Annotated in this window: 51 protein-coding genes (1 of these 51 cut by a window edge); 24 read left to right on the top strand and 27 right to left on the bottom strand. The window is 70.7% G+C overall.

The window, feature by feature from the left end; translation table 11 throughout:
* On the bottom strand, positions 1-530 hold the 5' portion of the coding sequence (locus tag ACWFRJ_RS02105) for a carbohydrate ABC transporter permease (RefSeq protein WP_453525043.1). It extends 454 nt beyond the left edge of the window; 530 of the gene's 984 nt are visible here — the first part of the coding sequence; its start codon is at positions 528-530; its stop codon lies off the left edge, out of view.
* Positions 531-589: 59 nt separating this feature from the next.
* Positions 590-1,909 (bottom strand): ABC transporter substrate-binding protein, encoded by a 1,320-nt coding sequence (locus tag ACWFRJ_RS02100; RefSeq protein ID WP_453524198.1) that lies wholly within the window; start codon positions 1,907-1,909, stop codon positions 590-592.
* A 188-nt stretch (positions 1,910-2,097) separates the two neighbouring features.
* Between ACWFRJ_RS02100 and ACWFRJ_RS02095 the strand changes: the two genes are divergently transcribed.
* Complete coding sequence (locus ACWFRJ_RS02095) at positions 2,098-3,402, top strand: ROK family transcriptional regulator (RefSeq protein WP_453524195.1); 1,305 nt, start codon at positions 2,098-2,100, stop codon at positions 3,400-3,402.
* A 16-nt stretch (positions 3,403-3,418) separates the two neighbouring features.
* On the opposite strand, the gene ACWFRJ_RS02090 is transcribed toward ACWFRJ_RS02095, so the two are convergent.
* Positions 3,419-4,330 (bottom strand): helix-turn-helix domain-containing protein, encoded by a 912-nt coding sequence (locus tag ACWFRJ_RS02090; RefSeq protein ID WP_453524192.1) that lies wholly within the window; start codon positions 4,328-4,330, stop codon positions 3,419-3,421.
* A gap of 136 nt (positions 4,331-4,466) precedes the next feature.
* Here ACWFRJ_RS02090 and ACWFRJ_RS02085 point away from each other — a divergent pair, with 136 nt between their 5' ends.
* Genes ACWFRJ_RS02085 through ACWFRJ_RS02075 form a run of 3 tightly spaced genes read left to right on the top strand, consistent with a single transcriptional unit; the run spans position 4,467 to position 7,723 of the window.
* Positions 4,467-5,444 carry an MBL fold metallo-hydrolase gene (locus ACWFRJ_RS02085; RefSeq protein ID WP_453524189.1) on the top strand — a complete coding sequence of 326 codons (978 nt, stop codon included), beginning with the start codon at positions 4,467-4,469 and terminating at the stop codon, positions 5,442-5,444.
* Positions 5,441-6,997 (top strand): carboxylesterase/lipase family protein, encoded by a 1,557-nt coding sequence (locus tag ACWFRJ_RS02080; RefSeq protein WP_453524186.1) that lies wholly within the window; start codon positions 5,441-5,443, stop codon positions 6,995-6,997. The genes ACWFRJ_RS02085 and ACWFRJ_RS02080 overlap by 4 nt, the downstream gene beginning before the upstream one ends.
* Before the next feature lie 45 nt (positions 6,998-7,042).
* Positions 7,043-7,723 carry a YoaK family protein gene (locus tag ACWFRJ_RS02075; RefSeq protein WP_453524183.1) on the top strand — a complete coding sequence of 227 codons (681 nt, stop codon included), beginning with the start codon at positions 7,043-7,045 and terminating at the stop codon, positions 7,721-7,723.
* Positions 7,724-7,747: 24 nt separating this feature from the next.
* Here the strand turns inward: ACWFRJ_RS02075 and ACWFRJ_RS02070 are convergent, their stop codons facing one another.
* The 3 genes from ACWFRJ_RS02070 to ACWFRJ_RS02060 form a co-directional block, all read right to left on the bottom strand.
* Positions 7,748-8,209, bottom strand: coding sequence for an SRPBCC domain-containing protein (locus tag ACWFRJ_RS02070; protein ID WP_453524180.1), 462 nt, complete (start codon positions 8,207-8,209; stop codon positions 7,748-7,750).
* Between the two features lie 10 nt (positions 8,210-8,219).
* Positions 8,220-9,545, bottom strand: coding sequence for an MFS transporter (locus ACWFRJ_RS02065; protein WP_453524177.1), 1,326 nt, complete (start codon positions 9,543-9,545; stop codon positions 8,220-8,222).
* Between the two features lie 253 nt (positions 9,546-9,798).
* On the bottom strand, positions 9,799-10,359 hold the full coding sequence (locus ACWFRJ_RS02060; RefSeq protein WP_453524174.1) for an NAD(P)H-dependent oxidoreductase: 561 nt from the start codon (positions 10,357-10,359) through the stop codon (positions 9,799-9,801).
* A 135-nt stretch (positions 10,360-10,494) separates the two neighbouring features.
* On the opposite strand from ACWFRJ_RS02060, the gene ACWFRJ_RS02055 reads away from it, so the two are divergent.
* From ACWFRJ_RS02055 to ACWFRJ_RS02045, 3 genes are all read left to right on the top strand, one after another.
* On the top strand, positions 10,495-11,160 hold the full coding sequence (locus tag ACWFRJ_RS02055) for a TetR/AcrR family transcriptional regulator (protein WP_453524171.1): 666 nt from the start codon (positions 10,495-10,497) through the stop codon (positions 11,158-11,160).
* A gap of 308 nt (positions 11,161-11,468) precedes the next feature.
* Complete coding sequence (locus tag ACWFRJ_RS02050) at positions 11,469-12,785, top strand: hypothetical protein (protein ID WP_453524168.1); 1,317 nt, start codon at positions 11,469-11,471, stop codon at positions 12,783-12,785.
* Positions 12,786-12,787: 2 nt separating this feature from the next.
* Positions 12,788-13,234, top strand: coding sequence for a hypothetical protein (locus ACWFRJ_RS02045; RefSeq protein ID WP_453524165.1), 447 nt, complete (start codon positions 12,788-12,790; stop codon positions 13,232-13,234).
* Positions 13,235-13,313: 79 nt separating this feature from the next.
* Here the strand turns inward: ACWFRJ_RS02045 and ccrA are convergent, their stop codons facing one another.
* The gene (ccrA, locus tag ACWFRJ_RS02040) at positions 13,314-14,591 is read right to left on the bottom strand and encodes a crotonyl-CoA carboxylase/reductase (protein ID WP_453524162.1); all 1,278 of its coding nucleotides are present in this window, start codon (positions 14,589-14,591) and stop codon (positions 13,314-13,316) included.
* Positions 14,592-14,852: 261 nt separating this feature from the next.
* On the opposite strand from ccrA, the gene ACWFRJ_RS02035 reads away from it, so the two are divergent.
* Positions 14,853-15,839 carry an acyl-CoA desaturase gene (locus tag ACWFRJ_RS02035; protein WP_453524159.1) on the top strand — a complete coding sequence of 329 codons (987 nt, stop codon included), beginning with the start codon at positions 14,853-14,855 and terminating at the stop codon, positions 15,837-15,839.
* On the opposite strand, the gene ACWFRJ_RS02030 is transcribed toward ACWFRJ_RS02035, so the two are convergent.
* The 3 genes from ACWFRJ_RS02030 to ACWFRJ_RS02020 are packed head-to-tail and all read right to left on the bottom strand — an operon-like array spanning position 15,781 to position 22,744.
* A complete protein-coding gene (locus ACWFRJ_RS02030) occupies positions 15,781-16,803 on the bottom strand; it encodes an alpha/beta hydrolase (protein ID WP_453524156.1) in 1,023 nt (340 codons plus the stop codon). The genes ACWFRJ_RS02035 and ACWFRJ_RS02030 overlap by 59 nt on opposite strands.
* A 44-nt stretch (positions 16,804-16,847) precedes the next feature.
* Positions 16,848-20,954, bottom strand: coding sequence for an acyltransferase domain-containing protein (locus ACWFRJ_RS02025; RefSeq protein ID WP_453524154.1), 4,107 nt, complete (start codon positions 20,952-20,954; stop codon positions 16,848-16,850).
* Complete coding sequence (locus tag ACWFRJ_RS02020; RefSeq protein ID WP_453524151.1) at positions 20,951-22,744, bottom strand: fatty acyl-AMP ligase; 1,794 nt, start codon at positions 22,742-22,744, stop codon at positions 20,951-20,953. Before ACWFRJ_RS02020 ends, ACWFRJ_RS02025 begins: the two co-directional genes overlap by 4 nt.
* Before the next feature lie 321 nt (positions 22,745-23,065).
* Between ACWFRJ_RS02020 and ACWFRJ_RS02015 the strand changes: the two genes are divergently transcribed.
* Positions 23,066-24,544, top strand: coding sequence for an MFS transporter (locus ACWFRJ_RS02015; RefSeq protein WP_453524148.1), 1,479 nt, complete (start codon positions 23,066-23,068; stop codon positions 24,542-24,544).
* Here the strand turns inward: ACWFRJ_RS02015 and ACWFRJ_RS02010 are convergent.
* Positions 24,498-25,790 (bottom strand): AMP-binding protein, encoded by a 1,293-nt coding sequence (locus tag ACWFRJ_RS02010; protein WP_453524145.1) that lies wholly within the window; start codon positions 25,788-25,790, stop codon positions 24,498-24,500. The genes ACWFRJ_RS02015 and ACWFRJ_RS02010 overlap by 47 nt on opposite strands.
* Positions 25,791-25,946: 156 nt before the next feature.
* On the opposite strand from ACWFRJ_RS02010, the gene ACWFRJ_RS02005 reads away from it, so the two are divergent.
* From ACWFRJ_RS02005 to ACWFRJ_RS01985, 5 genes are all read left to right on the top strand, one after another.
* Positions 25,947-27,260, top strand: coding sequence for a lipase family protein (locus ACWFRJ_RS02005; protein ID WP_453524142.1), 1,314 nt, complete (start codon positions 25,947-25,949; stop codon positions 27,258-27,260).
* 138 nt (positions 27,261-27,398) lie between these two features.
* The gene (locus ACWFRJ_RS02000) at positions 27,399-28,658 is read left to right on the top strand and encodes a helix-turn-helix domain-containing protein (RefSeq protein ID WP_453524139.1); all 1,260 of its coding nucleotides are present in this window, start codon (positions 27,399-27,401) and stop codon (positions 28,656-28,658) included.
* 119 nt (positions 28,659-28,777) lie between these two features.
* A complete protein-coding gene (locus ACWFRJ_RS01995) occupies positions 28,778-29,362 on the top strand; it encodes a hypothetical protein (RefSeq protein WP_453524136.1) in 585 nt (194 codons plus the stop codon).
* A 5-nt stretch (positions 29,363-29,367) separates the two neighbouring features.
* A complete protein-coding gene (locus tag ACWFRJ_RS01990; RefSeq protein ID WP_453524133.1) occupies positions 29,368-29,838 on the top strand; it encodes a hypothetical protein in 471 nt (156 codons plus the stop codon).
* Positions 29,839-29,962: 124 nt separating this feature from the next.
* Positions 29,963-30,154 (top strand): DUF5999 family protein, encoded by a 192-nt coding sequence (locus ACWFRJ_RS01985; RefSeq protein WP_453524131.1) that lies wholly within the window; start codon positions 29,963-29,965, stop codon positions 30,152-30,154.
* Between the two features lie 16 nt (positions 30,155-30,170).
* Here the strand turns inward: ACWFRJ_RS01985 and ACWFRJ_RS01980 are convergent, their stop codons facing one another.
* The gene (locus tag ACWFRJ_RS01980) at positions 30,171-30,800 is read right to left on the bottom strand and encodes a TetR/AcrR family transcriptional regulator (RefSeq protein ID WP_453524128.1); all 630 of its coding nucleotides are present in this window, start codon (positions 30,798-30,800) and stop codon (positions 30,171-30,173) included.
* Between the two features lie 109 nt (positions 30,801-30,909).
* On the opposite strand from ACWFRJ_RS01980, the gene ACWFRJ_RS01975 reads away from it, so the two are divergent.
* Together ACWFRJ_RS01975 and ACWFRJ_RS01970 are read left to right on the top strand one after the other, a co-directional pair.
* Positions 30,910-32,373, top strand: coding sequence for a cytochrome P450 (locus tag ACWFRJ_RS01975; protein ID WP_453524125.1), 1,464 nt, complete (start codon positions 30,910-30,912; stop codon positions 32,371-32,373).
* Between the two features lie 89 nt (positions 32,374-32,462).
* The gene (locus tag ACWFRJ_RS01970; RefSeq protein ID WP_453524123.1) at positions 32,463-32,795 is read left to right on the top strand and encodes a hypothetical protein; all 333 of its coding nucleotides are present in this window, start codon (positions 32,463-32,465) and stop codon (positions 32,793-32,795) included.
* Here ACWFRJ_RS01970 and ACWFRJ_RS01965 read toward each other — a convergent pair.
* From ACWFRJ_RS01965 to ACWFRJ_RS01930, 8 genes are all read right to left on the bottom strand, one after another.
* Positions 32,725-33,012: a hypothetical protein gene (locus tag ACWFRJ_RS01965; RefSeq protein ID WP_453524120.1), complete on the bottom strand. Its 288-nt coding sequence runs from the start codon at positions 33,010-33,012 to the stop codon at positions 32,725-32,727. The two genes, ACWFRJ_RS01970 and ACWFRJ_RS01965, sit on opposite strands and share 71 nt — an antisense overlap.
* A gap of 81 nt (positions 33,013-33,093) precedes the next feature.
* Complete coding sequence (locus tag ACWFRJ_RS01960; protein ID WP_453524117.1) at positions 33,094-34,995, bottom strand: DUF2264 domain-containing protein; 1,902 nt, start codon at positions 34,993-34,995, stop codon at positions 33,094-33,096.
* Positions 34,992-35,972, bottom strand: a complete 981-nt coding sequence (locus ACWFRJ_RS01955; protein ID WP_453525042.1) for a hydroxyacid dehydrogenase — start codon at positions 35,970-35,972, stop codon at positions 34,992-34,994. Before ACWFRJ_RS01955 ends, ACWFRJ_RS01960 begins: the two co-directional genes overlap by 4 nt.
* 59 nt (positions 35,973-36,031) lie before the next feature.
* Positions 36,032-36,895: a carbohydrate ABC transporter permease gene (locus ACWFRJ_RS01950; protein WP_453524115.1), complete on the bottom strand. Its 864-nt coding sequence runs from the start codon at positions 36,893-36,895 to the stop codon at positions 36,032-36,034.
* Complete coding sequence (locus tag ACWFRJ_RS01945; RefSeq protein WP_453524112.1) at positions 36,892-37,863, bottom strand: carbohydrate ABC transporter permease; 972 nt, start codon at positions 37,861-37,863, stop codon at positions 36,892-36,894. Before ACWFRJ_RS01945 ends, ACWFRJ_RS01950 begins: the two co-directional genes overlap by 4 nt.
* Before the next feature lie 100 nt (positions 37,864-37,963).
* Positions 37,964-39,295, bottom strand: coding sequence for an ABC transporter substrate-binding protein (locus tag ACWFRJ_RS01940; protein WP_453524110.1), 1,332 nt, complete (start codon positions 39,293-39,295; stop codon positions 37,964-37,966).
* Positions 39,296-39,390: 95 nt separating this feature from the next.
* Complete coding sequence (locus tag ACWFRJ_RS01935; protein ID WP_453524108.1) at positions 39,391-40,485, bottom strand: substrate-binding domain-containing protein; 1,095 nt, start codon at positions 40,483-40,485, stop codon at positions 39,391-39,393.
* A gap of 120 nt (positions 40,486-40,605) precedes the next feature.
* Positions 40,606-42,144 (bottom strand): membrane-associated oxidoreductase, encoded by a 1,539-nt coding sequence (locus ACWFRJ_RS01930; RefSeq protein WP_453524105.1) that lies wholly within the window; start codon positions 42,142-42,144, stop codon positions 40,606-40,608.
* 155 nt (positions 42,145-42,299) lie between these two features.
* Here ACWFRJ_RS01930 and rpmF point away from each other — a divergent pair, with 155 nt between their 5' ends.
* A complete protein-coding gene (rpmF, locus tag ACWFRJ_RS01925) occupies positions 42,300-42,470 on the top strand; it encodes a 50S ribosomal protein L32 (protein WP_135332135.1) in 171 nt (56 codons plus the stop codon).
* 203 nt (positions 42,471-42,673) lie between these two features.
* Complete coding sequence (locus ACWFRJ_RS01920) at positions 42,674-44,491, top strand: choice-of-anchor A family protein (RefSeq protein WP_453524103.1); 1,818 nt, start codon at positions 42,674-42,676, stop codon at positions 44,489-44,491.
* A gap of 96 nt (positions 44,492-44,587) precedes the next feature.
* On the opposite strand, the gene ACWFRJ_RS01915 is transcribed toward ACWFRJ_RS01920, so the two are convergent.
* Positions 44,588-45,250 (bottom strand): L,D-transpeptidase, encoded by a 663-nt coding sequence (locus ACWFRJ_RS01915; protein ID WP_453524100.1) that lies wholly within the window; start codon positions 45,248-45,250, stop codon positions 44,588-44,590.
* Positions 45,251-45,383: 133 nt separating this feature from the next.
* On the bottom strand, positions 45,384-45,770 hold the full coding sequence (locus ACWFRJ_RS01910; RefSeq protein ID WP_453524097.1) for an STAS domain-containing protein: 387 nt from the start codon (positions 45,768-45,770) through the stop codon (positions 45,384-45,386).
* 460 nt (positions 45,771-46,230) lie between these two features.
* On the opposite strand from ACWFRJ_RS01910, the gene ACWFRJ_RS01905 reads away from it, so the two are divergent.
* The 3 genes from ACWFRJ_RS01905 (at position 46,231) to ACWFRJ_RS01895 (ending at position 49,030) form a co-directional block, all read left to right on the top strand.
* Positions 46,231-47,415, top strand: coding sequence for a lactonase family protein (locus ACWFRJ_RS01905; RefSeq protein ID WP_453525041.1), 1,185 nt, complete (start codon positions 46,231-46,233; stop codon positions 47,413-47,415).
* 119 nt (positions 47,416-47,534) lie between these two features.
* A complete protein-coding gene (locus tag ACWFRJ_RS01900; protein ID WP_453524094.1) occupies positions 47,535-48,236 on the top strand; it encodes a TetR/AcrR family transcriptional regulator in 702 nt (233 codons plus the stop codon).
* 8 nt (positions 48,237-48,244) lie between these two features.
* Entirely contained in the window at positions 48,245-49,030 is a 786-nt protein-coding gene (locus ACWFRJ_RS01895; RefSeq protein WP_453524091.1) for an SDR family NAD(P)-dependent oxidoreductase, read from the top strand.
* A gap of 24 nt (positions 49,031-49,054) precedes the next feature.
* Here ACWFRJ_RS01895 and ACWFRJ_RS01890 read toward each other — a convergent pair whose 3' ends face one another.
* Positions 49,055-49,648 carry an isochorismatase family protein gene (locus ACWFRJ_RS01890; protein ID WP_453524089.1) on the bottom strand — a complete coding sequence of 198 codons (594 nt, stop codon included), beginning with the start codon at positions 49,646-49,648 and terminating at the stop codon, positions 49,055-49,057.
* Positions 49,626-50,840 carry an amidohydrolase family protein gene (locus tag ACWFRJ_RS01885; RefSeq protein ID WP_453524087.1) on the bottom strand — a complete coding sequence of 405 codons (1,215 nt, stop codon included), beginning with the start codon at positions 50,838-50,840 and terminating at the stop codon, positions 49,626-49,628. The genes ACWFRJ_RS01890 and ACWFRJ_RS01885 overlap by 23 nt, the downstream gene beginning before the upstream one ends.
* A 172-nt stretch (positions 50,841-51,012) precedes the next feature.
* Here ACWFRJ_RS01885 and ACWFRJ_RS01880 point away from each other — a divergent pair, with 172 nt between their 5' ends.
* A complete protein-coding gene (locus tag ACWFRJ_RS01880; RefSeq protein WP_453524084.1) occupies positions 51,013-51,303 on the top strand; it encodes a YkvA family protein in 291 nt (96 codons plus the stop codon).
* Here ACWFRJ_RS01880 and ACWFRJ_RS01875 read toward each other — a convergent pair.
* The 3 genes from ACWFRJ_RS01875 to ACWFRJ_RS01865 form a co-directional block, all read right to left on the bottom strand.
* On the bottom strand, positions 51,274-51,993 hold the full coding sequence (locus tag ACWFRJ_RS01875; RefSeq protein ID WP_453524081.1) for a DUF2470 domain-containing protein: 720 nt from the start codon (positions 51,991-51,993) through the stop codon (positions 51,274-51,276). The two genes, ACWFRJ_RS01880 and ACWFRJ_RS01875, sit on opposite strands and share 30 nt — an antisense overlap.
* Positions 51,994-52,118: 125 nt before the next feature.
* Positions 52,119-52,748: an MBL fold metallo-hydrolase gene (locus tag ACWFRJ_RS01870; RefSeq protein WP_453524078.1), complete on the bottom strand. Its 630-nt coding sequence runs from the start codon at positions 52,746-52,748 to the stop codon at positions 52,119-52,121.
* Entirely contained in the window at positions 52,748-53,833 is a 1,086-nt protein-coding gene (locus ACWFRJ_RS01865) for an S-(hydroxymethyl)mycothiol dehydrogenase (protein ID WP_453524075.1), read from the bottom strand. The genes ACWFRJ_RS01870 and ACWFRJ_RS01865 overlap by 1 nt, the downstream gene beginning before the upstream one ends.
* A 167-nt stretch (positions 53,834-54,000) precedes the next feature.
* On the opposite strand from ACWFRJ_RS01865, the gene ACWFRJ_RS01860 reads away from it, so the two are divergent.
* Together ACWFRJ_RS01860 and ACWFRJ_RS01855 are read left to right on the top strand one after the other, a co-directional pair.
* Complete coding sequence (locus ACWFRJ_RS01860) at positions 54,001-54,783, top strand: ABC transporter permease (RefSeq protein WP_453524072.1); 783 nt, start codon at positions 54,001-54,003, stop codon at positions 54,781-54,783.
* 33 nt (positions 54,784-54,816) lie between these two features.
* Entirely contained in the window at positions 54,817-55,308 is a 492-nt protein-coding gene (locus ACWFRJ_RS01855; RefSeq protein ID WP_453524069.1) for a glutathione peroxidase, read from the top strand.
* Positions 55,309-55,393 lie beyond the last annotated feature (85 nt).

Here is a 55,393-nt window from a genome sequence, read left to right as displayed (position 1 = left end):
TCGGTGAGGCCCAACTGGTCGTGCAGGACGTGGTTGATGAGGCCGTTGTCACGCTGGAACATGAATCCCCAGGTGATCACAGCGGCATAGACGGGCAGGGCGTACGGGATGAGGAAGAGCGCCCTGAGGAAGCCCCGCCCCTTGAACGTCTCCTGCAGATAGATCGCGGCGGTCGTCCCGATCAGCCAGCAGAGGCCGACGGAGAGCAGCGTGAACGCGCAGGTGACGAAGAACGAGTGCAGCAGTGCCTCGCCCACCGGCGCGTCGAAGTCCACCGACACCTTGTAGTTGTCCAGGCCCGACCAGGGTGCGGCGCCCCAGTCGCGGATGAAGAACTGGGTGAGCTCCTTGAAGCTCATCACGGCGCCGATGACGATCGGCAGCAGATGGACGAGGAGTTCGAGCAGGAGGGCGGGGAGCAGCAGGAGGTACGGGAGGCCGATGCGGCGGAGCCGGCCGGGACGGCGGGGGCGCGGGCCCCGCCCCGTCTCCGGGGCGGTCGCGGGCGGCTCCTTCGCCCCCTGGACGATGGTCGTGGTTCCAGTGGTTCCGTTGGTTCCAGTAGTCCCAGTGTTCACGGTCGTGTCGCTCACTGCTTGGACATCTGCTGCTGAGCCTTGACCAGTTCGGCCTTCACGGACGCGGTGGTGACCTCGCGACCGGCCGCGGCGTTCGCGAAGAGGTTCTTCACTGCGGTGCCGACCGCCGTCTCGAACTGCGACTCGTTGGCCACCTGGGGCAGGGGCGCGGCGCTCTTGGCGAGGGTGTCGCGCAGGACCTTCAGTTCGGGGCGGTCGAAGGCGTCGTCCTCCTGTGCGGCCTTGACGGGCGGCACGGAGCCGTAGGACTTGCAGAGCAGCTTCTGCTCCGCGTCGCTCGTCATGAACTTCACGAACTTCAGCGAGCCGTCGATGTTCTTGGTGTTCTTGAAGACGGCCATGTTGATGCCTGCGACCATCGAGTTGGTGGCCTTGCCCTGGCCCGGCGTGCCGGACTGGACCGGCACCGGCGCCACGCCCCACTCGTCGTCGCTCATGCCCTGCGACTTGAAGGTGGTGGCAGCGGCCTGCCACAGCACCATCGCGGTCTTGCCCTTGGAGAAGTCGCTCAGGGACTGGTTCTGCGCGTACTCGGCGTTGCCAGGGGCGACGATCTTGTCCTTCCCCATCATGTCGACGTACTGCTTCACGGCCGCGACCGCGCCGGGAGACGTGAAGTTGGGCTTGCCGTCCTCGGTGAAGAAGTCGGCGCCGTGCTGCTTGCCGAGGGCGAAGACCTGGTGGATGTTGTTGGAGAGGTTCGCCCCCTCCGCGCCGAGGGCCCACTTGCCGCCCTTGGAGATCTTCTTGCCGTCCTCCACCATCTCGTCCCAGGTGGCGGGCGCCTTGTCTATGCCTGCCTCCTGGAACATCTTTTTGTTGTAGTAGAGGGCGTACGCCATGGAGTACAGCGGGACGGCGGCCGGGTCCTTGTCCGACGCCCCGGCCGAACCGAGCGCTGACTCCACGAAGCGGTCCTTGCCGCCGATCTTGGCGAAGTTCTTCTCGTCCCAGGGCAGCAGAGCTCCGCTGGCCTGCAGCGACGCGCTCCAGGTGTTGCCGATGTTCAGGACGTCGGGGCCCTGGCCCGACGTCGTCGCGGTCAGGATCCGGTTGAGCAGCTCCGACCAGGGGATGACCTCGAGCTTCACCTTGATCCCCGTCTGCTTCTCGAACTTGGCGAGTTCGGGCTTGAGGATCTTCTTGTCCGCCTCGAGGTTGGGTCCTTGGTTCGACGCCCAGTAGGTCAGCGTCTTCGGCGAGTCGTTGGACCCTTCACCGCCCGCCGACGAACCGCCGCCACAGGCGGACGCGGTGAGGGCGAGCGAGAGAGTGACGGCGCCGACGGCGGCGGCTCGGATTCTGCGCATGGCTCCAGGTGTCCCTTCCGGAGGGAGTCATGGGGCGGATGGCTCAGCGCCGGCTGGAGGCAGCGCTGCGTTCAACTCTTGAATGACCTCATGACTTAATTTAGGACGTGAGTTAAACCGGCAGGGAAGATACCGTCAAGGGGTCACACAGAACCAACTTCGAGGCAGAGCAGGCCGGAAGGAACCACATGGCTGGGCAGCGCAACGGGCGCACGGTGCACGACCTGCGGCGGGAGAACCGCGCCGCCGTACTGCAGCGGTTGTACTTCGAGGGACCGATGAGCCGCTTCACGCTCGGCCCCGCCACCGGGCTGAGTTCAGGTTCCATCAGCAATGTCGTGGCCGAGCTGGTGACGGAGGGGTGGGTGGAGGAGGCGGGCAGCGTGGAGTCCGACGGCGGGCGCCCGCGTACGCTGCTTCGGGTCGCGCCGGGGCGCGGTCAGCTGATCGGCGTTGACGTCGGCGAGACCCGCGTACGCGTGGAACTCTTCGACCTCTCGCTCTCCGAACTCGCCCGCACCGAAAGGCCGTTGACGCTGAAGGGGCATGACGTCGGCGGCATCGCGGAGCACATTCGCGACGGGATCGGCGAGGTGCTCGCCGCGGCGGGCGTCACGGACGAGGGGCTGCTCGGCGTCGGGATCGGCGTACCCGGAATCGTCGCGCGCGAGGGCGAACTCGGTGCCGTCGTGCACGGACAGACCATCGGCTGGAACGCGGTCCCGCTGGAGTCACTGCTGCGGGACTCGAGTCGCGGGGAGCGCCAACTCCCCGACTCCGTACCGTACTTCATCGACAATGGAGCCAAGACGCTCGGCCAGGCGGAGATGTGGTTCGGCGCCGGGCGCGGGACGCGCAACGCGGTGGTGGTCCTGTTCGGCTCGGGTGTCGGCGCGTGCGTCGTCACCGAGGACGTGGAGCAGGGCCGCGCCGTCGAGTGGGGGCACCTCACGGTGCGGGTGCAGGGCAGACGGTGCCGGTGCGGGTCGCTGGGGTGCCTGGAGGCGTACGCGGGTGCCGAGGCGCTGCTCGAACGGTGGCAGGAGGCAGGCGGGCGCCCGCCCGGGGGCACGGACGAGGAGCACGCACTCACCGCCATGCTCAACGCCGCCTACCCGCAGGACGACAACGCGGCCGACCCGACGGCCCTGATGGTCCTCGAGGAAACCGCCGAGTACCTCGGCGCCGGCCTCTCCGACCTCATCAACCTCTTCCAGCCCGAGCGGATCCTCGTCGGCGGCTGGGCCGGGCTCCAGCTCGGGCAGCGCTTCCTCACCGCGGTGAAGCGCTACATCCCCACGTACGCCCTCTCCTACCCGGCGGGGCGCGTCACCATCGACCTGGGCCGCCTCGGCCCGGACGCGGTGACGGTGGGCGCGGCGACGCTGCCGCTCGCTGACTTCTTCGCGCGGGGCGGGCGGCGTGCGGCGCCGGTGCGTGAGGCCGAACTGCCCGGCTGGCAGACGGCGTTGCAGGGGCGCGGGCCGTCTTAGCGATGCTCACTCCGCCTTAGGGATGCCCGCTCACGGCGGTGGCAGCACGAGTGGCGGTGGCGCTACCAGTAGCGGTGGCGGTGGCGGCTTGTCCGAGGAGGGTCACCGCTTCCCTCGACGGTGAGCCGGGCTCGGTGACGGCGAGCACCAGGTTCTGGTCCGCCGCCTGAGGGAGATGGAGGCTCTGCTGGGTCACGGTGAGGGTGCCGACGAGGGGGTGCCGCATCTCGTAGCTGGCGAAGTCACAGGGGTGCACCCCGTGGCCGGTCCACATGGTGGCGAACTCGGCGCTCTTGACGGTGAGTTCACCGATGAGTGAGGTGAGCAGCGTGTCGTCGGGGTAGCGTCCCGCGACCATCCGCAGATTCTCGACGACGGCCTTGGCCTTCGCGGTCCAGTCGGTGTACAACGCGCGGGTGTGGGGGTCGAGGAACAGCATCCTGGCGAGGTTCGGGCGCTCCGCCACCCGCTCGGGGCTCTCGGGGCTCATGTGCGCCGCGAACAGCGCGTGGCCGAGCCGGTTCCAGGCGAGCACATCGGCGCGACGGCCGCTGACCAGTGCCGGGACGCTCTCCAGCGTGCTCAGCAGGTGGAGCGTGGTGGTCCCCACGTGCTCGGGCCGTGGTCGGCGGGCCGGGGCCCGCCTTCTGCCTGCGTCGGCGAGATCGTGCAGATGCCCGCGCTCCGACTCGTTGAGACCCAGGGCCCGGGCGACGGCGTCCAGGATCTCCGGGGACGCCCCTACGGACTGGCCCTGTTCCAGCCTCGTGTAGTACGAGGCACTGACACCGGCGAGCAGCGCGAGCTCTTCCCTGCGCAGGCCTGTCACGCGCCGCCGGTCGCCGTAATCCTTCAGGCCGACGTCCGCGGGACGCAGCTGGGAGCGTCGTACGTACAGAAAGTCGCCGAGCCGGCCTCGTTCACCCATGCCCCCAGTCTGCATCGGCCGGTGCACGACAGCCTGACCCTGTGCGGGGTAGGCAGCGGCGGGTCTGGCTGACCTGCGCGGACGGGACGACGGTGGTGGTCCGAAGCCAGTCCTCCCCCAGCCATGGAGCACCCCGATGGAACGCACGGAACAGACAGAACAGACGGAACTCACGGAACAGATCGAACTCGGCGACGTCACCGTAACCCGAGTCAAGGAGTACTACGGGCCCGTCGGCATGACGCCCGGCGCCTTCATTCCCACCAGCCCGGAGGACGCCTGGCGCGACAACCCCGCCTGGCACGCGCCCGACTTCCTCGACCCTCGGACGAACATCGTCAACGCCGCCGTCCAGAGCTGGCTGCTGCGCAGCGAAGGGAAGACCATCCTCGTCGACACCGGCGCCGGAAACGGCAAGGAGCGCCCGTACTCCCCGGTGTGGAGTCACCTGCGCACCGACTTCCTGGCCACCCTGGGGCGCGCCGGTGTCGCCCCCGAGGACGTCGACATCGTGATCAACACGCATCTGCACGTGGACCACGTCGGCTGGAACACCTACCTGGACGACAGGGACTGGGTCCCCACCTTCCCGAACGCCACCTATCTACTGCCCAAGGACGACTTCGACTTCTGGAATCCCGAGAACGGCCACAAGCCCCTGCTCGGCCGCGGCAACCAGAACGTCTTCGAGGACAGCGTCGCCCCCGTGCACCGGGCGGGACAGGTGCACCTGTGGGAGACGGGCCACCGGATCGACGCCAATCTGCGCCTCGAAGCGGCCCCCGGACACACCCCCGGCTCCAGCGTTCTCACCCTCGTCAGCGGCACGGACCGCGCGGTCTTCGTCGGCGATCTGCTGCACAGCCCCGTCCAGCTCGTCGACCCGGACCACAACAGCTGCTTCTGCGAGGACCCCGTCGGCGCCCGCGCCACCCGCCGCCGGATCCTCGGCTGGGCCGCCGACCACAACGCGCTGGTCGTCCCCGCGCACCTGGGAGGCCACGGCGCCGCCGAGGTCGAGCGCTCGGGCAGCGCGTTCGCCATCAAGAGGTGGGCGCCCTTCACGCCGTACGTGCGTACGGAGGGAGACGAGGCACAGGTGATCAACGTATGACCAGCGCCAACCGCACCACGAACCGCCGCACCACGAACCCCCGCACCGCGCACCGCACCGTGTCCACAGCGCAGGGCGCAGTCGTAGGCGCCCGCCACGAGGGCGTCACGGTCTTCCGCGGCATCCCGTACGCCGCACCCCCGGCCCACACGGGTCGCTTCGCCGCCCCCGCGCCGCACGCCCCGTGGGACGGCGTCCGGGACGCGACCGCAGCGGGCCCGACCGCACCGCAGGCCGAGCGGAATCTGGGCGCCATCGACATGTCGCCCTACTTCGGACCGGGTTGGATCCCCGGCGACGACTACCTCACCCTCGACATCTGGACCCCCGACCACCCCGGCCGCCAAGGGCAGGACCAAGCCCTTCCGGTCATGGTCTTCGTCCACGGCGGAGGCTTCGTGGCGGGCTCGACCAGGGCGAGCCTGTACGACGGCACCGCCTTCGCACGCGACGGTGTCGTTCTGGTGACCGTCAACTACCGCCTCGGGATGGCCGGTTTCCTCGACCTGCCCGGAGCTCCGCGCAACCGTGGTCTGCTCGACGTCCTCGCCGCCCTGCGCTGGGTACGCGAGAACATCGCCGCGTTCGGCGGGGACCCCGACCAGGTCACGCTCTTCGGCCAGTCCGCGGGCGCCACCCTCACCGGTGCCGTCATCGCCGCGCCGGAGAGCAGGGGCCTGGTCCGGCGGGCCATCGTGCAGAGCGGCAGCGGCCTGGGTGCATTCTCGCCCGAGCAGGCCGCCCGGGTGACGGAGGCGGCAGCGTCCGCCCTGGGCATCGCGCCGCATGCCGACGACTTCGACGCGGTCCCCGACGCGCGCCTGGTCGAGGCCGCGGCCCGGATCGGCGGGACCGACCTGCGGACCACGACCGCCCACGACCCGCTGATCGGGCTCAGCCCCTTCAGCGTGGTCGCGGACCGCCAACCCACCGACGCCGTCGCCGCCGGACAGGGCAGCACCAACATAGATCTCCTCATCGGCACCAACGCCGAGGAGGGCAACCTCTACCTCGTCCCCTCCGGCGCCTACGCCACCTCGACCATGGCCGATGTCCGGGCAGCCGCCGAACGCTCCCACCCACGGCCGGACTTGCTCGTCGACACGTACCGCGCGGCACACCCCGAAGCAGGCCCGGGAGAGCTGCGATCCGCCGTCATGGGTGACGCCCTGTTCGGCGCGGGAAGCTGGGCCCTGGCCGATGCGCATGCCCGCCGGTCATCGGGCGCCACCTACAGCTACCGGTTCGACTGGCGCTCGCGTGCCTTCGACGGCCTGCTCGGCGCCACCCACACGATGGAACTCCCCTTCGTCTTCGACGTCGACTCGGAGCAACTCATCCTCCCCGGGGCCCTGTTCGGCCCCGGTGCCGCTCCTCCTCCCGACCTGGCACCCCGCATGCACGCCGCCTGGATCCGCTTCGCCCGTACCGGCGACCCCGGCTGGGCCCCGTACGACACCGTCCGCCGGACCACGAAGGTCATCGACCGGCACTGGACGGTCCATGAAGACCCCCGTGGCGATGTGCGCCGAGCCTGGGAGGTGGGGAGGTAGGCACACGCGGGTCGGGCCGCCGCGTCTCCCTGCCGAAGAGACGGTATGAACTCACTTCTCGGCCGGGCCGCCGCCCTCCTCTTCCCCGACGCCGAGGGGCACCACGGCGTGCTGCCTCCGCTCCTCGTCCTGTTGACCTTCGTCACGGGTCTTGTCGACGCCGTCAGTTATCTGGGTCTCGACCGTGTCTTCGTCGCCAACATGACCGGCAATGTGGTCTTCCTGGGCTTCGCGCTCGCGGGCGACGTGCAACTGTCCGCGACGGCGTCGCTCCTCGCGGGCGGCGCCTTCGTGGTCGGAGCGTGGGCGGGCGGGCGGATCGCGCCACGGGTCGCGGATCCGCACCGGCTGTTCGCGCTCCTCGTCGCGGCGCACGCCGTGCTGGTGGCGGCGGCCCTGGTGCTCGACCTGGCCGCCGACGTCAGTCACGTACTGATCGTGCTGCTCGCGCTCGGCATGGGGGCGCAGAACGCCGTGGTCGGCAGACTCGCCGTACCCGATCTGAACACCACCGTCCTGACCCGCACCCTGACGGGCCTCGCCGCCGACCGTTTCGGCCCGGCTTCCGTACGCAGGTTCGTGTCGGTCGCCGCGATGTTCGCCGGGGCCCTCGTGGGTGGGCTGCTGCAGCTCCGCCACGGCACGGCCGCCGCGCTGGCACCCGCGATCGCACTGCTCGCGGTCGTCGCGGTGGCGGCGGCCCTGTCCGGACGCACCCGGAGCTGAGCCACCCGATCCACTGCGCGGCTGCTACCGCGTCCCTTCGACGAGCCGGGCCAGATTCGCCAGCGCCATGCGCGTCCCCGTCTCGTTGTCGGCGGCGGGGACGCTGTCGGGGATCCCCTCGTGCACGACGAGGACATCGGTTCCGCCGTCCGCGTCGGTGAGTGTGGTCGTCATCGTCATCGTGCCGCGCAGCGCGGGATCCTCGGTCTCGAAGGCGAGCACTTCGACCACCTGCTCGTTCGGCACGAGCTTCGCGAAGTGGCCGTGGTACGTGTCGGTGTGCGAGGCCGATTTGCCGGTGCCGGACTGCTCGTCGTAGGTGAGCGAGACACGGAACCGCCCGCCCTCGCACGCGTCGAAGGCGTGCACGTGGCCGCTCATGCCGTCCGGCACCCGCCAGCGCTCCAGCGCGTCCGCGTCCAGCAGGGCCTGGTACACCGCAGCCCGCGGCGCGTTCACGTGACGGGATACCTGTGTCGAGTACATGAGCGCCAATCTAGGGCGCCCCTCGCCGGACGGCGACATCGTCCTCGGCCGGGAGCTGATTCCCCAGGCGCGCCAGCGGGGAGAGGGCCATGAACAGCGGTGACAGCGCCAGACAGAAGGCGGTAAGGAGCAGACTCGTGCGCAGCCCCCAGGCGCCTGCCAGGAAACCGCCGAGCAGCGAGCCGAGCGGTGTCAGTCCCATGCCGACGAAGTTGATGGTCGCGACGGCACGCCCCTGCATACGGACGGGCGTGATGGCCTGCCGTACGGCCATCATCGTGACGTTGACCAGCTGGCTGAAGACGCCGAAGACGAAGTTGATCGCCATGAGCGAGCCGACGGTGACGGCCGAGGGGCCGTGCAGCGCGGGAACACAGAGCATCACGGCGTCGGCAAGCACCGCCGAGCCAACAAGGACCCTGCCGTGACCGAATCTCCCCGGCAGCCTCGCCGAGAGCAAAGAGCCCACCACAGCGCCCGGCCCCATGGCGGCGAGCGCCAGGCCGACCGCCATGCCCGACAGGTTCAGCTCGCGCGGCAGGAAGAGCAGATAGACGGTCGTCACGGCGGCGAACGAGAACTGGAAGAGGGCTGTGGCGACCCCCACGGCCCGCAACGACGTATTGCCGACCACGAGGCGGAGACCTTCCAGGATCTGCCGCAGGACACGCGATGGCTGCCCGGCGGCCTCCTCGACCGGCTCCGGCACCGACTCGCCTCGCCGGATGCGCCGGATCGACAGGAAGGACAGCGCGAAGAAGAACGCGGCACCCGCGGTGGCGATCGGCGCGGAGAACAGCGACACCGCCGCGCCGCCGAGCGCGGGCCCGCCGATCTGTGCCGCGGACCTGCTGCCCTCCAACGCGCTGTTTCCCGCAAGCAGCTGATCGCGGTCCAACAGCCTTACGAGCGAGGCCTGGTAGGCCACATCGAAGAACACGCTGAGGACACCGACGAGGAAGGCGGCCACGAGCAGCGCCGGAATCCCGAGCAGTCCAAGTACGTACGCGAGAGGGATCGCAGCCAGCGCCAGAGCGCGCCCGAGATCCGCGACGATCATCACGTTGCGGGAGCGCCGACGGTCCACCCACGCGCCCGCGAAGAGCGAGAAGAGCAGGATCGGCGCCTGTTCCACCGCGCGCAGGGCGCCGAGCTGACCTGCGCCCACGTCGAGTGCCACCACGGCGATGAGCGGCAGGGCCACCTGCCCTGCCTGCGCCCCGAGTTGCGAGGCGGTCTGTCCCAGCCAGAGTCTTCGAAAGTCGGCGTCCCGCCACAGGCTCGACGGAGGTCGCGCGGAAACAGCACGAGAAACGGCACGGGAGAGGGACGGCACAGGGACCCCTTGAGGCAGCGAAAGGTTCGCCGTGCCGCAGCTCGATGGCAGCACGCGATGACAGGCCGACAGCGGCCTACGACGTCAACGCGTGCTCAGTGACCGGGCATCTCGCTCTCGACTCCTCAGGGATCACGTGGAGTTGGCAGACTAACCTTCCACCCGCGTGGCGCGGAAGCCTGCAACGGCCGGCCTGCACGGAGTGCGGCCGGCCGATGGAGCGGTATCTGCTGTGCGAAGCCTCGCCGAAGCGTCAGGCCGCGGCGGGCGTGGCCTTCTCGGTGAGACGGGTGACGACCTCGGTGAGGGCCGTGGTCACCTCGGCGTCGTCGGCCGGGTGGGTTTCGGCGAAGCGCGTCAGAGAGGCGGGGATGGACAGCTTGACGTCCTCCAGGACCGCGCCACCGGCCAGGCCCGCGGCCTTGCGGGCCTCGTCCTGCGCCCACACGCCGCCGTACTGGCCGAACGCGGTGCCGACGACGGCGACCGGCTTGCCGGAGATCGCACCGGCGCCGTACGGGCGGGACAGCCAGTCGATCGCGTTCTTGAGGACGGCGGGCATGGTGCCGTTGTACTCGGGCGAGAAGAGGAGGAAGGCGTCGACGCCGCCGGCCACCTCGCGCAGACGGGCCGCGGCGGCCGGGACGCTGCCCTCGACGTCGATGTCCTCGTTGTAGAAGGGCACGTCCGCGAGACCCTCGAACAGCTCGACGTCCACGCCCGTGGGGGCGTGCTTGGCGGCGGCCTCGGCGAGCTGGCGGTTGTGGGAGCCGGTGCGGAGGCTGCCGACGAGGGCGAGGATGCGTACAGACATGGCGGAACTCCTGAAAAAGGTGCGGACGGAACTCACCTGCGGGACATGAGAACAAGCGGACCGGGGTCCGTTTAAAGTTGTACCACCTATCCGGACCGCGGTCCACTTACCCGCTCACGGCGTTACGCTGGTCCCATGACCAGCTCCCTTCCCCCGCCCCTCCCCCCGCCCGACCCACCGGGTGGGGCGGCTGAGCTCGTCATCACCCCGGTCGGCGGACCGCCGTCGCTCAGGGCCGACGCGGCACGCAACCGCATGCGTCTGCTGGAGGCCGCCTCACAGCTGATGACCGGGTGCGGGGCCGCGCAGCTGACCATGGACGCGGTGGCCGCGGCGGCCGGAGTCGGCAAGGGAACCGTCTTCCGGCGCTTCGGTGACCGCACCGGGCTCCTCGTCGCCCTGCTCGACCACCACGAGCAGCAGCTCCAGGCCGCCTTCCTCTCGGGCCCCGCCCCGCTGGGCCCCGACGCCCCGCCCCTGGAGCGCCTGCACGCGTTCGGTCCCGCCCTCATCCGCCACGAACGCGACCACCACGAGCTGATCCTGTCCTCACGGACCGATCCACTGCGCACCTACGAGGTCCCCGCGAACCGGCTGCGCTTCACGCACGTCGCGATGCTGCTGCGCCAGGCGCGCGTCGCGGGCGACACGGAGCTCCTCGCACACACCCTGCTCGGCTCCATCGACAGCGCGCTGGTCCATCACCTGATCGTCGAGCGCCGCCTGCCGCTCGACCGGGTGGAGGCCGGGTGGCACGACCTCGTCACCCGCCTGGTGACGCGACCGCACCCAGCTGCCTGATTCCGCCGCCCGGCGAGAGAAACTCTCCGTCGTCCGGGCCGCGCGGAAGTAACGGTACGGCGCCCACCAGGTCTCGGCTGCGGGGAGCCACTCCCGCACCGGACGTGGCCGCGCGCTCCGATGATGAGCCGTCAGATCTTACGCTCCGTCATTCCCCCGGCGGGACAGCGCCTCCGCTTCCGCGTGTCACGACCCGGGCGAATACCCAGTTCGGGTCAAAATACCTAAAAACATATATTCATCTGATTCGTTCATCTTCCTGCGGTCTACACATGGTTGCGAACAGGAAGCGAACGAACGGAGTGGGTATGCGCTCAGTCGGCCGAAGGCACGCGCTGGGTCTCGGACTTGCGGTGACAGCGGGCGCGGGTCTTGCCGGGTGCGGCGCGAAGGAGTGGGGATCCGAGGATTCCGCTTCCCCGTCGCCGTCGGGACGGGGACAGGGACATGGGCACGGTCACGAGGGAGAGGACGGCCAGCACGGCGCGCAGCGGAAGCAGCATCCGGCGAGGCCGATCGGCGACGGTTCGACGACGTACACGGGGAAGCAGCCGAAGCAGCCCGACGCCCCCGTCCCCTTGGAGCCGGGCGAGAAGCCCCCGCAGTTCGTCGTCTTCTCCTGGGACGGTGCGGGCGAGGTCGGCAACGGCCTCTTCCCGCGCTTCCTGAAGCTGGCCGAGGAACACGACGCGCGCATGACGTTCTTCCTCTCGGGGCTCTATCTCCTTCCCGAATCCAAGAAACGTCTCTACAAGCCGCCGAACAACGCGGTCGGCGCCTCCGACATCGGTTATCTCACCGACGGCCACATCAAGGAGACACTGAAGTACGTCCGGCAGGCCTGGCTCGAAGGCCATGAGATCGGCACGCACTTCAACGGCCACTTCTGCACGGGAACGGGCAGCGTCGCCAACTGGACGCCCGCGCAATGGCACAGCGAAATCGACCAGGCCGCCGCCTTCGTGAAGGAATGGCGCACGAACACCGGCTGGACCGATCTGCCGTCGCTGCCTTTCGACTACGACAAGGAACTCGTCGGCGGCCGCACCCCCTGCCTCCTCGGCCAGAACAATCTGCTGCCCGTCGCCCGCGAACGCGGCTGGCGTTACGACTCCTCGTCGCCCGGCGGATCACAGCGGTGGCCGGAGAAGCGCCTCGGCGTATGGGACCTGCCGCTCCAGCAGATCCCTTTCCCCGGGCACCGTTTCGAGGTCCTGTCCATGGATTACAACGTCCTGGCCAACCAGTCGAAGAATTCGACGCGGGCACCCTCGTACAACTATCCCGGCTGGCGCACCCAGGCGACGCACTCGTATCTCGCCGGTTTCCGGCGCGCGTACGAGACGAACCGTGCCCCCTATTTCATCGGCAACCACTTCGAGGAGTGGAACGGCGGCATCTACATGGACGCCGTCGAGGAAGCCTTCAGGGGAATGGCCGGGAAGAAGGACGTACGCCTCGTCTCCTTCCGGCAGTTCGTCGACTGGCTCGACGTCCAGGACCCAGCCGTCCTCGCCAAGCTGCGCGGGCTCGAAGTGGGAGAGCGTCCCGCAGGCGGCTGGCACAGCTTTCTCGGTAAGTCGACCAAACGAGAAATCAACAGAGAGATGGGGACAAGAAGTTGACCGTGAATCGGTTGAAGCTGAAGTACGCGCCGGTGAAGTACACATCGGTGAAGTACGTGACGGTGGCGGGAATCGCGGCCTTCGCCGTTCTGGCGGGCCCCGCGGCGGCCGGTGCCGGCGCCGTGAGCCCGCATGCCTCGCACGCGCCCGGGGCCGCCGCGACCACGGCCCCGCGCCCCACGCTGACGGCGAAGTCCACCGTGGGCAGCGTGCACGCGTGGCACGACTTCCACATCTACGGCGTCAGCCACCACATGCGGGCGGGCACGCGCGTCACGCTGCAGCAGAAGCAGGGCAAGCGGTGGGTGTCGCTGCCCGCGTCGGTGTACACCGCGCGCTCCGGGGCGTACAACATGCGGGTCAAGCTCGGTTGGAAGGGACGCAACTCCCTGCGCATCGTCGGCGGCGGCGCCGTCTCGCCCGTCATCTATGTGACGGTGCTGCGCTGAGCCGACAGGCCTTCCCGGTTGCCTGAACCCAACCCGGGCATGAGCTCACGAGCCCGTGCCCGGGAGGCGGTCGGGGGTATCAGCCGACGACGTCCCGCTTGCCGAGACCGGTCCGGGGCGCGAGCCCGAGCACGCCGACCTTCCCGGTGTGGCGGTTGGTCTGGACGAGGCGGGCGGCTTCGGCCGTGTCCTGGAGGTCGTACGTCACCGAGAGCGCGGGCCGGATGTGTCCGAGGTCCAGGAGCCGGGCCACCGCGGCCTGTTCCTGGAGGTTGGCTCCGTGGCTGCCGATGACGCGCTTGAGGCGCATCCAGAGGTAGCGGTTGTCGAACTCGTGGAGATAGCCGGTGCTCGATCCGCAGGTGACGACGGTGCCGCCCCGGCGCACCACGAAGACGGACACCCCGAAGGTCGCCCGGCCCACGTGCTCGAACACGATGTGCGGGTCCTCCCCCACCGCCGCGCGGATCCGCCTGCCGAGCTTCTTGCCGACCGCCGTCGGATCGGCCGGAGCGGTGCCGGTCAGGCCGATCTCGGCCCGGTTGATCACCGCGTGACAGCCGAAGGCGCGGGCCCGCTCGGCCTTCTCCTCGCTGCCGACCACGCCCACCGCGATGCCGCCGCCGTTACGCACGAGCTGCGCGGCGTACGCGCCGAGGCCGCCCGCCGCGCCCCAGATCAGCACGATGTCGCCCTGCGTCATCCGCGCGCCGCGGTCGCTGACCAGCATGCGGTAGGCGGTGCCCGCACACAGCGGATTGCCCGCTGCTTCCTCCCAGGTCAGCTGCCCCGACTTGGGCAGGAGCTGGTTGGCGCGGGCCACGCAGTAGTGGGCGAGCCCGCCGAAGTTGGTCTCGAAGCCCCAGGCCAGCTGGGAGTCGCCGAGCATGCCGTCGGCGTGGGTCGCCGGTTCCTCGTCGTCGACGTAGGCGGGGGTGACCACGACCTCGTCGCCGACGGCCCAGCGGCGCACCCCGGCCCCCGTACGGACGATGACGCCCGCCGCGTCCGAACCAACGACGTGATACGGCTGATCGTGTCGCTCGGCCCATCCGCCCTGCGCGCCGAAGTGCCGCAGAAAGGCGAACGTGGATATCGGCTCGAACATCGCCGACCACACGGTGTTGTAATTTATCCCGCTCGCCATGACGGCCACCAGGACTTCGTCCGGGGCGAGTTCCGGCATCGGAACCGATCCGACGTGGAGTGTCTTTCGGACGTCTTTGTCCGCCACCCCCGTGAAACTCTCCACGTCCTCCCTCCGTAGATGCGCGGCGGTGAATTCGGCGGGTAAGGGAAGACGGCGCAGCTCGTCCGCGCCGGCTCCCGCTACGACTGCCTCTGCGAGCACATCCATGACGTTCCTCCTTCGGCACAGCTGTCCAACGATGTGGGTTCGTACGGTGCGGATTTGTACGGTGCGGGTTTCGTACGGTGCGGGTTTCGTACGGTGCGAGTTCGAACAGTGCGGCGCAACACCCGCCTTTCACAAGTCGATCGGCTCCAATTCACCAGGATCGCTAACCGAGCCGTCGTACTGTCATCACTTTCCGAGTAGAGACCTCCCCATTTCCGTCGCTAATGTCCGGCTCACCCGCACTGAAAGGTGAGAACTCACATGGCAGAAGAGAGCGCGAACGCCGCTTGGGGCGAACGCATGGGCACAGCTGACCGGGTCGTGGTGGGGGTGTTCGTGGGCATTCCCTTCGTCGCGGTGATCGCGTCCGTCGTCGTGCTGTGGGGCTGGGGCGTCACCTGGCACGATCTGGTGATCGGCGCGGTGATGTACGCCATCGCCGTGCACGGCATCACCATCGGCTACCACCGCCTGTTCACGCACAAGGCGTTCAAGGCGACTCGTCCCCTTAAGGTCGCCCTCGCTGTGGCAGGGACGATGGCCGTCGAGGGCGACGCGATCACCTGGTGCGCCGATCACCGCCGCCACCACCAGTTCGCGGATCAGCCCGGCGACCCGCACTCCCCCTGGCGGTTCGGCACCTCCGTGGGCGCGCTGCTCAAGGGCATGGCGTGGGCGCACGTCGGCTGGACCTTCAACAACGACAGGACCAACCAGCAGAAGTACGTCCCCGACCTCCTCGCCGACCGCGATCTGGCAACGGTGGCCCGGTGGCAGCCACTGATCGTGCTGTTCTCGTTCGGTGCGCCCGCCGTGGCGGGCGGGCTCTGGGGCGACGGCGCCTGGGACTCCGGCGCCGCCTGGTCCGCCTTCTTCTGGGCCGGGCTCGTCCGCATCGGTCTGCTCCATCACGTCACCTGGTCGATCAACTCGATCTGCCACATCAGCGGCGACCGGCCCTTCCGGGTCCGTGACCGCTCGGGCAATGTGTGGTGGCTCGCCCCGCTGTCCGGCGGCGAGTCCTGGCACAACCTCCACCACGCAGAGCCGACGTCCGCCCGGCACGGAGTGCTGCGCGGCCAGCTCGACTCCAGCGCCCGGCTCATACGTCTCTTCGAGCTGGCCTCGTGGGCGAGTGCGGTGCGCTGGCCGGACGAACGGAGGCTGGCCCGCCTCTCCGCCGCCGACGTCAGGACCCCTCAGCGGGAAGGCCAAGGCCCGCCGCGAGGGTCGGCCAGGAAGCCTTGAACTCCTGCTGCCAGGAGGACCAGGCGTGCGAGCCGCCACGGTAGAAGTGGACCGTCGCCGGGACTCCGGCGCGCTCCAGCTTCCGGGTGAATTCGTGCGCCTGGCCCCACAGCGTGCCCTCCAGGATCGCGCCTTCGAGGTTGCCGAAGTCGCTGCTGGGGATGCCGCTGCCCTGGGAGACGTAGAGCCGGGTTCCTGCCAGGTGCTCGGCCAGGGCGGCCGGGTTGTGGCGGTTCCAGTTCTCGCGGTGCAGGAAGGGGCTGCCCCAGAGCGCGGAGGGGAGCTGGAGCTCCCGGGCGACGATGGCGTTCATCACCATCGGCATGCCGAGGGCGGTCGTGTCGACGACACCGCTGTACGAGGCCGCAGCGCCGAAGGTGCCGGGGTGCCGGGCGGCGAACGCCAGGGCTCCGTAGCCGCCGGTGGAGACCCCGGCGACGGCGCGGGTGCCGTTCGCGCGGTAGGTGTCGCGCAGGAGAGCCGTCAACTCCTCGACCTGGAAGTTCTCGTAGTCGGGGGCGCTGGAGCTGCCGTAGTTCCACCAGTCGGTGGGGATGCCGGTGGGGCCCGACGCCGGAAGGACGGTGATGACGTCCTTGTCGGCCAGGAAGTCCTCGACGTCCGTCTCGCGGGTCCATGAGGTGTAGTCGTCGTGGGCGCCTTGGAGGAGGTAGAGCACGGGCCATGTGCGGTCCGGCTGTTCCTTGAAGCGGGTCGGCAGGATGACGCGTACGGGGAGCTGTTTGCCCACGGCGGGTGAGTCGATGGTGAGGTCGACGGTGCGGGCGTCGAGCCACTTCTCACTGACGACGCGCGCGCCTTCGGCTGCTCGGGCTGCCACGGGCGACACGGTGGGCGCTCCCAGGGCGGTGGAGGTGCCCAGGGCCCCGCCGGTGGCGAGGAGGGCGGTGACCGCGGCGAGGGCGGCGAGCTTCTTGCGGGGTCTGCGGTGCTTCTGCGGCATGGGGGTGGGCCTCTTCTCGGCAGGGGTGCGGGCGTGAGTGCAGGTCAGGGCTGAGGCAGGTCGCGGGTCAGGAGTTCCGCGAGCGTGTCCACGACCGGGGGGTCGAGCAGGGAGAGGTGGTGGCCCGGCAGCGGGGTGACCGTGAGGTCGGTGCAGTGGGCGTCCCAGCCGAGGCTTTCGTCGTCCCGTTCGTAGCGGATGTCGCGCACGGTGTGCGGGGCCGGTTCGGTCGCCCGGTAGAGGAGGGTCCGGCCCGCGTAAGGGCCTGGCGTGTGGCGTTCGCCGCTGCGGAGGTCGAGAGCGGAGGTGCGCTGGTGGTCGAGGACGGCCTGGGGCAGGTCGACGGCCTGCTCGAGGAGTTTCATGACGAGGGCGATCTGCTCGGCGTCGTCAAGGCGTGCCAGTTCCTCGAAGGGCAGGGGGAGATGGGTGCGGTAGGTGCGGGCTATGTACGTGGCGAAATCGGCGTAGCGGCGGTGGGCTTCCTCCACGGGGGTCAGGCCCGGGGGCGCGGGCAGGGGCAGTACGGAGTCGAGGAGGACCAGGGCCCTGACGGTGCCGTGCGGCGCGAGGAGCCTCGCGGCCTCCTGGGCGAGAAGGCCTCCGTAGGACCAACCGCCCACGATCCACGGCCCGTTGGGAGAAACGTCACGGATGCGTTCCGCGAAGTGCTCTGCTCGGGTCTTGAGGTCCTCGGGAGTGGTCAGTCTGTCGAAGCCGTGGACGGGACGGGTCCCGGACAGACGCTCGGCGAGGCGTGCGTACACCTCGGATGTGCCGCCTGCGGCGTGGGCCAGGAAGAGGGGGGTGCCGTCGGCCCTGTCCGCGAGGACGCGCAGGGGGCCCTCCCTATGCGTCTCCCCTGCCGCCTCCCCTGCCGCCTCGCTTCCCGACCGTGGCAAGGCGGGCTCCACCTCGTGGCGCCGGGCGGGACGTGCGCCCGGCAGCAGCTCCGCGACCCCTCTCAACGTCGCCTGCCGCAGCAAGACCCCCGGCTCCACCTCCACCCCGAACTCCCGTTCCACCGCGGCCCGGACGCGTGCCGCCGTGAGCGAGTCGAGGCCCAGGTCGGTGAGGGGGGTGTCGGCGTCGATGCGGTCGGGGGTGTAGCCCATGACGTCGGCGACGCAGACGCGGAGGCGGTCGAGCGGACCTGTGACGCGGGCGGGAGCCGGCACGTGACGTGGCGGCTCCTGCGGGCCGGGCTCCTGCCCCGCCCAGAAGCGGCGATGACGCCAGCGCGGTGGGGGTACGTCGGCGATGCGCGCGCCCGGATGCAGGCTCCGGCGGGGTGCGGGAACGTCCACGCCCCTCACGAGCAGCGAAGCAAGGGACGTACGGAAGGTGAGCGCGTCGTCGGTGTCGCGGTGCAGGGTAGGAAGAATCAGCGAGCCGTCGGCGCCCGCGTCCCGCAGCGTCTCGGTCAGCGGGTGCAACTGCGTCGGGTGCGGGGCCACTTCGACGAACACCCGGTGACCGTCGTCGGCGGCGGCGCGCACCGCCTGGCTGAAGCGGACGGGGCGCCGCAGGTTGGCCACCCAGTAGTCGGCGTCGCAGGGCGCGGGGTCGCGCGGGTCTGCCAGGACGGTGGAGTAGCGGCGGAAGGCGGGTCGCGCGTGCCGCACGGTGCCGAGTTCTTGGGTGAACTCGTCGAGCAGCGGGTCGACGTGGGACGAGTGTCCGGCGCCTGTGACGCGCAGGGAGCGGGCGAAGCCGCCCTCCCTGGTGACGTGGTCGATGAGGCCGCGCACGTCGTCGGCCGATCCGGTGACCACACTCTGCGCCGGGGACGCGTGCACGGCGACCTGGAGCGTGCGGAAGTCGGCGGTCAGGGCCTCGATGTGCTCGCCGGGGCGGTCCACCACGGCCATGGCGCCGCCCGTGAGCCCGGCGAGGAGCCGCGACCGGATCGCGATGACGCGCGCGCCTGTCGCCACGTCGAGGGCGCCGCAGACGACTGCCGCGGCGATCTCCCCCATGGAGTGGCCGATCACGGCGGCGGGCTCAAAGCCGTACGACTTCCACAGTTCGGCGAGGGCGACCTGCATCCCGTAGAGGGCGGGCATGACGACGGCGGGCGAGGTCAGCTCGGCGGCGGGATCCATGCAGCCCCGCAGGGAAATGCCGGCCTGGTCGCGCAGGAGCGGCTCAAGGCGGTCGACGGCTGCGGCGAACTCCGTCTCGGCGGCGAGGAGTTCACTTCCCATCCCGGCCCATTGCGACCCGTACCCGGAGAACACCCACACCGCACCGGGACCGGCCCCGGACGACGACGCGGACGTCCCGACCACCACCCGCCCATCGGGCTCCCGCCCGGACAGGCGAGTCAGCGCCGTGGTCAGTTCCTCCCTGCCGCGCGCGACGACCGCCGCCCTGTGGCGGCCACGCCCGACGCGGCCCACCAGAGTGCGGGCGAGGTCCTCGGGGCGGACGGAGCGGCTTTCGGGCCCTTGCAGCCATGCGGCCAACTCGCCCGCGTACGTGCGTACGCGGTCCTCGGTGACGCCGTCGAGCAGGGCGACGGCGGGGCCGATGGCCCGCGGGCGTGCGCCGCGCGGCACGCCGTGTTCGGCGAGGACCACGTGAGCGTTCGTGCCGCCGAAGCCGAACGCCGAGACGCCCGCCCGTGCGGTGCCCGAGTAGCGGGGCCACGGCTCGGGGCCCGTGACGACGCGCAGGCCCAGGGTGTCGAGGTCGGCGTGCGCGCCGGGGGCGGTGAAGTGCAGATGGGGCGGGATCTCGTCGTGGTGCAGGGCGAGGACCGTCTTGATGAGCCCCGCGATGCCCGCCGCGGCCTCCAGATGGCCGATGTTCGTCTTCACCGAGCCGATGAGCAGCGGCTGGTCGGCGGCCCGTCCACGCCCCGCTCCGAGCGCGGCCGAGAGCGCGGACGCCTCGATGGGGTCGCCCAGAGCCGTGCCCGTGCCGTGTGCCTCGACGTAGTCCACGACCGTGGGCCCGGCGCCGTGGCTCTGCTCCAGGAGTGTGCGCTGGGCCTGTGCGCTGGGGGCCGTGAGTCCGTTGGAGCGGCCGTCGGAGTTGACGGCGGTGGACTCGATGACGGCGAGGACGCGGTCGCCGTCGCGCTCGGCGTCCGCGAGGCGCTTGAGGACGACGACTCCGCAGCCCTCGCCGCGCACCATGCCGTCGGCCGACGCGTCGAACGCCTTGCACCGGCCGTCGGCGGCCAGCGCCCCCGCACGCTGGAAGCCGAGTGTCACGGCGGGGGAAAGGAGCAGGTTGACCCCGGCGGCGAGCGCCAGGTCGCTCTCCCCCGCGCCGAGGCTGCGTACCGCGTGGTGCACGGCGACGAGCGAGGAGGAGCACGCCGTGTCGACGGCCATGCTCGGGCCGCGCAGGTCAAGGAGGTAGGAGAGACGGTTCGCGGCGATGCTCAGGGCCGCGCCGGGCGGGGTCCAGGCGCCGATCGACTCCGGGTCCGCGGTGGTGAGATGGGCGTATTCGTTGCCGCTGATGCCGACGAAGACGCCGGTGCGGGTGCCCGCGAGGGACGGCGCGGGCAGCGCCGCGTGGTCGACGGCCTCGCGGGCGACCTCCAGGAGCATGCGCTGCTGCGGGTCCATGGCGGTGGCCTCGTCCGCCCCGATGCCGAAGAACTCGGCGTCGAAGCCCGCCACGTCGTCGATGCCCCCGTCGCCGAGGAAGCCGCCGTGTCTGCTGATGTCGTCCGGCAGACTCGTCCCCTCCCGCACGAAAGGCACCCAGCGGTCGTCGCCGACGCTGCCCACGGCGTCACGTCCCTCGCTCAGGAGCCGCCAGAAGGCGGCGGGCGAGGTGACGTCGCCGGGCAGCCGGCAGCCGATGCCGATGACCGCGACGGGTGAATCGCCCGCCGTGACCGGCGCATCCGGCCGTGCGGGTGCACCACCGTGCTCCGGTTCGCCGCGCGCCACCCGCTCCGCGAGCGCGCCGATCGTCGACGCCTCCCAGAGCAGCGTCGCGGGCAGTCGCGTACCCGCGAGATCGCTGAGGCGCGCCGTCAGGACGACCGCGTCACGGGAGGTGAGGCCGAGCTCCGCGAGCGGGCGGTCGTCGGCGATCTCCTCCGCGGCCAGGCCGTACCAGGCACTCAAGCTCTCGATGACGACGGCCCGGATCGCCCGGATCTCCGTGTGGCCAGCCCCGCTCATCGCGCGCTCTCCACGCCGCTCCGGTCTCCCTCACCGAGGGAACCGAAGGCGCCGCGCAGGTAGTGCGCCCGGCCCGCCGCTCTGGCGACCTTGCCGCTGCTCGTCCTCGGCAGCGAGCCCGGCGGGATGAGGAGGAGTTCGGCGATACGCAGTCCGTGCCGGGCCGATACGGCGGCCGTGGCAGTGCGCAGCGCGGCGATTCGGTCCTGTTCCGTGGGCTCGGCGCCGCGCCGGTGCTCGGCGGCGACGACCAGGACGTCGGTCTCGGTACCCGTCCAGGGCACGCAGAACGCGGCGAGCCGGTCGCGGCGTACGAGGTCGACGGCCGACTGCACGGTCTCCTCGATGTCCTGGGGATAGTGGTTCCGGCCGTCCACGATGATCAGGTCCTTGAGCCGCCCGGTGACGTACAGCAGTCCGTCGTGGAGCGCGCCGAGATCCCCGGTGCGCAGCCAGCCCGCCTTGCCCTCGTCCTGCGCGCCACCGGCCGTGCGGACGCCGAACACCTCGTCGGAGAGCACGCCGCGCTTCCAGTAGGAGAGGCCGATGTTGGGTCCGCGCAGCAGGATCTCGCCGACCTCACCAGGCCCCACCGGGGCGCCGGTCGCCGGGTCGGCGATGCGCAGCTCCTGCCCCGCCGGGGTGCCGCAGGCGACCAGGTGCGTCGCTTCCGGAGCCGTCGGCTCCCTCGCTTCGAGCCGCCCTTCGGACAGGGCGAGCGGATTGCACGCCAGGACCGTGGGCGGCGCGGTGAACGTGTCGGTCGTCACGAACACGGTGGCCTCGGCCAGGCCGTACGCCGGGCAGTGCGCCTCGGGCGCGAGTCCCGCGTCGGCGAACGCGTCGCGGAAGCGGTCGACCGTGCCGGGGCGTACGGGTTCGCTGCCGTTGATGAGGACCTTGACGCGGTCGAGGCGCAGTTCGGCGGCCTCGTCCCTGTCGATCCTGCTCGCGCAGTAGTCGTAGGCGAAGTTGGGTGCCGCGCTGATCGTCCCGGGGTACGCGGCGAGCAGCCGCAGCCAGCGCACCGGGTGCTCCAGGAAGGCGACCGGGTCCATGAGGACCGAGGGGAAGCCGCCGACGACGGGTGCGGCCACGCTCAGGACGAGACCCATGTCGTGGAAGAGCGGCAGCCAGCCGACCGTCGTGTTGCTCGCCGCGTCGGCCGCGAAGGCGTCGATGGCCTGACGGGCGTTGGCCACCACGTTGGCGTGGCTGATCACGACGCCCGCCGGGCTGCGTGTGGACCCTGAGGTGTACTGGAGGTAGGCGATGTCGTCCGGTGCGAGCCGCTCCGGAAGGGCGACGGTGGCCCGCTCGCTCGGCCGGTCCACCAGGACCAGCGGCACCGGCGGCAGCCCCTGCTCCGTCATGAAGCGCGCGACCCCGGCGGCGGTGCCCGATTCGGCAAGGACGCACGCGGGCTCGCAGTCGGCGAGGACGGCCGCCAACCTGCCTTCATGGCCAGGCAGTTCGGGGCCGAAAAGCGGCACCGCGATCACCCCCGCGTAGAGACAGCCCAGGAATGCCGCCGTGTAGTCGAGTCCCTGCGGAAGCAGCAGGGCCGCTCGCTCGCCGGGACCCGCGCTCGCCGCGATCCGTCCGGCGAGCGCGCGGGCGCGGGTGTCCAGGCCCTGCCAGCCGAGGGTGTGGTGCAGGCCGGGCGACGAGGGTTCGGGGAACTCCACGTAGGTGAAGGCCCGTTGGTGCGGGCGGGCGGACGCCCAGTGCGCCAAGTGGTCGGTCAGTAGCGGGCCTTCGGGCGGCTGGAGGGTCTGGGTGCTGGACATGGCGGCTCCAACTGGACGGCGCGGGGACCGGGACGGGGCTCGGCGGGTACTGGGACGGGGCTCGGCGGGTACTGGGACGGGGCTCGGCAGAGACCGGGATGAGCGGTGAACCAGGTTCCGCCCGGATGTGACCCGTGAGTAAGACGGCTTGCTGACAGATCGTCTGACACCCTCTGTCACTTCACTGACAAGTCCCCGCACCGGATTCGGCGTCAACGGCAGCAGCAACGACCGCCGCGGCCCCGGAGAATCCGGCAGCGGAACCGCGTCACGTTCGGCAGCGGGACCGCATCGCGATCGATCCGTCGAGAGGAGCCGCACGTGGGCCGAGGCAGGCTGACCGCTCTTCTGGCGATGCTCGCCCTGGCCGGGTTCATCACGACCCTGGACAACACCGTCATCAACGTCGCGCTGCCGACCGTGCAGCGCGACCTCGGCCTGACGGTCACCGACCTGGAGTGGGTGGCCACCAGCTACGTACTGAGCTTCGGCTCGCTCCTTCCGGCCGGGGGCAGGCTCACGGATCTGCTCGGCAGGCGGGTGGTACTCGCGGCGGGGATCGTCATCTTCACCACGGCTTCCCTGGCCGCCGCCCTCGCGGACAGCGGCGGGACGCTCATCGCGGCGCGCACGGTGCAGGGCGTGGGTGCGGCCCTCGTCATCCCGGCCTCGCTCGCGGTGGTCGCCGCCGATCTGCCCGCCCGCAGGCGCGCCATGGCGGTCGGCCTGTGGACGGCTGCGCTCGCTGTCGCCCTCGCGCTCGGCCCCGTGGTGGGCGGTTTCGTCACCGAACGGTGGGACTGGAGCTGGGTGTTCCTGCTCAACGTCCCCTTCGGCGTCCTCGCCCTGCTCCTGGTGCCCGCCGTCCCCGGCGCTGTCACCCGCGTGCGGCACGGGCTGCTGCCGCTCCTCGATCTGCCGGGCGTCGCGCTCTCCACGACCTCGCTCTTCCTCCTCACGTACGGCCTGGTCAGGGGCGGCGAGCACAGTTTCAGCACCCCGCCCGTGCCGCTCTGCCTCTGGCTCTCGGCAGCCACCGGGATCGCGTTCCTCGTCGTCGAGTCGCGGACGTTTCTGCCCCTGGTGGATCTGCGGCTGCTGCGCAACCGTTCCCTGAGCGGCGGCGCGGCGGCTCAGGTGCTGTGGGGCATCGGCGTCAACGGCGTGTTCTTCTTCACCGCGCTCTACCTCCAGCGCGTGCTCGGCTTCTCTCCCACCAAGGCCGGTCTTGCCTTCCTGCCGCTGGCCGGTGCGCTGCTCGTGACGACGCCGTTCGCCGAGCGTGCGGCCAAGGCCATGGGGGCGCACTGGTCGATCGCCGGTGGGCTCGTCCTTGTCGCGGGCGGACTCGTGTGGGTGTCGGGGACGGGGCTGCACGCACAGTACTGGGATCTGCAGCCGGGGCTGCTCCTCATCGGCGCGGGGTCGGCCCTGACGACTCCACTGACGGTACGTTCCGTCGCCGATGTCCCCGCGACGCGCACCGGAATGGCTTCGGGCCTGGTGAGTGCGGCCCGTGAGATCTCCGGGGTGTTCGGGGTGGTTCTTGTCGGCGTGGTCCTCACCCGCACGGAGCGCACGGCACTGCGGGACGGCGCCGATCCGCGCAGCGCCTTTCTGGACGGCTACGACACGGGTCTTCAACTGGCAGCACTGTGCGTCCTGTTGGGGGCAGTCGTCACCGCCGTCACGCTGCGTCGGCCTGCTCGCCACCGGCGGGGTACCGGCACCACCGACACCGATTCGGTCCGCATCAAGGGTGTGGCGCGACACCCGGGGCGGCGTCGGCTGCTCCGATGACGGTCACATAGCCGTCCGGGCCGATGACCGCGACATCCCCCGTACGCAGCCACCCGTCCGGCAGCAGCCGCCGCCCCGTCTCCGCCGGATCGTCCCAGTACCCCGCGCACACCTGCGGGCCCCTCACCAAGAGTTCGCCCGCGTGCCCCGGGGGCAGCCCGATCCCCGGATTTCCCTCCCGGCCGATGCGGACCTCGGTGCCGGGCAGCGGCAGGCCGGACGTGCCGGGCCTGGCGTTGGCGCCGCGCGGATTGGCGAGGACGGCGCCCGCGGCTTCGGGGATGCCGTAGCCCTCGACGAGCACGGCGTCCACCGAGTCCCGGATGCGGTCGGCGGTGTCGGCGTCAAGGCCGTCGGTCAGCCAGGTCCGCACCGAGGCGAGGGCCTCCAACTCATGGGCGGGGCGCGCGAGAAGGCGTCGGCAGTCATCGGGTTCGGCCGACAGGAGGGTCACCTTGCGGCGGCGCGCTGTGCGCAACAGTGCCTGGGGTTCGGGGTCCGGCAGGAGGACGGTACGCGTCCCGGTGAGCAGCGGGGCGGTCAGGCCGAACAGCAGTCCGTGCGGCCGCCACAGGGGCGTGACGGCCAGAGCGGTCTCGTGCCCGTCACGCAACCGCGGATGCCACTGAGCGAGTTGGTGGGCCGCCGCGACCAGGTTCGCGTGCGTGAGCATGGCCGCGGGCCCGTCGGCGGCGACGTACGCGAGGACTGCCGGATCGCGCGGCTCCGGCCCGACACCAACCGCCTTCGGCCTGAGCGTCTTCCGTGTACGACCGCTCCCCGGCCACTCCCCGTCGACCGGGACCGTGACGACGTCCCGTACGTACGTGTCGCCGCGCACCGCGTCGAGCCGCTCCCCCGCGAAGTCACCGGAGATCGCCAGCACCGCGCCGGAGTCGGACAGCTGATGCGTCAACGCCTGCCGCGACGCCCCCGGATCGATCGCCACCACGACCGCCCCGAGCCGCAGCACCGCATGCCACGCCACCGCGAACCACGGGCAGTTGGGCAGTACCAGCGCCACCCGGTCGCCGTGCCGGACGCCCAGCGTCCGCAACGTGTCGGCGCACGCGCCCACAGCGCGGTGCAGCCCCCGGAAGCCGGTACGCGCGCGGTGGCATCCGGCGGCCGCGTCAAGCAGTTCGGGGATCGTGACGTCGGGGACGTGCAGGCGGTGCGGTACCCCCGCGGCGTAGAAACGGAGCCACGGTCGTGGGTCCTGGGCCTTCACCTGTGGCTCGGTCATGACCTGATCGTGGCGCAGGATGCCGGGTCGCCACTTGTACCCCACGCACAGTTCCGGACCGGCGGGCTGTGGCTCCACTGACTATCGACGCCTGGTTACTGGTCCGTAACTTCACGGCGTGCACAGCAATCTCCCCTCGAGACGAAGGAGCACCCCGTGCGCAGGCCACGAGCGAAACGGAAGAAGAGGCTGCTCGCGCTGACCGCGGCCGTCGCCCTGGCGGGCCTGGGTCTCGGCGTGCCGACCCTGACGGCGGGCGCCGCCGCGACGCCGGACGCGTCGGCGGCGTGCGACGCCCCGGACGAGCGGATCTACCAGGTACCCGGTGCCGTCCCGACCGATCCCGGCAGCGTCATCGCCTGCCGGGCCACCCAGCTCCCCCACGTGCCGGGCAGCGTCCCGATGCACGCATGGAAGGTCCAGTACAGCTCGAAGGACAACGCGGGCAGGGCGGTCGCGGTCTCCGGCACCGTCGCCGTGCCGGACGCCCGGTGGGAGGGGCGGGGCAGCCGTCCTGTCGTGGCCTTCAACCCCGGGACGCTGGGGCTCGGTTCGCAGTGCGCGTTCTCGAAACAGCTCGCGGGCGCGTTCCAGGACGAGTACGAGGGCGAGAACATCGCGGCGCTCCTGAAGGCCGGATACGCCGTCGCCGCGACCGACGGCGCGGGCTATCTGGACGGCCAGACGCATCCGTACGTCTCCGGCGCCGACGCCGGGCACGCGCTCCTCGACATCGTGCGCAGCGCGCCCGCGATCCCCGGCAGCGGCATCGACCCGAAGACGAAGGTCGGCCTGTGGGGCTACTCCGAAGGCGGTGCGGCCAGCCTGTGGGCGGCCCAGCTGGCGGCTTCGTACGCTCCTGAACTGAACGTCGTCGGCGACGCGTCAGGCGGTGTGCCGGGCGACTTGAAGGTGGTCGCCAAGGGGCTCGACGGCGGCCCGTTCGCGGGCTTCCTGGTCGACGCCGTGCTCGGCCTCTCCTCCTCGCACCCCCGGATGCCGTTCGATGAGCTCATGAACGACCAGGGCAAGGAGACGCTCAAGAAGGCCAGGTCGCACTGCCTGCTCGGTACGATCTCGACGCTCGCGGGCCAGAAGATCGAGGACAACACCACGGACCGGCTGAGCCTCGAGCAGCTCTACGCGCTCAAGGGCACCGACGGCAGGACGTGGGGCCAGGTCGTCGACGAGCAGAAGCTCGGCGTCGGCATCGGCCGCGCGGGCTCCGGCGCCACGTACGAGATCGGCTTCCCCGTCCTGCAGTACCGCGGCTCGCTGGAGGAAGTCATCCCGACCGAGACCGAGGACGCGACGCGCAAGGCGTACTGCAAGGCGAACATCACCACCCAGTGGAAGACCTATCCCGGCGAGCACCTGACGACCGATCAACTGGCCAAGGACGACACGGTGAAGTGGCTCGGCGACCGCTTCGAGGGCAAGCCGGAGTTCGGAAACTGTCTGCTCCCGTGAGTTGTCTCGCACTCGCTGCCTCTTGTCACCCGGGTGACAAGAGGCAGCATCATGTCCTTCCGCCCCTGATGGGCCGCCACGGACCCGTGGCGGTATCTTCACCAAACCTTTGTCCCCCGCGCGCAGAGGGAGCACTCCATGGTGAACGGTTCGACGCTGCCCGCCGGGGTGCCCCCGGCAGGCGGCCCCGCGTCCGCGGGCACCCCGGCAGAGGAGTCGCACGCCGCGTTCAGAGCGTTCCCCTCGGGCCTCCACGATCACGTGAGACCGTTCCTCGACGACATCACGTCGGAGGTGGTGCGGGCGATCCGCACGGAGATACCGGAGTACGCGCGCCCGACCAACGACACGTACATGCATGTCGTGAACCGGGGCGTGGAACAGGCCCTTGAGGGTTTCCTGGCCCGGATGGCCCACCCGGACACCGACTGGGAGTCGGTGAAGGCCACGTACCAGAACATCGGCAGGGGCGAGGCGGACGAGGGCCGCAGCCTCGACTCCTTCCAGTCGGCGCTGCGGCTCGGCGCGCGCGTCACCTGGCGCCGGGTGAACGCGATGGTCGACGCCGACCTGTTGCCCCGGCACGTCCTGGCCGCGTTCGGCGAGGCGCTGTTCCTGCACCTGGACGAGATGGCCGCGGCGACGACCGCGGGCTACACCGAGGCCAGGCTGCACGCGGCGGGCGAACTGCAGCAGCGCCGGGCCCGCCTCATCGACCTGCTGACCGCCGATCCTCCCGCGTCGGCGGAGGCCATCGCCGATCTCGCGCAGACCGCCCAGTGGCCCATCCCGCGCGAGGTGGCCGTCGTCGTCATCGACCACGCCCTCACCCCGGAGACCGTCAGGCCCATCGTGCCGCCGGAGTTCCTCGCGCGCTTCTCCGAGCAGCCCGGCTGCATCGTGGTGCCCGACCCGGAGGGCCCGGGGCGGGCCCGCTCGATCGCCGCCGCGCTGCAAGGGCTGCGTGCGGTGATCGGCCCCACGGTCCCGCTGCACGAGGGCGCTCGCTCGCTGCGCTGGGCGCTCGACGCCCTGGAGCTTTCCCGGCGCGGCATCCTGCCCCGGGCGGGCCTGCTGCACTGCGCCGACCATCTGGCGACGCTGCTGCTCTTCCATGACGAGGCGCTGATCGACGCCCTCGCGCAGCGGCATCTGCTGCCCCTGCAAGAGGTGCGCTCACCGCAGCGGGAGCGCCTGGCCGAGACGCTGCTGTGCTGGCTGCGGTGCGGGCACAACGCGAGCGAGGTCGCCACGCGCCTGGCCGTGCACCCGCAGACGGTCCGCTACCGCCTGCGGCAGCTTGACGAGGTCTTCGGCGACCGGCTGCACGATCCTGCGGCGCAGTTCGAGATGCAGTTGGCGCTGCACGCGTTGAGCCTGCGGCCGGCCGCAGGTTAGGCCCCACGGGCGCGTCCCCGGCACGTCACCCGGACGCGCCGCGAGGGCGGCGGCCCGCGACCGTTATCGAGCCGTAATGTCCCCTTCGTCCCAAGTACCAGACGAAGGAGAGTTCTTACGTGCGTGCCCCTCTCATGGCCGCTGCCCCCACCCGGCCCCTCCCACGCCTCGTGGTCCTCTTCCTCCTCCCGCTCCTCACCGCCCTCAGTGGCCCCTTGCTCGCCCCGGCGCACGCCCACGCGGACGCGCCTGTGCGGCCCACCCTCTCCGCCACCAGCCTGCTGGCCCCGCCGCGCGCACCGGACGACCCGTGCACCAGCAAGGACCCCGCGGTCTGCCTGATCCGGCAGATGACGCCGGAGGAGCGGGAGCGGGCGCGCGAGGTGCGGCTGCGTTACCACGCGCTCCTGGACACCATGGAGCGCGTGGCCGACCGTATGCACGAGGAAGGGCGTTCCGACGAGGAGATCGCCCGCGTCCTCGTCGACATGCGCAACGAGGCCAAGGACATCACCCGCGCCGGGATGACCCCGGAGGCGGTGCAAGCTCTGGAGCAGCGGAACATGAAGAAGTACGGCAACCCTCTGGGCCCGACGGCGGAACAGCAGTTCCTCAAGTACGGCAGCTGGCGCAAGGTCATCGAGGCGGCGACCCGCACCAGCGCGGCCGTCGACCAGGAACTCGGCATCCCGCCGCGCGTCTGACCTCCATGCTGCTTCAGGATTACGACCGTCACGGCCGGACGTGGGCCCTCGACCCCCATACGGGTCTCGTCTCCCCCGGGTCCGGCCGCTGTCACGGCTTCGTCCACGTGAGCGACGAAGGGACAGCGGCGCTGTACGCCGACCCCTCCGACGTCGAACCGACCCTCTGGCTCCAGTACCGCCAACGCCGCTGGAACTGCGCGACAGTGATGGCCCATCAGTCCCCCGGGCCGAACGGCACCCGCCGCTTCACCGTCGAGGACGCGCGGGGAACAGCCCTCGAACTCCTCTACCCCGCACCGAATCCCGGCCCCTTCGATCCGACGTACGACTGGATCGACGCGGAGGGGGACGATTTCTTCCTCTGGGCGGCCGGTCGCCTGACGGACGCGGGCACCGGCACAGGCACCGACGCGGACACCACGGCGCGTACCACACTCCTGTCGCACTTCCGGGCCGGTTTCCTCCCCGCCTGAGGTCGCAAGTAACCTTTCCGAGCGATGAGTTGATGCCTCCCGCCGAGTCTTCACTCACACAAGGAGAAACCGCACAAGACCGGGCCGCGCACAAGGTTCGCGACCCCCGTCCCGGAGGTACACCATGTGCGCCCACCAGCCCCCGTGCCCGCCCGCAGAAAGCCCCGACCACGTCGCGGCCCGGGTCCTGCGCGCCCATCCCGAACAGGGCTGGAGCCTGCTCTGCAACGGCACGATCGTCTTCGACGACACCGGCGAACTGCTGCCGGACGGACGTGTGGTGGCGGTGACGCGATCGCTGGCGATGGCGGCCTGATCCCGCGAAGGTCACCTCACGGCGCGATCGCGCCCAGCAACGTTCTTGCGCACAGGTCCCGCACCTGTGCGCGAGACAGCTGCTCCGGCTCCTCGAGCCACTCCAGGCAGACGGCCACCATGAAGGCGAGCCAGCCGCGCACGGCCAGGCGTAGGGTGGGAAGTTCGTGCGGGGTGGACGCAGTCCCGGGGTCCGCTGCGAGGGCTTCCAGGATCTGGTCCTCGTGGGCCGCCAGGCCTTCGCGGTAGATCCTGCGCACCGTGGCGTCGCCCGTCTCCTCCGCCCGGTGGAAGGCGCGGAAGCCCTCCGCGTGCGATTCGACGTACGCGAGGAACGTGTCGAGGCCCGTGCCGATCTGCTCGCGCACCGGCACTCCGGGCACGGCCGCCGTCAGGCGCAGCATGCGATGACTCTCGCGCTGCACCACGGCGGCGAAGAAGTCGCTCTTGGTCGGGAAGTAGTGGTAGAGCAGGCCGCGTGAGACCCCGGCGATCTCCGCCACCCGCTCGATCCATACGTCGTCGTACGGATTCTGGGCGAAGAGCCGCGCGCCCGCCTGGAGCAGCTGTTCCCTGCGCTCCTCGCTGCTGAGTCTGCGGCGCGTGCGCTCCTGCGGGTTCGTGCGCTCCTGCGGTTCCGCGGCCATGGAAACACCATACTTGACGTGGATTCAACAGCGGGACCAGACTGTGGGTCCTTATTGAATCCGCGTACAACAGGCTCAATGGGTCTGCGGCACAAGGGAGATGGCGCACATGGCGCAGGTGGCTGAGCAGGCCGGACCCGCTGGCCCCCCGAAGGGGTTCCGCAGCGCCGAGCTGGGGTGGCCGCGCCTCGACCTCGTTCCGCATCCGCCGCGCCGCCTGCCCCTGATCGGTGATGTCCTGGGCTCCCATGTCCGCACACCCGTGCAGGACTCGATGCGGATAGGCAGCAGCCTGGGGCCCATCTTCCGCCGCAAGGCCTTCGGCAAGGAGATCGTCTTCGTGTGGGGCGCCGAGCTCGCGGCCGAGCTCGCCGACGAGTCGCGGTTCTCCAAGCACGTGGGCCTGGGGGTCGCCAATCTGCGGCCGGTCGCCGGGGACGGTCTGTTCACGGCGTACAACCACGAGCCCAACTGGCAGCTGGCGCACGACATCCTCGCGCCGGGCTTCAGCCGGGACGCGATGGCCGGCTACCACCCGCTGATGCTGGACGTCGCCCGGCAGCTGACCGCCCGCTGGGACGAGCGCGAGGAGGCCGGGCGGTCCGTGGACGTGCCCGGCGACATGACGAAGCTGACCCTGGAGACGATCGCCCGCACCGGCTTCGGGCACGACTTCGGTTCCTTCGAGCGGTCAAGGCCCCACCCCTTCGTGTCGGCCATGGTCGGCACGCTCTCCTACGCCCAGCGCCGCAACGTCGTACCGCCCGCGCTCGCCCCGCTGCTGCTGCGCGGCGCCACCCGGCGCAACGCCGCCGACATGGCCTACCTCAACCGCACCGTCGACGACGTGGTCGCCGCCCGCCGCGCCGCGTCGGGTCCGGGTGACGGCGACCTGCTCGACCGGATGCTGGAGGTCGCCCACCCCGACACCGGCGAGCGGCTCTCCGCCGAGAACATCCGCCGTCAGGTCATCACCTTCCTTGTCGCCGGGCACGAGACGACCTCGGGCGCCCTGTCGTTCGCCCTGCACTACCTCGCGCGCTCCCCCGAAGTCCTGGCACGCGCCCAGGCGGAGGTGGACAAGGTCTGGGGCACCGCGGACGAACCCGCGTACGAACAGGTCGCCAAGCTCCGCTATCTGCGCCGCGTCCTGGACGAGTCGCTGCGGCTGTGGCCGACCGCGCCGGGCTTCTCCCGCCAGGCCCTGCGGGACACGACGATCGGTGGCGTGCATCCCATGCGCCAGGGGGCCTGGGCGCTCGTCCTCGCCACGCTCCTGCACCGCGATCCTGCGGCCTGGGGCGAGCGGCCCGAGCAGTTCGATCCCGACCGGTTCGCCCCTTCGGCGGTACGTGCGCGGCCCGCCCATGTCTTCAAGCCGTTCGGCACGGGTGCGCGCGCCTGCATCGGCCGTCAGTTCGCGCTGCACGAGGCGACGTTGGTTCTGGGCCTTCTCCTGCGCCGCTACGACCTGCACGCCGATCCCGGGTACCGCCTGCGGGTGGCCGAGCGCCTCACTCTCATGCCCGAAGGCCTCACACTGCGGCTCACCCGCCGCGCCAAGCCCGGGTAGGACCCGATTGTCAGACCCGTGCGCAAGAGTGGAGGGTCCACCGGTGCGAGCCGCCGGACCGTCCGACCCCGCGCAGAGGAGCTCTCGACATGACCAGCACGTCGACCCCCGAACTGGCCGCCGCCCAGGCCTGCTTGCGGCTGCTGCACACCGCACGCGCCGCACTGTCCGGCCCCTCACCGGCTGCGGCTGCCTCGCTGCTCGCAGGTCCCATCGCGGAGGCGGACGAGGCGCTGCGCCGCGCGGGCCTGACGGGCAACGAGGCCGAGCTCCTGAACAGGATCTACGACCTCGAGCCCGACCGCCCCGACCGCCCCGACCGCCCCGACCGCCGGGCATGCCCCGCTTCGGCTATTCCGGCTGATTCGGCTGCTTCGGCTCCGTCAGGTCCGTCGGCTTCGGTTCCTTGGGCTTCCAGGTGAACTTGTCGCCGCCCACCCAGCGCACCAGATCCGGGTCGTCCACGTCGTGCACGACGACACCCACCTGTGCGGCCACCTCAAGGACGTCGACGAGTTCCCTGGCCTCGCCGACCACCTCGCCGTCGAGCTCCACGATGCGGAAGGGCGGTCGGCCGGGGTTGACGCCAAGGACCGTGATCCGGGGGTTCGCCATATAGAGGTGCGCGCTTTCGGTCATAACTGCAGGCTTCCACGCTCCGGCTCCGTCATGACCCTCACGACCTGCCTGTTCGGCCGCTCGGGCTACGCATCCGCAGGATCACCCGTGCTCGACCCTCAGCGGCGCGAAGGCGATCCGGGTCAGGGAGCCGTCGTCCGCCCACCGCACCTCGACGGTGTCCGCCGTCGCGCTCACCACCGTGGCCGCCTCGGCAAGGGCCGCGGGTTCGGCCTCCGCCGTGAGCGTGGCCAGAGCCGCGTACAGCGCCGTGCCCTCGGCCTCGGCCGTGAGGCGTGGCAAGCGGGCCCACCGGGTGAAGGCCGTGCCCTGGGGCGCGCGCCGTTCGTCCTGGCCGGTCCAGCCGTGCAAGGGGTGGAGCGCCGAGAGCAGGGACTCCTCGGGCCCTGTCGCCCAGCCCGTGTGGGTGACGCGGGCGCCGTGCGGTGCGCCGACGACGCGGTGTACGCGCAGTTCGTGCCGCCCCTTGGCCACGGTGACGCTCTCCACGCGAAGGCCCGGCACCATGGGCGGCCCGCTCACGAAGGCCGGGGTGTGCCGGGACGCGGCCCAGCCCCAGCCGTCGCCCTGACCCGCGCCCAGCGGGTGGATGCGGCTGCGGGCGCTGCGTACTCCCGCCACCTCCACCGCGATGTGATTGTCCGCGGTGTTGCCGCGTGCCGTGGGACCGGTGCTCGTGGAGTAGGCCTGGCGGGCGTAGAGCGGGTCCTCGTGCGCCGCCGACTCGGCCTCGTGCGGGCGCGCGTGATCGCTGCCGTGGTTGTGCAGCCGTACGATCCCGTCGGCGCGGGTGCTCTGTACGAGCAGGCCGGGTGCGGGCAGCGCGAGGACCTGGTCGCTGCGCTCGCTGGGGGCGGGTTCTTCCGTGCCGGTCCACAGAGGGTGGGTGGCGGGTGCCAGGAGACCGACGAACGCCTTCGACGCCCAGTAGGGGGAAGCGGGGCCCGAGTAGGGCTGAAGGGACGCGTCGTGCGGGCCGTGCCAGCCGAGGCTGAGCAGTCCGTCGGCGCCGACGGAGCCGCGGTCGAGGAAGTAGCGCAGGGATCCGCTGAGGAGTCGGCGCGAGGTACCCGGTGTCAGGGGCGTGTGGCCGGTGACCGCGCCGAGTGCCACGGACGCTCCCGCGGCGAAGCGGTAGGTCAGGGAGCGGCCGAAGTGGATCGGGGCGCCGTCGGCCCCGAAGAGGTGCCCGAAGCTCTCCAGGTGCTCGTGCAGACGGGGGCCGTGAAGAGCCGACTGATCCTGATCGTCCGCCAAGTGGGCGTCGAGCGTCGGGTACAGGTGCAGGGCCCAGCCGTTGTAGTGGTCGAAGGCGCGGCCGTCCCCGTCGGCGTACCAGCCCTGGCCCCGGTACCAGGTCTCCAGGAGTGCGAGGGCCCGCTCGCGCGCCCGGGCCGTCTCCGCGTCGCCCCGGCCCACCGACTCCAGGAATCCGGCGACTGTGTAGGGGAAGAGGTACCAGTTGTTGGGCGCGGGAACGTGACGGATCGCGCCGCGCAGCCACTCTTCCGCTCTGTCCTGTACGTCGCTGTCGAGCCGGTCCCACAGCCAGGGGCGGGTGAGGCGCAGTCCGAGTGCGACGGATGCGGACTCCACCATCGGCTGGCCCTGGACGTTGTGGTCCAGGATCACCGGCCAGGACTCGGCGTCGTCGCGGCCGGGTGTGCGGGTGCCCGCGTCGAGCCCTTCCGCGTACCGGTCGAGCCAGCCGTGCGGGTCCTTGCCGTCGGCGCCCGCCACCCTGAACGCGGCGGCGAGCAGGGTACGGGCGTATCCCTCAAGACCGTCCGACCGCACGCCCGAGGCCGATGGCCGCCCCGGCAGGTCGAGGAGGGCGCCGCGCGGCGTCGCCCACCGCCAGGCGGCGCCCAGGAGACCGTCGGCGGCGGCCTCCCAGTGCTCGCGCGTGTAGCCGGTGAAGGGGCTCAGCTCCCGGTTTTCCGCAGGCAGTCCGGGGATTTTGGGCAGTCCGGTGATGCTCATGCGAGGTAGGCCAGCCTTTCGCGTCGTACGGCATGGGCGAAGCCGTCGCCCGCGGCCCAGCGGCCGAGTTCGGCGACGGCGAGATCCGCGAGGCGACCCCACTCGTTGCCCTGCGAACCGGCCAGATGAGGGGTGATCATGACGTTGTCGCACTCCCACAACGGGTTTTCGGGGGGCAGGACTTCGGGGACGGTGACATCGAGGACGGCGCGGATGCGGCCTGCGAGGGCGGCTTCGGTGAGGGCGTCCTGGTCGAGCACCGCGCCGCGGGCCGTGTTGATGAGCACCGCCTCGTGGCGCATGGCGGCGATCAGCTCACGACTGACAAGGCCGCGAGTGGCGGGCAGCAGCGGCGTGTGGACGCTGACGACATCGCTGCTCGCGAACAGCTCGGCGATGCCCACCGGTCGCGCGCCGAGCGCCTTGGCCTCCTCGTCGGAGACGTACGGGTCGTGGAGAAGGACGTTGAGGTCGTAGGGGCGGAGGAGTTCGATGACGCGGCGGCCGATCATCGAGGCGGAGAGGATGCCGACCGTACGGCCGTAGTTGCCCACGCCGTGCGAGAGGCTGAGCCAGTCGTCGCGGCGGCGCGTCTGCTGGAACTCCCTTGCACGCTCCATGACTTGCTTGCCGGTGAGCAGGATCATGGCGACGGTGTACTCCGCGACGGGCAGGGCGTTGGCCGCGGCGGCCGACGACACCTCGATGCCGCGGTCCCAGCACTCCGGGGTGATGTGTCCGCGTACCGACCCCGCGGTGTGGACGACGGCCCGCAGCCGGGGCGCGGCCGCGAGCGCGGCGGCGTCGAGCGGCGGGCAGCCCCAGCCGGTGACCAGGACCTCCACGTCCCGGAGCACGGAGCGGGCCCGCTCCGTGGTGAAGTCGTCAAGGACGGTGTCCGGAACCAGATCGCTGACCTGCCCGAGTGCGGCCTGGGCCGCGGGGCCGATCACGGCCGTGGCCGCGTCCCGCGCCATGGCGAGCGCGGTACGCGGACGGTGACTGCCGTTGTTCAACAGATTCCCTTTCACATGGCTCACTTGACCGAGCCCGCGGTGAGGCCCGACTTCCAGAAGCGTTGCAGCAGCATGAAGGCGAGGATCAGCGGCAGCACCGCAAGGAGCGAACCCATGATCACCACGGGGTAGTACTCGGGCGAGACGGTGGCCGAGCTGTTCCAGGTGTAGAGGCCCAGACTGACGGGATACAGCTTCTGGTCCGAGAGCATCACCATGGGCAGGAAGAAGTTGTTCCAGATGGCGGTGAGCTGGAAGAGGAACACCGTCACCAGGCCGGGTCCCAGCATCCGCAGGGAGACGCGCACATACGTGGTGAGCTCCCCCGCGCCGTCGACGCGCGCCGCTTCGAGCACCTCGTCGGGCACGTACCCCTGGCTGAAGATCCGCCCGAGATAGACACCGAACGGGTTGAAGAGGACCGGTATGAACACCGCCCAGAAGGTGTCGACGACGCCCGTGGCCGATGCCATCAGATACAGCGGAAGGGCGAGCACCGTCTGCGGCACCATCACCGCGGCGAGCACCAGGCCGAAGACCTTCTCCTTGTGCGCGAAGCGGTATTTGTCGAAGGCGTAGCCGCAGGCGACGCTCACCAGTGCGCTGATCGCGGCGCCCAGGACGGCGTAGAGGAGGCTGTTGGTGTACCAACGGCCGTAGAGCCCGCCGTCCATCGCGAACAGGTCGCGCAGGTTCTGCACGAAGGAGAAGTCGGTCAGCGAGAAGAAGTTGCTGCTGAACAGCGCGTCCCTGTTCTTGGACGCGGCGAGCACCAGCCACAGGACGGGCAGCAGGGTGTAGAGCACCGCGATGCCGACCACGGTGTTCACGACGGTGCGGCCCAGGAGGCGGGGGCGGCCCGCGGTGAGGGTGTCGGCGCTCATCGCGCGGCCTCCTTCTGGGAGCGGTTGGTCCAGCGGGTGACGCCGTAGGACAGGGCGACCGTGCAGAGCAGCAGGATCACCGAAGCGGCGGCGGCGAGACCGTAGTTGTTGCGGGTGAAGGCCGCGTCGTAGATGTACATGCTGGGCGAGAAGCGCGAGTTGATCATCGGCGACGACTGGCTGAGCAGCATCGGCTCGGTGAAAAGCTGCATCGCCCAGATCAGGGTGAACATGGCGACCATGACGATCGAGGAGCGCACCAGGGGCGCCTTGATCCTCAGTGCGGTGCGCACCGGTCCCGCGCCGTCGACCACGGCGGCCTCGATCACTTCTCGGGGTACGGCCTGCAGGGCGGCGTAGAAGATCACCATGTTGTAGCCGAGGTTGCTCCACAGGGCGATGTTCACGATGGAGGGGAGGACGGTGTTCACGCCGAGGAAGTCGATGGTGATGTCGCCCTTGGCGAGCAGGTCGACGACCGGGCTGAGCCCTGGTGTGTAGAGGTACAGCCAGATGAGGGCCGCGATGATGCCCGGCACCGCGTGCGGCAGGAAGAGCGCCAACTGGGCCCAGGCGCGCAGCCGTACGACTCCCGAGTCGAGAAGGAGGGCGAGGGCGAGGGCGCCGATCACCATGAACGGGATGTAGATCAGGCAGTAGAGGACGACCGTGCCGAGGCTGCCGAGGAAGGTCGGGTCGGTGAGAACGGCCGTGTAGCTGCGCAGGCCCACGAAGACCGTGCGTTCCGGGCCGAAGCCGAGGCCCGGCTGGTCGTCGCTGAAGAAGCTCAGCCAGACGGCCATGCCGACGGGTATCAGGAAGACCGTCACCAGCAGGATCAGGAAGGGGGTCATCAGGACGCCGCACGCCATGTGTTCACGGCGCCGCGCACGCGTACGGGCGCGGCCGGCGGAGACGGGGGCCTCGGGGGTGCGGGTTGCGCGGGCCGGGGGTGCGGTCGTGGTCATCGGGGTCACCTGCCTTTCTGCTGGTGCTCGTCGGCGAACGGGGGGTTCGATCGCGCCGGGACTCTCGGGCCGCTCAGAACTCTCGGGCCGCTCGGGCCGCTCATGTGCTGTGCTCCGTGATGGAGAGGCCGAGGGCCTTGAGGTCCGGCATGGTTCCGTCCTGCGCCGCGCGCACGGCGTCGATGAGCGAGCCCTTGCCGCCGCCCGCGCGGGCGAAGCCGTCCTGTATCACCCGCTGGGTCGCGGTCATCCGCGGCCCCCAGACCCAGCCGTCGCGGATCGTCTCGGCCTGTTCCTCGAAGAGCTGGTAGATGTCCTGGCCCGAGTAGTAGGTGCGGTCGAAGGCTTTGCGGCCCACGGGGACCAGGTCGGGCACGGCGGGGTACTGGCTGCTGGCGCCGCTGGAGAGGCGGGCGCGCAGGGCGTCGGGGTGCGAGACCTGCCACTCGATGAACTCCATGGCGGCTTCCGGGTGCCTGCTGTCCTTGGTGATGGCGAAGGTGGAGCCGCCGTGGGTGCCGACGACCGGGTTGTCGGGGTCCCACTGCGGGAGCGGGGCGATGGCCCACTGGCCCTTCTGTCCCGGTCTTGCGTTCATCTGCGAGCCCGCGTCCCAGGCGCCGCTGAGCCGGCTGAGAACCAGCCCCTCACTGAGCTGGGAGTCGTAGTGCCTGCTCTCGGAGGCATTGACGAGCAGGAGTTCCTCGTCGATGAGCCGCTGCCAGTACGCCGCGACCTTCCGGGTCGGACGGTCCGTGAGCGATACGTTCCAGGCGCCGTCGCGGGTGTCGAACCACTGGGCGCCCGCCTGCCACGCCCATGAGGCGAACTGGGTGCCGCCGTCGGTGGGGAAGAGCGCGATACGCCTCCCGCGCGACGTGTCCCGTACGGTGCGGGCGGCATCGCCGAACTCGTCCCAGGTGCGCGGGACTTCGATCTCGTACTCGTCGAACAGGTCGGTGCGGTAGTGCAGCACCATCGGCTCGACGTCGAGCGGAACGGAGTAGACCTTCTTCTCGAAGGTGGTGAGGCCGAGGGCCTGCGGCAGCAGCTTGGCGCGCAGCCTCTCACTCATCAGTGAGGTGATGTCCCGGGCCACGCCGTCGATGGCGAAGCCCGGTACCTGGGGGTATTCGAGGGTGGCGACGTCGGGGGCGTTTCCGGCCCGGGCGGCGTTGCTGAGCTTGGCGTATCCGCCCATGGCGCCCGACGGAATCTGCTGGAAATCGACCTGGATACGGTCGTGGGTCTTGTTGAACGCGTCGACCACTTCCTGGCTTCCGCGCAGTGCGGACCAGAAGGTGACGCGTGTGGTGCCGCCCTTGCTGCGTGACGTGCTGCCCGCGCTGCCCGAACAGGCGCTGAGAGCACCTGCCGTGGGAACTGCGGCTGTCACGGCGAGCAGGGAGCGGCGGCTCGGTCGACCAGGCATGGGTGGGTGCCTCCCGCGGCTCTTGTTCGGGACACGGGAATCCTGATCGCGTGAACGATGACGGTCAATAGATCGATCAAAAGAAACTAAAGCGGTCAAACGATCCCGATATGAGTGGTGGATCCACGGACCTTGAGCTCCGGCAGAAGTTCCGCCCGCTGGGTCGTCACGGCACCCGGCTCCGCCAACTCGTCGAACCTGCGAAGCAGAAGCCGGGCCGCCGTCCGTCCCACCTCGTACTTCGGCGGGGACACGGCGGTCAGCGGGGTGCTGCCGAGCGCGGCCACCACGTCGTCGTACGCCACCACCGAGCAGTCCTGCGGCACCCGCAGGCCGTGGTCCATGAGCTGCTGCACGAGCATCAGCGCGTCGACGTCGCCGTGCAGCACGGCGCCCGTCGCACCGTGCTCGCGCAACCGCGCCGCGAGGTCGAGCGGCTCGCGCACCCGGCCGGGCCCCGCGTTCGCGGCGCTGAGCATCACGGTCCAGTCCTCGATCTCGGGCCGGGACGCGGCGATCTCGGCGAAGGCGGCACGCAGCGCACGGGCCGTGGGGCTGTCGTCGCGGGCGGCAAGGACGATCCGCCGGTGGCCGAGCCGGACGAGATGGTCGACGGCGAGGTGGATGCCGTACCAGTGGTCGGTGCAGACCGAGTCCATGGCGTGCAGGGCACTGCCCGCACGCGGCCGTCGCTCCATCAGGACCGTGGGCACGCCCGATGCGGCAAGCCAGGCGTAGTCCGCCTCCTCCTCGGCCGCGGTGCGCCAGCGCGGAGCGATGAGCAGCCCCTGCACCTTCTCGGCCAACACCCTCTCGACCAGCGGCCTTTCGGCGCCCTCCACCTGCGGCGCGATATGCAGCGCGACCCGCATCCCGGCCTCGTACAGGACGCTTCGGGCCCCGTGCATCGTCTCGTACAGGTAGGTGTGCCGCTCGGGCACCATTAGCGCGACGGCCCCGCCCTGCACCACCGGCTCGGCCCGCGGGGCACCGCGCTCCACGGGTCCGACCGACCGCGCGGTGCCGTGCCCGCGCCGCAACTTTCCCTCACGGGCGAGGTCTTCGACGTCCCGGCGCACGGTGATCACCGAGACCTCCAGGTCGTCGGCGAGATCACTCAGCCGCGCCTCGCCCCGCGACTCCACGACCGCGAGTATCCGCTGCCGCCTGACGTCCCTCGGCTCCCGCATGCTGCCGACCCCCCTCGCCACTCACCCGTCGGGTGTTCGTTTGAGCGTTTCCGCTGGAGGATATCGATCGTTGTCCCACCTGTGTCCAGGTCGGCGATGTTCGTTACTGGCGGCTCAGCGTTACTGGCGGCTCAGCGAGCGTGTGATGCCGGCCGCCACCGTGGTGACGAGGACCCAGCCCGTGGCGACGAGGAGATACGAGAGCCACTGGTACCAGCCGTCCGGCGCGAAGGCCGACTCCTGCCCGAAGCCGACGATCGGAAGGAGCAGGTCGAGGGTGTAGAACACGGGGTTGAAGTCGGGGGCCTCGTCGGACTTCAACGGGCGCGGATGGTGGAGGGCGAAGGCGAGCGCACCGGCGAGCAGCAGGACGAGGAGCCATCCGGCGGCGCGCATCGGGCGGAATCCGTATCCGACCGTCACCTCCTGGATCCTGCCCCAGATCCTTGCGTACGGGGGCAGGGTGCGGCGGTGTCGGCGGAGCCTGGCCAGCTGCACGGTGCGGGCGGCGGCCTCGTCGCCCACCGTGCGGTACGCGGTGGCCAACTGCTCGTAGCCCTGCGGGAGATAGCCCGCCACCTCACGCTCGAGCAGCGGAAGGCGCTGCTCCGCGGGCAGGTGCGGGGCGAGCCTGCGGTACCCGAGACCGTCGAGCTTGACCTCGCCCGGCCACACCTCCGGAGGGACGTGCAGCAGGTCCAGCTGGGAGCGGCGCAGATTGACGATGCCCTGGACCGGAGCGGCGTCCCGCAGCCACAGCTCGCCGATGACACAGCTGCTGGCGCGCAGAGCAGTACCGCCGGGGTGGGAGAGGCGGGCGTAGGCCAGATTGATGTGCCGCGGGATCCTGGCGCCGCTCAGGTTGACCATGCCGTGGGCGCGCAGCCGCATGGCCCGCAGGTCGGTGCCGACCGACAGGGTCTCGGCGTGCAGGGCGACACCACCGGGCGCGTTCAGTTCGGCGTCGTCGAGGTTGATCTGGCCTCCGACAGTGGCACCGTTGAGGCGGACCTGGCCATGGGTCACCAGGCCGACGGCCCATACGTCGGCGCCGATCACCGCGTGGTTCAGCTGGAGCACCGCTTCCGCCGCCACGCCGGGCTCCGGCGCGTCGGGGTCCGCCGCGTCGGGCTCCGGTGCGTCCGGTGCGGGCGGCGCGTCGGGGGCGGGTGGAGTGCCAAGCTCCGCCCCGTTGGCGAAGAAGGCGCCGGTGATCTGCGCGCCCGCGAGCCGTACGGGGCCCGCTATCCGGCAGCAGGTGATCCGCAGGGCAAGCTCGACCCGGAGGTTTCCCGCCGTCAGCCCCGGCAGGACCGAGTCGCTCAGGGCCAGGGTGCGGATCTCGGCCCCGTACAGGTTCGGCGCCTCCTCGAAATGGCAGGACCGCAGCCGTACGGGATGCCCGACCGTTCCGTACATGAGGTTGAGCTGCCCGGTGATCCGCACACCCGTCAGCTTCATGCCCGCTATCTCGCCGGCCCGCGTCGGGCCGTTGAGCAGCAGTGCCCGCAGCACGTCGGCGCGCACCGTCCGCTCGGGCCCCCATGATCCACCGTCCCGCGGGTCGTCGCCGGGGCTCTCGCGGAAGTCGACGCCCTCGCCGAGCGCGAAAGCCCGCCAGACGCGGATCTCCGCCGGTGTCGCGTCGGTGATCTCCATCAACTGGATGCTGTCCCGGGCGTGTTCGGGCTGTCAACCACGGGCTCGGATCCGCCAACAGGAAACGCAATTCGAAATGGGATCCATTTTCATATAGCCTCGGCGCCGCACCTCCGAGACGCCTCCGAGACACCTCCGGGAAAGGACCCGAACCCATGGCCGTACCCAAGCGCAAGATGTCCCGCAGCAACACCCGCCACCGCCGAGCCCAGTGGAAGGCGAGCACCCCGCAGCTCGTGCCGGTCACCGTCGACGGCTCCGCCTACCTGGTTCCCCAGCGACTGGCCAAGGCGTACGAGCGCGGCCTGCTGCGCCCCGAGGGCTGAGTCGGATTGCTCTGAGGGCTGAGTCGGCGAGCTCCGAGCCGCCGCCGCGCCCGCGCCCGCGAGCTGCTCCTGCGCCCGCCGGGAGAGTGGAAGTTCCGCAGCCACCGAGGAGGACGCGGCCCTGCCGCGCCGGGCCCGGCGGGAGGCTGTCTCAAGATGCCGGTGAGGAGTCTTTCCTATCGGCTGAGGAGCTGGTAATCGACATGCCCGGACTGTTCCACAAGCACCGTGCCGGACGCCTGCTGACCACCTTGACCTGTGCGTTCGCCGCCGCGTCCGTCCCGCTGTTCCCCTCAGGCAACGCCGTCGCGTCGGCCGGGGACCCGCCGGTCGGCAGGGCCGTGGCCGCTCCGCTGCCCGGCGGGCTCGGCCCCTGTGTGCCGGGCACCTGCCCCTCGGGCCCGTACCCGCCCGTCACCAACGGCACGATCCAGTATCGGGACAACGCGATCAACATCTTCGCGGGCGGCGACTTCCTGGTGCGCGGGAGCGCGGCGGAGGCCGAGGGGCGCGTCGTCGTCCTCGGCGACTTCGACCAGAACAAGAGAGCCGGGGTCAGCGGCATCTACAACGTCGGCGAGGCGGGCGTCGGCTCACGGGTCGCGCCTCCGATCGGTTCCGACTGGCTCACGACCGGGGGTGACGTCACCGTCGCCGCGGGCCAGCGGCTCCTCGCCGAGCAGGGGGTCGTACGTCACGCGGGCGCGGCGAGCGGCACGATCCTGGCCCAGGACGTGACCCAGGACCCGGACGCCGCGGCGCCGTACACCGCGCTGCGCGGTCAGCTCAATGTGGCGAGCCAGTGCTACGCGCACGGAGAGAACGGCAGCCGTACACCGACCGGTACGGCCGTGCACGCGGGCGGCGAGACGGTGTTCACCGGGGACGGCACATCGGCGCGTCAGGTGTTCAACGTCGACTTCGACCTGGCCAGTGCGAGCGGCGGACAGGAGGGCATCCGGTTCGTGAACATCCCGGACGGAGCGACGGTCCTGGTCAACGTCCTTGGCACGAAGCGGGTCGTCAACACCTACAGCGGCGGCATCGACGACGCGACGGATCCACTCAACGCTCTTCGCGAGCGCCTGCTGTGGAACTTCCCCGACGTGACGGACCTGGAGATCAAGGGGACCGGGCAGTTCCAGGGCAGCCTGCTGATCGGCCAGAACGCGTCGGACACGACGGTCAGCGTGCCCGGCATCAACGGACGGTTCTTCACGGCCGGTTCGCTCACTCACACCAGCTCGGAGAGTGGAGGGGGCGGGCAGGAGTTCCACAACTACCCCTTCGTGGGTGACCTGCCCGAGTGCGGGGCCGCGCCGACGGAGACCGGCTCGGTCGAGGTCGCCAAGAAGGACGCGGCGAGCGGTAAGGCGCTGCCCGGGGCGGTCTTCGAGCTCTGGCACGAGACCAACGGAGTCCCCGGCGTGCAGACCTCCGGCGCCGACCCCGATACCCGGATCGGCGACCCGTGCACCACGAACGCCCAGGGCGAGTGCCGCCGGGCGGTGCCGCTCGGCACGTACTACTGGGTGGAGACCAAGGCCCCGAAGGGGTACGACCTGCCCTCACCGGCCTCCTTCGGTCCGCTCGTCGTGACCGAGGACAATGCGCGCGAGGGCGTCAAGGTGACCGCGAAGAACAAGAAGACGCCCGTCATCGAGAAGGTGGGTGCCCTGCACGTCATCAAGACGGACCGCACCACCGGCCGCCCGCTGGCCGGGGCCGTGTTCGAACTGTGGCGCGAGACCAACGGCAGGGCCGGACTGCAGACCACAGGGGCGAACCCTGACACCCGCAAGGGACAGGGCTGCGCCACGGACGGCCGGGGCCGCTGCGACTTCCCCGGCCAGCCGCTCGGCTCGTACTACCTCAAGGAGACGGCCGTACCGGACGGATACCGGCTGCCCTCCCCCGCGGTCACCGGCCCCTACCGGCTGACCGAGGACAACGCCACCAAGGGCGTCACCGTCCGGCTCAGCAATGTGCGGGACGACACGGGCAAGGGCGGCAAGGGCTGAGCGTTGAGCGAAGCTCGCTCGCGAGGCTCGTGCACCGGCGGCTGACGGACGGTCGTCCGTCAGCCGCCGGTGCACGGCCTCGGTGCACGGCCTCCGTCAGCCGCCGGTGCCCGGCTTCGTGCCCCACACATAGACCCGGTCGCCCTTGTTCAGGAGTTGGTAGAGCCGCTTCGCGTCCGCCACCGTCAGGTTCACGCAGCCGCCCGACCCGGAGGAGAAGAGATCGTGCCGGGTGCCGTGCAGGGCCTGGCCGCCGTCGAAGAACTGGGCGTAGGGCATCGGCACGTTGTAGATCGTCGAGAAGTGGTCCCGGTGCTTCCAGTAGATCCGGTGCCAGCCGCGCCGCGTCTCCAGACCGTCGCGGCCACTGCGCACCGGCACCGGCGCGAAGACGAGGCGCTGCCCCACCTGCACCCAGAGGATCTGCCGGGTCAGATCCACACAGACCACTCGGTACGCCGGGGACGGACAGCCCCGGCGGGCTGCGGGGTCGCGCCGCACCTGGTCGGCGACCATCATCCGGTACGTGCGCAGCGAAGCGAGCCCGTCGGCGGGCGAGACTCCGAGGCGCCGCTGCAACCGCCTGATCGCCGCGCAGTCTTCCGGTGACTGGACCCCGTCGACCGGTCTGCGCAGCTCCTTCTCAAGCTGCCGCTGGTAGGGGGCGGTACCGGCGGTACACGGTGGCTCCGGGCTTGCGGACGCCGCGGCTGCCGGGGCGACGGGCAGCGCGAGGAGCAGGATGATCGCGGTCAGCAAGGAGCGCGGAATGGCGCACGGAAGAGCGCGAGGGCCAGGTTCGGAGCCAGAACCATGGCCAGGACCAGGACCAGGACCAGAGAGAGTGCGGCTTCGGCGAATCATGTAATCAGATTTACCGCTTGCTCCCTTTCTAGGCTGGTCTGTTCAGGTTTCCCTCGTATTCGTCGGGTGTGTCGAGGTTCGCCGGCAAGCTGTCCAGGACGGTGAAACTACGGTCGAGCCGAGTAATGCGCAGCACCCGCCAGACCCGCGGACTGCTGCGCACCAGTCGCAGAGGGCGTCGTCTCTCGAAGGCCTGACCCTTGAGGCGCACCAGCAGTCGCAGCCCGCCGGCGTCCAGGAAGGACACCTCCCGCAGGTCCGCCACCACGTCCCCGTCCGACCGGTCCAGTAACTCCGTTATTCGCGACCCGAGTTCCTGTTCAGCCCATGCGTCCAGTTCACCGTGGAACGTCAGAACGATCGATCCGCCCACCACACGGTGATGCAGCCCAAAACCCGGGTCGGGCGTGCCCATGGTCCACCCCCTACTTCCCTACACCCCGCATACGAAGAGTTACGACAACGCGAGCGGCGCGGCCCTGAGGTCGGCGCCCGACGCCGCCGGGGTCTGGGGCGGCACCGCGAATGGCACCTACATCTTGCCCGCTCAGAGCCAGTTCATACCTCAGGGTGACATGACCGGCCACTGTGCGTCGCATATTCGAGGCAAGTTGGCCATAGTTACTCTCAGTAATCAATGCACTGTTCGCCGGGCGCGGGGACCTACCGATGAGACACCCGACCGGTGTCGTGGCCTCCGGTTGCGATGGCCGGATGCGGCCGCCGCACCACTCACCCGAACCCCGCCCGACCCCCGCGTTCCATTGCACAGGACGCAACTCCGGTTGCGACTCTTGATCGTGGGGGTTCCAAGCGCCACGCTGTCTGCCACACGCGTCACTACCGACACTCAAGGAGCGGACATGGCGGCAGGGATGAACAGTGGGCCCCAGGGGCTGCCCGCAGCGAACGGCTGGGGACGGCGGGGATTCATCGGAGCCGTCGCCGCCACAGCTGCCGCCGCCTTCTCCGCACCCACACCCGCGTCCGCGTCCACGGCCGCCCTCTCCCCCGAACGGCGTCCGCGCGGCACACGACAGCTCTTCCTCGGTACGTACACCACCCAGCAAGGCGGCGGCACCGGCCTCGGCCTGGCCACGTACGACGAAGCGACCGGAAAGATCACCGGCACCGGCACGCTGACCGGCGTACCCGACCCCTCCTACCTCTGCCTCCACCCCTCGGGCAAAACGCTCTACGCCGTCAATGAGCGGGACCAGGGCGGCGTGACCGCGATCGCGCTCTCCCCCGAGGGTCCCGAAGTCCTGGGAGCGCGCGACACCGGAGGCGCGGGGCCCTGCCATCTCTCCGTACACCCGGGCGGGCGCTGGCTGCTCAGCGCCAACTATCTCTCCGGGAACGTAGCCGTCCATCCCATCCGATCCTCTGGCGCCCTGGACGAGTTGAGCGATCTGGTCACCCACTCCAGTCCGCCACCCGGCCCCGGCCAGGACGGGCCGCACGCCCACCAGATCGTGACCAGTCCGGACGGCGGTCATGTCCTCGCCGTAGATCTGGGCAACGACACCGTCTACAGCTACCGCCTCGACACGAAGAAGGGGAAGCTCACCCAGGTCTCGTACGCCACTCTGCGACCGGGCGCGGGCCCCCGCCACCTCACCTTCCACCCTTCCGGACGCTTCGCCTATCTGGCCAACGAGGTCGACAACACGGTGGTCGTCTGCGCGTACGATCCCGCGAGCGGACGACTGACTCCCGGTGCTCCGCAGTCCACCGGCACAGGTGAAGGCACCAGCTATCCGGCGCAGCTCGCCGTCACGAGCGAGGGCACCTTCGCCTTCCTCGCCAACCGCGGGCACAACAGCCTCACGCGGTACGCCATCGAGGCGGACGGCGCCCGGCTGCGACTGCTCGACACCGTCCCCGTCGGCGGGGACTTCCCCCGGCACATCGCCTTCTCGCCGTCCCAGCGGCTGCTGTTCGCCGCGAACCAGAAGTCGAACTCGGTGAGCGTCTTCGAGGTGGGCGGCGATGGCCAACTGCGCCTGACGGGCGAACCGTTCGCCGCCCCGATCGCGGTATGCGCGCTGCCTTTGTAGACCCTCCCCGTCGACGGCGTCTTCGACCTGCGTTCCGTCCGCATGGGCCCCTGACGAGCAGATTGAGTCCCGACGGGACAGGTGTCCCATTGGGACATCACGGGTGTACAGTCGAAGACATGAACAAGGCGACGGAATCCGGCCCAGGAGCCCCGGGGCCGACCCCGGCTCCGGCCACCGACCGGAGCGGCGAGGACCGCAGGCAGCGCAAGGCCCGCCAGACCCGGGAAGCGCTCGCCGACGCGGCCATCGACCTGATCCTGGAGCACGGCCTCGCAGCCGTCACCGTGGAAGCCGTCGCCGAGCGCGCCGACGTCACGCGCCGCACCTTCAGCCGCCACTTCGGCAGCAAGGAGGCCGCGGCGCTCGACTTCACCCGCGCCGACGGAGACAGCATCAACGCGGCCCTGCGCGCCCGCCCCGCCGACGAGCCCCCGCTGGCCGCCTACCGCGCGGCCGTGCGGGACTGGCTCGCCGCCCCGGAGGGTCCGGCCCTGCACCGCCGGGCCCGCAGGCGCGAGCTGCTCGCCCTCGTCGACACGGAGCCCGCCCTGTTCGCCGCGTACGAACGCGTCCGGGTCGACGCCCAGGACGAGTCCGTACGGATCATCGCCGACCGGCTCGGCACCGACCCCGCCCGGGACCAGCGCCCGGCCGTCGTCGTCGGCGCCGCCGCCGGAGTCCTGACCGCCGCCCTGCGCAGCTGGGCGCGCGGCGGGCACGAGCACGACGCAGACCTCACCGCGCATGTGGAGCGGGCCTACGCCGTTCTGACCCGGGAGGCAGCCCTCGCGGCCCCCCACATCGCACAAGGAAAGTGAAAAGCACCATGAGCACCACCCCCGCCACCACCGTCCCCGACTACGCCACCGAGTTCGCGGGCAAGACAGCCCTTGTCACGGGCGCCGCCTCCGGCATAGGCCTGGCAACCGCCCGCCGTCTGGGCGCGGGCGGCGCGCACGTCGTCATCGCCGACTACAACGCCGAGGGCGCCGAGAAGGCCGCCGCCGAGCTTCTCGCGGAGGGCGTCAAGGCCGCCGCGGTCGCCGTGGACGTCACCGAGCCCGCGTCGGTCGAGGCCGCCGTGCTGTTCGCCGTCGACACGTTCGGCGGGCTCGACCTCGCGGTCAACAACGCGGGCATCGGCGGCGAGAGCAAGCCGACGGGCGAGTACGACATCGACGTCTACAACCGCGTCGTACGCACGAACCTCGACGGCGTCTTCTACTCGATGCGCTATGAGCTCCCGGTCCTGGAGGCCGCGGGCGCGGGCGCCATCGTGAACGTCGCCTCGATCCTCGGCTCCGTCGGCTTCGCGGGCTCCCCCGCCTACGTCGCCGCCAAGCACGGCGTCGTCGGCCTCACCAAGACCGCCGCCGCCGAGTACGCGGCGAAGGGCGTCCGCGTGAACGCGGTCGGCCCCGGCTTCATCGAGACCCCGCTCCTGCAGAAGATGAACCAGGGCGAGTACGACGCGCTCGTCTCCCTGCACCCGGCGGGCCGCCTCGGTCACTCCGAGGAGGTCGCCGAGCTGATCGTGTTCCTGCTCTCGGAGCGTGCCTCGTTCATCCACGGCAGCTACCACCTGGTGGACGGCGCGTACACCGCCCGCTGACCTCCGGTCGCCACCCGGCCGGGTCTACGGCTTGGTGAAGTCGACGTCCTGGGCCCTCGCGACGATCTCGACCTCGTCGCCGAGGGCCCATTCGGCCACCCGGGACACCATCGGCGCCGGAACCATGTCGCTGATGCCATCGGCGGCCGGGATGTCGTACGTCGCGTGCGCGTCGTGCGGCAGGACGACGCGGAAGTCGAGCTCCAGGGCGGTGCGCGCGGTCGCGAGGACGCACATCTCGGACTGCACCCCGCAGACGGCGAGGTCGCGCACGCCCGACTCCGCGAGCAGTTCCGCGAGCCCGGTCTCCTCGAAGCCGTCGTCGACGGTCTTGTGCAGGACCCTCTCGCCCCGGTCGGCGTCGATCGGGAGGTGTATCTCCCAGCCGGGGGTGCCTGGTTCGTCGACGGACCCTGGCTCACCGTCGTTCTGAAGTTGCACGACGAGGGCACCCGCGGCGCGGGCCCGTGTGATCAGGTCGGTCGTCCGGTCGAGGACACGGGCGGCTTCGGGCACGGCGCCGTCGCCGGTGACGAAGGCGGACTGCATGTCGACGACGATCAGGGCCTGGACGGGCTTCGTGGGACGTGGCGATTCATGTGCCGATCTCTCGCTCATGGTCGACCATCATGCCGTTCGCCATGACCAGGCGTACGTCGCCCAGGGCCGCCACGTCCGTGAGCGGATCGCCGTGCACCGCGATCAGGTCGGCGCGGTAGCCAGCGGCGAGGCGTCCGACCTGGTCGGCGATGCCCAGTGCGTCGGCGGCCTCCGTGGTCGCCATGTCGATGACGCGGTGGGGTTCGACCCCCAAGTGCTGGTAGAAGCCGAGGCTCTGGGCCAGGCCGTCGCAGCCGGCCCGCTGCACTCCCGCGTCCGTCCCGGCGATAAGCCGCGCGCCGTGCTCCGCCATCGTGCGGACCTGGTCGAACATCGCCTCGGCCCGTTCGGCGCCGAAGAACATGGGCAGCATCCGCCAGTTCGGGCTGATGGTGGGGCAGATCCGGATGCCCTTGTCGACGATGGCGTCCAGGACGTCCTCGCGCAGGTCGAGGCCGTCGCGGGTCAGCCAGGTGCAGTGCTCGATGGTGTCGACACCGGCCATCACCGCGGCCACGATGCCCGCCGTGCCGTGTCCGTGGGCGGCCACCGGCAACCCTGCCCGGTGCGCCTCGCGGACGATCACGCGCAGTTCCGGGGCGTCGAACTGGGCCTGCCAGGTGGCGGGGCCGCTCTTGGTGAGGCCGCCGCCGGTGGCCATGACCTTGATGACGTCCGCGCCGAGCTCGGCGTTCTGCCGCACCAGGGCGCGGATCTCGCTCTCGCCCTCGACCTCACCGCCCAGGAACCAGCAGTGGCCGCCCTTGGTGGTCAGCGGTGTGGTGGCGGCGACGATCCGCGGGCCCGGCACCCGGGACGCGGTGATCTCCTCGCGCAGGCGCAGGGTGATGCGGCCCCGGTCGCCCAGATCGCGCACCGTGGTGACACCGCTGCGCAGGAACTGGAGCGCCCGCTCCTCCATCGCCGCCATCAGAGTCGTGTCGCTGTGCGCGTCCAGGACGGCGACGGGGTCCTTGCTCGCGTCGAAGACCAGATGGACGTGGGCGTCGATGAGGCCGGGCAGCACCATGGCGTCGGGCAGGGCGACCCGCTGCGACAGGCCGTGCGCCAGGGGTTCGACCTCGGTCCGGGCGCCCGCGGCGACGATGTCAGCACCTTGCGTCAGTACGGCGCCGTCCAGTACGTACTGGCCACCTGGCCCGGTCAGAACCCGCCCTGCCGTGATCAGCGTCTGGCTCGTCTGGCTCATCTCTGCCTTTCCAGGAAGGAGTTGGAGGAGCTGGCGGTGAAGCCGCCTCCATCTTCCTTCATGGGAGGGCAGGACGGGATGTTCGCGCGCCGTCCCGGGGGTACCCATAGCCTTGCCCATAGCCTGGGCCGAGTGCCCGCGCAGGACGTCGCAGAGCGGAGGTCAGGGTCTGGTGAGCACGGAATTCACGGTCCTCCTTGTTGCAGGCGCGGTTCTGGTGGCCGCGACACTCGCGGTCGCGATCGCACTGCTCGTACGTCTCGTCCGCGCACGCCGCGATCTGCGCAGAGCGGGCCTGCCGGTCGAGCGCCAGTGGGTGTTCTGGGCCGCCATCGCCTATCTCGTCCTGCCGGCCGATCTGCTGCCCGATCCGGTGTTCCTCGATGACATCGGGGTGCTGCTGCTCGCGCTGCGGTCGATGAAGGCGGCGAATTCAGGCGTCGGGCGAAGTGGGGCGCAGTAGGGGGCGGCGCAGGTGCCGGGCCTTGGTCAGCAGGATGTGCATGCGTTCGGTCACCTGGCCGAGGTCCTCGACGGGCTCGTCGAAGGCGAGCCGGACGTCCGCCTGGCTGCTTGCCTTCTCGAGCCGCAGCGTGAGCGCGTAGCGGTCGATGGCCAGCGGGCGTACGCGCACCACGCCGTGCAGGCTGTCCGAGCACACGAGCCGGGTCAGCTGCTCCACGGCGTCCTCGTGGGAGTCGGCGAGATGGGTGAGCAGCCGCGCCTCGGCCTCGGCCAGCGGATCGGGTGCCGCCAGGGCCAGTTCGTCGAGGTCGATGCCGATGCGGCCGCCGGTGGAATCGTGCAGGACGGCGCAGGTCGGCGCGAAGAGGAAACCCTCCGCGTCGGGTACGAGTGACCCCGAGAGCCACAGCCTGGCCCGGATCCGGTCCCTGACCGGTACGGGGGCGACGTCGGCGAACTCCACCAGGGTGGACGGTTCGCCGCGCGGCGCGCAGATCATCGCGGTGGCCAGCGCGCTGTCGGGTGGCGGTGACAGCATGAGGATGCCCTCCGGCGTGACGCTGTGCGCGCCGACGAGTTCATCCCTGCCGATCTCCGTGGTCACCGCGCAGGACCAGGCGGTGGTGAGCAGTGAGCGAGCGCGTGCCGCTGCGGTGGGCACGGACGTGCTGACGTGACGGACACCCATCCTTCAACCTCCATTAGGTAAGCCTTGCCTAACTTATCGGAGATCGTGGAGCAGGGCCAGTACGCGAAAGGCCCCGCGCGGTGAACCACGCGGGGCCGGCCAAGTCACGTCAGCAGCTGTCGCGGTCAGTGGCCGCGGGCGATCCACTCCTCCAGGTGCGGCGCCTCCGCGCCGACCGTCGTGCTGTCGCCGTGCCCGGTCCGCACCACAGTCTCCGGGGGCAGCGTCAGGAGGTGGTCCCTGATCGAGTCGACGATCGTCGGGAAGTCGCTGAACGACCGGCCCGTCGCTCCGGGACCGCCCGCGAAGAGCGTGTCACCGGTGAAGACCGTACTCAGCGCGGGCGCGTGGAGACTGACGGCGCCCAGGCAGTGGCCCGGGGTGTGCAGGACCTTCAACTCGACGCCCGCCACACCGATTTCCTGCCCGTCGGACAGCCAGTCGTCGGGGGCGCGGTCGGGGTGGGTCTGCTTCCACAGCTCCGCGTCGGCGGGGTGCAGCAGGATCGGCGCGCCGGTGCGGTCCGCGAGCGCGGGTGCCGCGTCGATGTGGTCGTCGTGGGCGTGCGTGCACACGATCGCGACGACCCGGCGCTCCCCGACCGCGGCAGCGATGGCGTCCGCGTCGTGCGCGGCGTCGATGACGACGACCTCGCTGTCGTCGCCCACGATCCATACGTTGTTGTCGACGTCCCAGGTGCCTCCGTCGAGGGAGAACGTGCCCGAGGTGACCAGGTGGTCGATGCGCGCCGCCATCAGAAGACCACCACCGAACGGAGGACATCGCCGTGGTGCATCCGCTCGAACGCCTTCTCCACGTCCGCAAGCGCGATCGTCTCCGTGACGAACGCGTCCAGGTCGAGCCGCCCCTGCTGGTAGAGGTCGATGAGCATCGGGAAATCGCGTGAGGGCAGGCAGTCCCCGTACCAGCTCGACTTCAGCGCGCCGCCGCGCCCGAAGACGTCGAGGAGCGGCAGGTCGATGCGCATCTCGGGTGTCGGCACGCCGACGAGGACGACCGTGCCCGCCAGGTCGCGGGCGTAGAAGGCCTGCTCGTACGTCTCCGGGCGGCCGACCGCCTCGATGACGACGTCGGCTCCGTTGCCGTCGGTCAGCTCGCGGATCGCCTCGATGGGGTCCGCCGAACGGGAGTTGACGGTGTGCGTGGCGCCCAGGCTCTTCGCCGTCTGGAGCTTCTTGTCGTCGATGTCGACGGCGATGACCTTCGCGGCTCCGGCGAGCCGCGCGCCCACGACCGCCGCGTTGCCGACGCCGCCGCAGCCGATGACGGCGACCGAGTCGCCGCGGCCGACGTTGCCGGTGTTGATGGCGGCGCCGATACCGGCCATGACTCCGCAGCCGAGGAGTCCCGCGGCGGCGGGCGACGCGGCCGGGTCGACCTTGGTGCACTGCCCGGCGGCGACGAGGGTCTTCTCCGCGAAGGCACCGATGCCGAGCGCGGGCGAGAGCTCTGTGCCGTCCGTGAGCGTCATCTTCTGCTTGGCGTTGTGCGTGTCGAAGCAGTACTGGGGGCGGCCACGCTTGCACGCGCGGCACTGGCCGCACACCGCACGCCAGTTGAGGATCACGTAGTCGCCGGGCGCGACCTCCGTGACACCGTCGCCGACCGACTCGACGACGCCCGCGGCCTCATGGCCGAGGAGGAAGGGGAACTCGTCGTTGATGCCGCCCTCGCGGTAGTGCAGGTCGGTATGACAGACCCCGCAGGCCTGCACCTTCACCACGGCTTCGCCGGGCCCCGGGTCCGGCACGACGATCGTCTCGATCCGCACCGGCTCGCCCTTCGCGCGCGCGACCACGCCCTGTACCTGCTGCGCCATGAGGTCAGCCCTTCTTTCTTCCGGCGTTGCTTGCTCGTCCGGCATCGCATGTTCTTCCCGCAATCCTCACAGACCGGACCCGCCGACGACGACCCCGGACGCCGGGTTCCGATCATCGTCTCCACCTTCGGGTTCTGCCTCGCCCTGCGCCGCCTTAGGGTGAACGCGTGCGCGCTCTCGCATCTCAGGCTCTGCTCCCGGTCAACACGACGCTCGGTGTGGTGCTCCTCGTGCTGCTGCTCGCCGCGGCCACGACGGCCGCCGTGTTCCGCCTCTCCCCCGACGGCTCGTACGGCAGGGCGCGGGAGATCCTGGTGGCCGGGGTGCGGGCGGCGGCACAGCTGGGCGTGGTGTCTCTGGTGATCGGCTGGGTGATCCACCACGTCGTGGCGCTCTTCGCCTTCCTGCTCCTGATGATCGCCGTCGCCGCGCGCACCGCGGGGCGACGCATCACCGCCAACGGCAGCTGGTGGTGGGCGGCGCTGCCGATCGCGGGCCCCGTCGTACCGGTGGTGGCCTGCCTGACCCTGGCCGGGCTCCTTCCGGTGCGCGGCATCGCCATGATCCCCGTGACCGGCATCCTGATCGGCGGCGCCCTCACGGCGACGGTGCTCGGCGGACGCCGGGCGCTGGACGAGCTCCGTTCCCGCAAGGGCGAGTTCGAGGCGGGCCTGGCCATCGGCCTGCTCGAACGGGACGCCCGCTTGGAGGTGATCCGCCCCGCGGCGTCGGACGCCCTACTGCCCGGCCTCGACCAGACCCGCACGGTGGGCCTGGTCACGCTGCCCGGGGCCTTCGTCGGCATGCTCCTGGGCGGAGCGTCCCCCATCCTCGCGGGCGCGGTGCAGCTGTTCGTCCTCATCGCTCTCATGGCGATACAGGCGATCGCGGTGGCCGTGACGGTGGAACTCATCGCCTGCGGCCGCCTGAACCGGACGGAACCGGAGTGATCGGCGGGGCCTCGTGAGCGTAGGCTCCGGATCATGTCTGTCTACGAAGATGCAGAGATCGGCGCCCTCCAGGGCGGCTCGGCGAACCTGAGCCAGTACCTGGGCAAGGCCGTTCTGATCGTCAATGTCGCCTCCAAGTGCGGTCTCACCCCGCAGTACGGTGGCCTCGAGCGCCTGCACGAGCAGTACGCGGCCCGTGGCTTCACCGTCCTCGGCGTGCCCTGCAACCAGTTCATGGGCCAGGAGCCGGGTACGTCGGAGGAGATCGCCGAGTTCTGCTCGGCGACGTACGGCGTGACGTTCCCGATGACCGAGAAGGTCGACGTGAACGGCGACGACCGGCACGCGCTGTACAAGAACCTCGTCGGCACGGCGGACGCCGAGGGACACACCGGCGACGTCCGCTGGAACTTCGAGAAGTTCCTCACGAACGCGGACGGCGACGTGGTGGCCCGGTTCGGTCCGAAGACCGAGCCGGACGCTCCCGAGGTCGTCGCCGCGATCGAGGCGAACCTTCCGAAGTAACTCAGGCCGGCACCGACAAGGCGCGGCGGACCCCCCGGGGAGGCCCCTGCGCCCCCCTAGCGTAAAACGGTGGAATGCGTCCAAC

Source organism: Streptomyces sp. NPDC055239, assembly GCF_053606205.1.
Note: the sequence above shows the minus strand (reverse complement) of the source record. Positions and strands in the feature narration are given on the sequence as shown.

Excerpts from the sequence above, each read along its gene's own strand:
- ACWFRJ_RS01970 (WP_453524123.1), top strand. The coding sequence starts at position 32,463 with ATGACCAGCACGTCGACCCCCGAACTGGCCGCCGCCCAGGCCTGCTTG.
- ACWFRJ_RS01990 (WP_453524133.1), top strand. The coding sequence starts at position 29,368 with ATGCTGCTTCAGGATTACGACCGTCACGGCCGGACGTGGGCCCTCGAC.
- rpmF (WP_135332135.1), top strand. The coding sequence starts at position 42,300 with ATGGCCGTACCCAAGCGCAAGATGTCCCGCAGCAACACCCGCCACCGC.
- ACWFRJ_RS01975 (WP_453524125.1), top strand. The coding sequence starts at position 30,910 with ATGGCGCAGGTGGCTGAGCAGGCCGGACCCGCTGGCCCCCCGAAGGGG.
- ACWFRJ_RS02080 (WP_453524186.1), top strand. The coding sequence starts at position 5,441 with ATGACCAGCGCCAACCGCACCACGAACCGCCGCACCACGAACCCCCGC.
- ACWFRJ_RS01985 (WP_453524131.1), top strand. The coding sequence starts at position 29,963 with ATGTGCGCCCACCAGCCCCCGTGCCCGCCCGCAGAAAGCCCCGACCAC.
- ACWFRJ_RS01960 (WP_453524117.1), bottom strand. The coding sequence starts at position 34,995 with ATGAGCATCACCGGACTGCCCAAAATCCCCGGACTGCCTGCGGAAAAC.
- ACWFRJ_RS02035 (WP_453524159.1), top strand. The coding sequence starts at position 14,853 with ATGGCAGAAGAGAGCGCGAACGCCGCTTGGGGCGAACGCATGGGCACA.
- ACWFRJ_RS01950 (WP_453524115.1), bottom strand. The coding sequence starts at position 36,895 with ATGAGCGCCGACACCCTCACCGCGGGCCGCCCCCGCCTCCTGGGCCGC.
- ACWFRJ_RS01905 (WP_453525041.1), top strand. The coding sequence starts at position 46,231 with ATGAACAGTGGGCCCCAGGGGCTGCCCGCAGCGAACGGCTGGGGACGG.
- ACWFRJ_RS02090 (WP_453524192.1), bottom strand. The coding sequence starts at position 4,330 with ATGGGTGAACGAGGCCGGCTCGGCGACTTTCTGTACGTACGACGCTCC.
- ACWFRJ_RS01885 (WP_453524087.1), bottom strand. The coding sequence starts at position 50,840 with ATGAGCCAGACGAGCCAGACGCTGATCACGGCAGGGCGGGTTCTGACC.
- ACWFRJ_RS01940 (WP_453524110.1), bottom strand. The coding sequence starts at position 39,295 with ATGCCTGGTCGACCGAGCCGCCGCTCCCTGCTCGCCGTGACAGCCGCA.
- ACWFRJ_RS01890 (WP_453524089.1), bottom strand. The coding sequence starts at position 49,648 with ATGAGCGAGAGATCGGCACATGAATCGCCACGTCCCACGAAGCCCGTC.
- ACWFRJ_RS02000 (WP_453524139.1), top strand. The coding sequence starts at position 27,399 with ATGGTGAACGGTTCGACGCTGCCCGCCGGGGTGCCCCCGGCAGGCGGC.
- ACWFRJ_RS01955 (WP_453525042.1), bottom strand. The coding sequence starts at position 35,972 with ATGGCGCGGGACGCGGCCACGGCCGTGATCGGCCCCGCGGCCCAGGCC.
- ACWFRJ_RS02030 (WP_453524156.1), bottom strand. The coding sequence starts at position 16,803 with ATGCCGCAGAAGCACCGCAGACCCCGCAAGAAGCTCGCCGCCCTCGCC.
- ACWFRJ_RS01900 (WP_453524094.1), top strand. The coding sequence starts at position 47,535 with ATGAACAAGGCGACGGAATCCGGCCCAGGAGCCCCGGGGCCGACCCCG.
- ACWFRJ_RS01935 (WP_453524108.1), bottom strand. The coding sequence starts at position 40,485 with ATGCGGGAGCCGAGGGACGTCAGGCGGCAGCGGATACTCGCGGTCGTG.
- ACWFRJ_RS01945 (WP_453524112.1), bottom strand. The coding sequence starts at position 37,863 with ATGACCACGACCGCACCCCCGGCCCGCGCAACCCGCACCCCCGAGGCC.
- ACWFRJ_RS02070 (WP_453524180.1), bottom strand. The coding sequence starts at position 8,209 with ATGTACTCGACACAGGTATCCCGTCACGTGAACGCGCCGCGGGCTGCG.
- ACWFRJ_RS02100 (WP_453524198.1), bottom strand. The coding sequence starts at position 1,909 with ATGCGCAGAATCCGAGCCGCCGCCGTCGGCGCCGTCACTCTCTCGCTC.
- ACWFRJ_RS01980 (WP_453524128.1), bottom strand. The coding sequence starts at position 30,800 with ATGGCCGCGGAACCGCAGGAGCGCACGAACCCGCAGGAGCGCACGCGC.
- ACWFRJ_RS02085 (WP_453524189.1), top strand. The coding sequence starts at position 4,467 with ATGGAACGCACGGAACAGACAGAACAGACGGAACTCACGGAACAGATC.
- ACWFRJ_RS02055 (WP_453524171.1), top strand. The coding sequence starts at position 10,495 with ATGACCAGCTCCCTTCCCCCGCCCCTCCCCCCGCCCGACCCACCGGGT.
- ACWFRJ_RS01855 (WP_453524069.1), top strand. The coding sequence starts at position 54,817 with ATGTCTGTCTACGAAGATGCAGAGATCGGCGCCCTCCAGGGCGGCTCG.
- ACWFRJ_RS01930 (WP_453524105.1), bottom strand. The coding sequence starts at position 42,144 with ATGGAGATCACCGACGCGACACCGGCGGAGATCCGCGTCTGGCGGGCT.
- ACWFRJ_RS02010 (WP_453524145.1), bottom strand. The coding sequence starts at position 25,790 with ATGACCGAGCCACAGGTGAAGGCCCAGGACCCACGACCGTGGCTCCGT.
- ACWFRJ_RS02020 (WP_453524151.1), bottom strand. The coding sequence starts at position 22,744 with ATGTCCAGCACCCAGACCCTCCAGCCGCCCGAAGGCCCGCTACTGACC.
- ccrA (WP_453524162.1), bottom strand. The coding sequence starts at position 14,591 with ATGGATGTGCTCGCAGAGGCAGTCGTAGCGGGAGCCGGCGCGGACGAG.
- ACWFRJ_RS01910 (WP_453524097.1), bottom strand. The coding sequence starts at position 45,770 with ATGGGCACGCCCGACCCGGGTTTTGGGCTGCATCACCGTGTGGTGGGC.
- ACWFRJ_RS02025 (WP_453524154.1), bottom strand. The coding sequence starts at position 20,954 with ATGAGCGGGGCTGGCCACACGGAGATCCGGGCGATCCGGGCCGTCGTC.
- ACWFRJ_RS01965 (WP_453524120.1), bottom strand. The coding sequence starts at position 33,012 with ATGACCGAAAGCGCGCACCTCTATATGGCGAACCCCCGGATCACGGTC.
- ACWFRJ_RS01870 (WP_453524078.1), bottom strand. The coding sequence starts at position 52,748 with ATGGCGGCGCGCATCGACCACCTGGTCACCTCGGGCACGTTCTCCCTC.
- ACWFRJ_RS02095 (WP_453524195.1), top strand. The coding sequence starts at position 2,098 with ATGGCTGGGCAGCGCAACGGGCGCACGGTGCACGACCTGCGGCGGGAG.
- ACWFRJ_RS01875 (WP_453524081.1), bottom strand. The coding sequence starts at position 51,993 with ATGGGTGTCCGTCACGTCAGCACGTCCGTGCCCACCGCAGCGGCACGC.
- ACWFRJ_RS02050 (WP_453524168.1), top strand. The coding sequence starts at position 11,469 with ATGCGCTCAGTCGGCCGAAGGCACGCGCTGGGTCTCGGACTTGCGGTG.
- ACWFRJ_RS02075 (WP_453524183.1), top strand. The coding sequence starts at position 7,043 with ATGAACTCACTTCTCGGCCGGGCCGCCGCCCTCCTCTTCCCCGACGCC.
- ACWFRJ_RS01895 (WP_453524091.1), top strand. The coding sequence starts at position 48,245 with ATGAGCACCACCCCCGCCACCACCGTCCCCGACTACGCCACCGAGTTC.
- ACWFRJ_RS02060 (WP_453524174.1), bottom strand. The coding sequence starts at position 10,359 with ATGTCTGTACGCATCCTCGCCCTCGTCGGCAGCCTCCGCACCGGCTCC.
- ACWFRJ_RS01865 (WP_453524075.1), bottom strand. The coding sequence starts at position 53,833 with ATGGCGCAGCAGGTACAGGGCGTGGTCGCGCGCGCGAAGGGCGAGCCG.
- ACWFRJ_RS01920 (WP_453524103.1), top strand. The coding sequence starts at position 42,674 with ATGCCCGGACTGTTCCACAAGCACCGTGCCGGACGCCTGCTGACCACC.